Genomic DNA, 54,984 nt, shown 5'->3' with positions numbered 1-54,984 from the left:
CGGGAAATCCGCCGTCGTGAGCAGGAGGCCAAGCGCCAGGACAGCCAGCAGGGCTGATCCTCAAGCCGCCTCCAGACAAAACGCCCGTGGCCATTGGCCACGGGCGTTTTCTTTGGCGTCCAATGAAGGCACCCGAAGCGCCGATGTCCCTACTCTGTTGCCAGGCGCGGCTCGCGCTCCAGCGTCACGCCGAAGCGCCGCTCGACCGTCTCGGCGACCCGCGCGGCGAAGGCCAGCAGCCCCGCCGCGTCGCCGCCGCCGTGATGCACCAGCACCAGGGCCTGTCGGTCGTGGACGCCGAAGGGACCATCGCGCCAGCCCTTGAGGCCGCAGCGATCGATCAGCCAACCGGCAGCCAGCTTGGTCCGGCCGTCCTCCAGCGGGAAGCTCGGCATGTCGTGGTGCGCCTCGCGCAGCGACGCCGCGCGCTCCGCCGACACCACCGGGTTCTTGAAGAAGCTGCCGGCATTGCCGAGCCGCGCCGGATCCGGCAGCTTCTCGCGCCGCACCGCGCACACGGCTTCGGCCACCTCGAGCGGCGTGGACGCCGGGCCCACGCGGCTGGCCAGGTCACCGTAGCCCAGGCGCGGCTCGGCCTTGCGCGAGACGCGCAGCACCAGCCGGGTGATGACCACCCGCCCCGCCAGGGCGTGCTTGAACACGCTGTCGCGATAGCCGAAGGCACACTCGTCGGGCGTCAGCACCGACTCGCGGCCATCGTCGAGATGCACCAGGTGCACGGCCTCGAGGCGCTCGGCAAGCTCGACGCCGTAGGCGCCGATGTTCTGGATCGGCGCCGCGCCGCAGTGGCCGGGAATCAGCGCCAGGTTCTCGACCCCCCAGAGGCCACGGGCGGCCAGGGCCATGACCAGCTCGTGCCAGATCACGCCGGCCTCGGCATGCACCCGCACGCTGCCGCCGTCGCCCTCCTCCAGCCACCAGTCACGCATGGCCGGACGGATGACCAGCCCCGGCAGCCGGGCGGGCAGGATCAGGTTGCTGCCGCCGCCCAGCACCAGGGTCGGCCAGCCGGCTTCCCGGGCCAGCGACAGCGCCTCGGTGAGCTCGGCGGCCGTCGCCGGGGCGGCGACGCGTTCCCCGCGACAGGCCAGTCCCAGGGTATTGGCCGCGGTCAGATCGTGGTCGGCGAGGATGGCCAGGCTCAAGCGCCCTCCTCCAGGCGCCGCCTCACGTGCTCGACGAGGCCGCGCGACGCCGCCTCGACCAGGTCCAGCACCTCCTCGAAGCCGTCGTCACCGCCGTAGTAGGGGTCGGGCACGGCGCGGTCGGGCAGTCCGGCGAAGGCCAGGAACAGCCCGACGTGAGCGGCACTGTCGGCCGGCCGACGCGCCTCCAGCGCCGCCAGGTTGTCGTGGTCCATGGCCAGCAGGTAGTCGAAGCGCTCGAAATCGCCGTCGTCGAGCTGCCGGGCCCGCAGGCCGGAGAGATCGAGCCCGCGCGAGGCGGCCGCGGCCTGGGCGCGCGCGTCGGGCGACTTGCCCACGTGCCAGGGACCGATGCCACAGGAGTCGACCTCGACCCGACCGGCGAGACCGGCCTGGTCGAGATGTCGGCGGAACATGCCCTCCGCGGTGGGCGAACGGCAGATATTGCCCAGGCAGACGAACAGCACTCTCATCAGCGCTCTCCCTTGTCGTCGTGGCCTTGCTCCTGCCCAAGGATCTGGCGCACCCGGGCGAGATCCTCGGCGGTGTCCACGCCCGCCGGATGCGGCTCGCGGGACAGGGCAACCTGGATGGCATGGCCGTGGTGCAGCGCACGCAGCTGCTCGAGCTGTTCGAGCTGTTCCAGCGGCGACGGCGCCCAGTGGCGATACTCGTCGAGGAAGCTCGCCCGGTAGGCATAGAGGCCGATATGGCGCAGCCAGGCGTCGGTCTCGAGCAGTTCGGGCCGCGCGGCGAAGGCCTCGCGGTCCCAGGGGATTGGCGCGCGGGAGAAGTAGAGTGCCCGCCCGGAGAGCGCACGCACCACCTTGACCACGTTGGGGTTGAACAGCGTCTCGACGTCGCCGATCGGCTCGGCCAGCGTGGCGATCGAAGCGCCGGGATCATCCATCAGGCGCGCCGCCACCTGGTCGATCAGGGTCGCCGGCAGCAGCGGCTCGTCGCCCTGGACGTTGACCAGCACGGCATCATCGGTGAGGCCCAGCGTATCGGCCACCTCGGCCAGCCGATCGGTGCCGGAGGGATGATCGTCGCGGGTCATCACCACCTCGGCGCCCAGCGGCGTCATGGCGTCACGGATGCGCGCATCGTCGGTGGCGACCACCACCCGGCCGGCGGCGCTGGCCGCGGCGCGGCGCCAGACGTGGGCCACCATCGGCTCGCCGGCGATGTCGAGCAGCGGCTTGCCCGGCAGACGGGTCGACGCGAAACGCGCCGGGATCACGGCGATGAAGTCCTGCATCTTGCCTCCTCAGCCCTCGGCGCCGGTCGACGGCGGCAGCTTCTCGTCCACGTCGATGGCGCGCGCTTCATCGGGCAGCATCACCGGGATGCCGTCGCGCACGGGATAGGCCAGGCCGTCATAGCGGCACACCAGCTCGGCCGCGTCGCGGTCGTAGGCCAGCTTGCCCTTGCACAGCGGGCAGACCAGCATCGCCAGCAGTTGCTTGTCCATCTCTCACGCCTCCAGGGTCGTTATCGACGGCCGCACGAACGGCGGCCGCACGGAATTCACAGGGTCGCCAGGCGCGCATCCAGCCAGGCGACGAAATCGGGGTCGGGCACCGCTTCCACCTCCAGCACCCAGGCGTCGTCCGCCGGCAGGTCACGGCACTTCACCGCGTCCTTGGCGGTCATCACCAGCGGGCGCCCGTCCGCAAAGGTCAGATCCTCGGCGGTGAAGCGGTGGTGATCGGCGAAGGGGTGGGTCCAGTGGGCGATGCCCAGGCTTTCGAGAGTCTCGAAGAAACGCGCCGGGCGACCGATGCCGGCCAGGGCATGCACCGGTTCGGCGAAGGGTAGCGGCGTCAGCGGCCGCCGCTCGCCGCCTGCCAGCGGGCGCCAGCCCACCGGCGCCAGGGTCATGCGATAGCGGTCGTCGAGCACGCCCTCGCGCGCCGAGCCATTGACCACCACCGCATCCACGCTCTCGAGCCGCTCGGCGGGCTCCCGCAGCGGCCCGGCCGGCAGGCAGCGCCGGTTGCCGAGCCCGCGACGGCCGTCCACCACCACCAGCTCCAGGTCGCGCCCCAGCGGCAGATGCTGCAGGCCATCGTCGGCGAGCAGGATATCGCAGCCCTCGTCCTGCAGCCGGCGGGCGCCCCGCGGACGCTTCGGGTCCACCACTACCGGCACGCCGGTCTGGTCGGCCAGCATGCGTGGCTCGTCGCCGCAGGCCGAGGCCGGGGTATCGGCCTCGACCCGCAGCGGATAGCGATCGGCGCGGCCGCCGTAGCCGCGCGAGAGGATGCCGGGCCGCCAGCCAGCCTCCGAGAGGTGGCGCGCCAGCCAGGCCACCAGCGGCGACTTGCCGGTGCCGCCGAGGGTGATGTTGCCGACCACGATCACCGGCACCGAGGCGCGCCAGGGCCGGCGCCGTCCTTCCGCGTAGGCCCGCGCGCGGCGCGCGATCGCACGACGATAGAGCGCCTCGAGCGGCCGCAGCGGCCACAGCCAGGGCGCACCGGCGTAGGCGGCTTCGAGCCAGCGCTCGCCGAAGCCGCCGCTCATGCCGTCTCGGCGTCCTGGAACTGCAGGCGATGCAGGGCCGCGTAGGCCCCGTCCCGCGCCAGCAGCTCGGCGTGACTGCCCTGCTCGACGATCTCGCCGCCTTCCATCACCAGGATGCGGTCGGCGCGCTCGATGGTGGACAGGCGGTGGGCGATGACGAAGGTGGTGCGATCGCGGCACACCTCTTCGAGCGCCGCCTGGATATAGCGCTCGGACTCGGTGTCCAGCGCCGAGGTCGCCTCATCGAGGATCAGCAGCGGGGCATCCTTGAAGATCGCCCGGGCGATGGCCAGGCGCTGGCGCTGGCCGCCGGAGAGCATCACCCCGTTCTCGCCCACCACGGTGGCGTAACCCTGGGGCAGACGCTCGATGAACTCGTGGGCATGAGCGGCCCGCGCCGCGGCCTCGACCGCCTGCGGATCGGGGTCGTCGATGCCGTAGGCGATGTTGTCGGCGATGGTCGCGTTGAACAGCGTCACCTGCTGGGAGACCAGGGCGATGCTGCGCCGCAGGGGCAGCAGCTTGAATTCCTCGAGCGGCACACCGTCGAGGCAGATCCGCCCCGCGGTGGGCCGGTAGAAGCGCGGCATCAACCCCATCAGGGTCGACTTGCCGCTGCCCGAGCGGCCGACGATGGCGATCATCTCGCCGGGTGCCACGTCCAGATCGATGCCCTTGAGCACCTCGGGCTGGTCGGGACCGTAGGCAAAACGCACGCCTTCGAGGGTCACGTGACCGTCGAGCCGTCCCGGTTCGCGGGTGCCGCTGTCGTCCTCGGGCGGCACGTCCAGCAGCCCGAACAGCTCGCCGGCGGCGGCGATGCCCTTCTGCACGGTGGCGTTGATCTCGGTGATCTGGCGCACCGGCTTGGCCATCAGCGACGCCGCGGTGATGAAGGCGACGAATTCGCCGGGCGTCATGTTGTCCAGCATCGCCGGCGACATGGCGAGCCACACCAGGGCCGCCAGCGCCAGCGCCACCAGCAGCTGGATCACCGGGGTGCTGGTGGCCTTGGTCAGGGCCTCCTTCATGCTCTGGCGGCGGTTGACCTCGCTGGCCTCGGCGAAGCGGGCCTTCTCGTAGGCCTCGGCGCCGTGGGTGCGCACCACCCGATAGCCGGACAGCGCCTCGGAGGCCACGTGAGTGACGTCGCCCATGGAGCGCTGGATGCGCCGCGAGATCAGCCGGAAGCGCTTGCTGGCGTAGCTGACCACGCCGCCGATCAGCGGCGTCACGGCCAGGAACAGCAGCGTCAGCGTCCAGCTGGTCCACAGCAGGTAGAGCACCAGACCGATCACGAACAGCCCCTCGCGCAGCAGGATGGTGACCGCCTTGGTGCCGGCGCCGGTGACCTGCTCGACGTGATAGGTGACCCGCGAGATCAGATGCCCCGAGGAATGCTCGTCGAAGAAGCGCCCCGGCAGGTGCAGCATGTGGTTGAAGACGTCGCAGCGCAGCGCGTGAACCAGGTTGCGCGCCACGTTGCTCATGAAATAGGTGCCGAGGAAGGTACCCAGCCCGCGGGTCGCAAACATGCCCACCACGAACAGCGGCAGCATCAGGCGAAAGGCGGCATCCGGGTTCTGGATGCCGTCGATCAGCCGCTTCATCATCTCGGCCAGCGCCGTGCTGGACGCCGCGTAGATGGCATAGCCGATGATGGCCAGGGCGAAGGCCTTCCAGTGGGGCTTCACATAGCCCAGCAGACGCTTGTAGAGGGTCCAGCCCGAGTGTTCGCTCACGGTGTCTCCGCTTCAGAGTGTGTCGCTTCGGCGGTGGCGATGCGCACCCGCCGAATGTTCAGTACGCCGGCGCGGTCGAGCACCCTCACCACGTCGGCGTGGGCGGCGCGGCCATCGGCCTCGACCACCAGGCCGTGCTCGCGGGCCTGGGGCGCGGCCGCGGCCAGCGCCGACGCCAGCTCGCTGGCCGACAGGCGTTGCCCGTCCAGGCGATATTCGCCTTCGGGCGTGACCACCACGGTGACCGGCGATGTCTCCGCAGCGACGCCGGTCACGCTCTCGGGCAGCACCAGTTCCAGCGCCTGTCGGGTCTCGAAGGTGGTCGAGACCATGAAGAAGATCAGCAGCAGGAAGACCACGTCGATCAGCGGGGTCAGGTTGACCTCCACCGCCTCGCGTCGCCGGCGCGGCACCCTCATGGGCGCCCTCCTCCCGCCGGCAAGCGCTCGTCACCCTCGCGGTGCGCCGCGTCCGACGTCGGCTCGTGGCGTTCGGCCAGGGTCAGCTCGCCGTCATGATGGGCCAGGAACTCCACCACCTGGCCGGCCTGCTCCTCGATCCGCACCGTGATGTCCTCGACCCGCCGCTGGAAATAGCGGTGGAACATCAGCGCGGGAATCGCCACGGTCAGGCCCGCGGCGGTGGTCACCAGCGCCTGGGAGATGCCGCCGGCCAGATCCGCGGTACGCTCGCCGCCGTCGCTCGAGACGATCACCGCAAACACCTCGATCATGCCGACCACGGTGCCCAGCAGGCCGATCAGCGGCGTGATCGAGGCGATGGTGCCGAGCGGGCTTAGGAAGCGCTCCATGTCATGCACTACCGCGGTGGCGGCCTCCTGCAGGCGCGCCCGCACCTGCTCATGGCCGAGCCGGGCGTTGCGCAGCCCCGCCGCCAGCACCCCGCCCAGCGGGGAATGGCTCTCCAGCCAGTAAAGGTTGACCTGGCCACGCGCCACCAGCGAGCAGACCTCCTCGCCGAGCCCCGTCGGGGCGATGCGCGACGCGCGCAGCGCCCACAGGCGCTCGACGACGATCACCACCGCCACCAGCGAACAGCCGAGCAGCGGCAGCATCAGCCAGCCCCCGGCAATCAGGGCCTCCATCATGGTCATGGGGTCACCTCCCTTGCGACGTCACCGGCGCCGCCGGCATCGATGCAGGCGATTCTAACGCAAGGCACCCGCCTCCGACACCGCCGCGCCGCCAGGCCGTCGGGCGCGCGGACTCGACCCGGTCGCGACCGCCCAGCCACAGGGTCACGGCACCGTCTTCGGCCGTGTTCCATAGGCAACTGCCCAGGCGCCGGAAGCGCCGCACCACGACCGCCGCCGGATGGCCGAAGCGGCTGTCCCGCCCCGCACTGAAGATCGCCTGCCGGGGTCGGACGGCGGCCAAGAAACCGGGGCTGGAGCTGGTCGCGCTGCCGTGATGCCCCGCCACCAGCGCGTCGATGGGACCGCCGATGCGCGCCGCGAGTTCATGCTCCACCCGCACGCCGGCATCGCCGGTGATCAGCAGACGCTGCTCGCCCGCGGTGATCAGCAGCACGCAGGAGCGGTCATTGTCGGACAGACCCTCGACATCGACGGGCGGCCACGCAGGGCTCTGCCGCCACCGGCAGCACGCTGCCCGGCGGTGCCAGATAGCGCCCGACCGCATGGTCCTCGATCAGCGCCGCGAGGCCGCCGGCATGATCGCGGTCGCCGTGGCTGACGATGACGTCGTCGAAGCGCTGCCCATCCGGCCACAGCGTGGCCAACGGCATGAAACCGGAGGCAAACCGCGGGCCGGTATCGATCAGCGCCCGGTAGTGAGTGGTGCGCAGCGCCACCAGCTGGCCCTGCCCCACGTCGTGGACGCGCACGCGCAGCTCGCCGGGCACCGGCAGTACGGGAGACGCCCACCAGGCGCCCAGCGCCAGCAGCGCCGTGCCGGCCAGGCGCAGCCGACCGGCCAGGCCCGGCAGCGCCCACAGCAGGCCGATCAGGATCAGCGCCGTGCCCAGTGCCTCGGCCACGACCGTCGAGGGCTGCCACAGCGGCGCGAGCCGCACCGCCAGCGCCAGCCCGGCGGCCACGCCCTCGACGAGCATGCCGAACGGCCCCCAGACGGCGCCGGCCAGCGGCGGCGCCCAGGCCAATGCCCAGCCCGCCAGCCCCAGCGGCACCATCACGCTGCCCACCAGCGGCACGGCCACCAGATTGACCAGCGGCGCCGCCGGCGCGAGACGATCGAAGGCCAGCAGCACCGCGCCAGCCATCACCGGGGCCAGCAGCAGCTGGCTGCGCAGGAGCGCCCACAGCCAGCCGCGCCATCCTTGCGGCCGGGGCCTGCCCTGCCAGATCAGGATCAACAGCGCCACGGCGCCGAAGGAGAGCCAGCTGCCGGGACGCCAGACCGCCAGCGGGTCGAGCATCACCACCAGCGCCAGGGCCAGCCACCAGGCTTGCCAAGGCCCCGGCGAATGGCGTCCGCTGGCCACCCACAGCCCCACCAGCACCATGATCATCGCCCGCATCGCCGGCGGCTCGAGGCCGGCCAGCCCGGCATAGGCCACCGCCGCCGTGCCGGCGGCCCACCAGGGCCAGATGGCCATGCGCCAGCCTCCCGGCGAGGCGAGTCGGGCCAACCCGCGCGCCAGCCACAGCACGACGCCGGCCACCAGGCCGACGTGGAGCCCGGAGATGACCATCAGGTGGGTGGTGCCGCTGGCATTGAGCAATTCCCAGTCGTCGTCGCTCAGCCGTTCACCGGCGCCCAGGGTCAGCGCCGCCAGCCAGCGCGTCGTACGCGGGGGCAGATCACGCTCGTCGAGTCGGGCCAGCGCCCATCGACGGACCGAGCCACCGGCCGCCTCGAGGCGTACCGGCGGCGGCGACTGACGCACGTAGCCGGTGGCCTGGATGCCCTCGCGCCACAGCCAGGCGCGATAGTCGAAGGCCCCGGGATTGGCGAAGCCGGCCGGCGGACGCAGACGCACGCTCAAGCGCCAGCGCTCCCCGGCTCCCATGGGCGGGGCTTCATAGGCGCTCAGACGAATCCTGGCCAGGCCATCGCAGCGGGGCAGGTCGTCCGCTCGCGGATGGCAATCGTCCACCGACAGGGCCAGGCGCGCCAGGCCAGCTTCGCGTGAAACGGCCGTCAGCCGCCCTTCCACCACCAGGTCACGGCGGCTGAGGCCGTCGGGCAGCTCACCGTCGCGCATCGCCCAAAGCTGAGCGGCGACCAGCGCGATTACGGCCGTCAGCAGCACGAGCCGCCAGCGCGCGGCCGCCAGCGCCATCAGCAGCGCCAACCCCAGCAGCTGAGGCCAGGCAGTGGCGAGAGCGCCTTCCGACGCGCCGATCAAGGCCCCGACCAGGGCCGCCAGCGCGAGCGGCAGGGCCAGTCCTGTTGCCATGACGTCATCCCTGATCGAATCGCCCGCCGAGCGGCGAGCAACGACGACTCGGCGTCACCGCGTTGACCAACGCCATGGCGAGACACCGGGCTTGTATGGATAATAGCGCGCATATCGAAGCCGCGAGCCCGTCGTCATGCCGCGCCGTCTCCTGCAGCGCTACCTGCCCCATCCCGAGACCCTCAGGCGCCAGCGCTCCCTGCGCTTCATGAGCCACCTGATCGGCAATCCCTCGCTGTGGATGCTGTCGCGTCGCAGCGTCGCCAACGCCTTCTTCGTCGGGCTGTTCTGCGCGCTGCTGCCCATCCCGTTCCAGATGGCGCTGGCCGCGCTGGGCGCCTGGTCGCTGCGCGCCAACCTGCCGCTGTCGGTGGGGCTGGTGTGGATCACCAATCCGCTGACCATGCCGCTGATCTTCTATGGCAACTATCGCCTCGGCGCCTGGCTGCTGAACCTGCCGGCACAGGCCGCGCCGGCCCACCTCTCGACCGAGTGGATCGCCGAGCAGATGCTCGAGGCACTGCCGGCCCTGGCGGCAGGTTCCCTGGTCGCGGCGATTCTGGCGGGCGTGCTGGGCAGCCTGACGATTCGCCTGGCGTGGCGCTGGCAGGTGTCGCGCAGCTGGAAGCGAAGGGCGCGGCGCCGCCGGGATCGGCTGGACAACCGCGCCTGAGAAAGGAAGGCGGAAGGTCGGAAGACGAAAGCGTCAGGACGCCGGCGTCAAGCGCCCGGCGTCGAGGCGCAGCACCCGATCCTGATGGGCGGCCAGCCCCGTGTCGTGGGTCACGATGACGAAGGCGCAGGCGGCACTGGAAGAGAGTTCGTCCATCAGCGCCAGGATGCTTGCCGCGGTGGTCTGATCGAGGTTGCCGGTGGGCTCGTCCATCAGTACCAGGCTCGGGTCGGTGACCAGCGCCCGGGCGATGGCCACCCGCTGGCGTTCGCCGCCGGAGAGCTCGCTCGGCTTGTGCGCAGCGCGTTCGCCCACCCCCACCCGTTCCAGCAGCTTGAGCGCCTTGGCCTCGGCCGCCTTCTTGCGCTGGCCGCGCACGATCAGCGGCAGCGCGGCATTTTCCAGCGCCGTGAACTCGGCGAGCAGATGGTGGAACTGATAGACGAAACCGATGTGCCGGTTGCGAAAACGCCCCAAAGCGGCGTTGCCCAGCTCGTGCAGCGCCTGCCCGGCGATGCGCACCTCGCCGTGGCTGGGGTGATCCAACCCGCCCAGCAGGTTGAGCAGCGTGGTCTTGCCGGAGCCGGAGCTGCCGACCACCGCCACCCGCTCGCCGGCGCGCACCTCGAGGGCCAGGTCATCGAGCACGGTGAGATCGCGCGGGCCCTCGCGGTAGATCCGGGTCAGACCGTCACAGGCCAGCATCACGTCTCGCTGCTCGGCATTGCGGGCAACGTTCCGGGTCATGGCAGGATCATTCATAGCGGAGCACCTCGGCGGGCTGCACCCGGGCCGCACGCCAGGCCGGGTAGAGGGTCGACAGGAAGGTCAGCACGAAGGCCGCGGCGACGATCTGGCCGACGTCGGACCACAGCAGCTGCGAGGGCAGCTCGCTGATGAAGTAGACGTTGGCATCGAGAAAATGCACCCCGAAGGTCGACTCGATGAAGGCCAGGATATCGGAGACCGACAGCGCCAGCAGGATACCGAGCCCCACCCCGATCAGAATGCCGATCACCCCGATCGCCAGCCCCTGGACCATGAAGATGCCCATGATCGAGCGCGGCGTGGCGCCGATGGTGCGCAGGATGGCGATGTCGGCGTGCTTGTCGGTGACCACCATCACCAGGGTCGAGACGATGTTAAAGGCCGCCACGGCGATGATCACCGTCAGCAGCAGCGCGATCATGCGCTTCTCCATCTGGATCGCCTGGAACAGGTTGCCGCGGGTGTAGGTCCAGTCCAGCCCGCGATAGCCCGGCCCCAGGTCGTCGATGATCGCGCGCGTCACGCTGCCGGCCTGGAACAGGTCATCGAGCTCCAGGCGCAGCCCGCCCACGGCGTCGCCCATGCGCGCCAGGGTCTGCATGTCCGCGATGTTGGCATAGGCCAGGCTGGCATCCAGATCCGCGCCGACGCTGAAGATGCCGCTGACGGTGAAGCGCTTGAGCCGCGGAAAGACGCCCGCCGGTGTGATCGAGGCCTCGGGCACCAGCAGCGTCACCCGATCGCCGACCGTCACGCCGAGCTGGCGCGCCAGCATCGAGCCGAGCACGACGTTCCATTCGCCGGGCTTGAGGTCATCGAGACTGCCCTTGGTCATGTGCTCGTCGACGATCGAGACGCGCTTTTCCCAGTCGGGCTTGATACCGGTGACCAGGGCGCCATTGTTGCGCCCGCCCACCGAGAACATGCCCTGCTGCTGGATGTAGGGCGCCGCCCCGATGACGTGATCGCGCTGCATGAGCCGATCGGCCAGAGGCTGCCAGTCGGTGAGCCCCGAGGGCACCTCGATGCGGGTGTGGGGCACCATGCCCAGCACCCGTTGGCGCAGTTCGCGGTCGAAGCCGTTCATCACGGACAGCACGAGAATCAGCACCGCCACGCCCAGCGTCAGGCCCAGCATGGAGGTCAGGGAAATGAAGGAGATGAAGTGGTTGCGTCGCTTGGCCCGCACGTAGCGCAACCCGATCAGGAGAGGCAGACGATCCAGCATATGAGCGTTCCTTGTCAGCGGGCGCTCATGGTACGTGTTTTTGACCGCCCCTGCATCGGGGGCGGCCTGGCTTGCACGATCGCTGCACCTTACCCGGTGGACACTCGCGCCGGGCTTGCATCCCGCCGCGGCGCCCCCTACATTGCGCCGGATTCCTACATCGAGGAGGCCTGCCATGGCCGTCTGCCTGCTCCCCGAATGGCATCCCCAGGATGCCGTGCAACTGACCTGGCCGGGTCCCGACAGCGACTGGGCGCCGCTGCTCGAGCGCATCGAGGCGACGCTCGAGACCCTGGCGGTGGCCATCGCCCGCTACCAGCCGGTGCTGATCGCCGTGCCGGACGATGCCACCCGCATCCGGCTGTCCAAGGCCTTGCGCCACCGCGGCGTGCCCGCCGAGCGCCTGCACCTCGTCGTCGCCGAGGCCGACGACACCTGGGCCCGGGACCACGGGCCGCTCACCGTCGAGCGCGACGGCGAGCCCGTGCTGCTCGACTATGTCTTCACCGGCTGGGGCGGCAAGTTCCCGGCCAGCCGCGACAACAGCCTGACCCGCCGGCTCGCCACGGCCGGCGTCTTCGCCGCGCCGCTGGTCTCCCATGACCTGGTGCTCGAGGGCGGCGCGCTGGAGAGTGACGGCCGAGGCACGCTGCTGACCACCGAGGCCTGCCTGCTCAACGACAACCGCAACCCGCACCTCGACCGGGCCGCCATCGAGACGCGGCTGGCCCAGGAGCTCGGCGTCGAGCGGGTGCTGTGGCTGGCCCAGGGCCACCTGGAAGGCGACGACACCGACAGCCACGTCGACACCCTGGCGCGCTTCTGCGATCCGCAGACCATCGCCTACGTGCGCTGCGACGACGACACCGACCCGCACCATCCGGCGCTGGCCGCCATGGAGAACGAGCTCCGCACGCTGCGCCGCGCCGACGGAGAGCCCTACCGGCTGATCCCGCTGCCCTGGCCCGCGCCCTGCTTCGACCCCGAGGACGGTCACCGCCTGCCGGCCACCTACGCCAACTTCCTGATCATCAACGGTGCGGTGCTGGCGCCCGTCTACGGCGATGCCGCCGACGCCCGCGCTCTCGCGGCCCTGGCCGAGGCCTTCCCGGAGCGTGACATCGTGCCCATCGACTGCAGCACCGTGATCCGCCAGCATGGCAGCCTGCACTGCCTGACCATGCAGCTGCCCCGCGGCACCCTGGCCGGGGCTTGCCGCCATGAAGGAGAGACATCATGACCCGCACCCTCAAGGTCGGCCTGGTCCAGCAGCCGGCCTGGCCCGACAAGGCCAGAAGCCTGGCCGAGAGCGAGACCGGCATCCGCGAGCTGGCCGGCGCCGGTGCCCAGCTGGTGATGCTGCAGGAACTGCACGCCACCCACTACTTCTGCCAGTTCGAGGACACCGCGCTGTTCGACCTGGCCGAGCCGCTGGACGGCCCCACCGGCCAGCGACTGGCGGCCCTCGCCGCCGAGCTCGACATCGTGCTGGTGGGCTCGCTGTTCGAGCGCCGCGCCCCGGGGCTCTACCACAACACCGCCGTGGTCTATGACGGCGCCCGCGGCCGCGTCGGCCAGTATCGGAAGATGCACATCCCCGACGATCCGGGCTTCTACGAGAAGTTCTACTTCACACCGGGCGATCACGACCCGGCCCGCAACGAAGGCTTCACGCCCATCGACACCTCGGTCGGGCGGCTCGGCGTGCTGGTGTGCTGGGATCAGTGGTATCCCGAGGCCGCGCGCCTGATGGCCACGGCCGGCGCCGACCTGCTGCTCTACCCCACCGCCATCGGCTGGGATCCGCAGGACGATGACGACGAGCAGGCCCGTCAGCAGGACGCCTGGACCCTGATCCAGCGCAGCCATGCGGTGGCCAACGGCCTGCCGGTCATGGTCGCCAACCGCGTCGGCCATGAAAGCGACCACTCCGGCGTCGGCCCCGGCATCGACTTCTGGGGCGGCAGCTTCATCTGCGGCCCCCAGGGCGAACTGCTGGCCCACGCCGGCCAGCAGGCCGAACGGCTGCTGGTGACACTGGACATGGAGCGCGGCGAGTCGGTCCGCCGCCTCTGGCCCTACCTGCGCGACCGGCGCGTCGACGCCTATGGGGATCTTACGAGACGCTATCGGGACTAGCTGCAAGCTGCAAGCTGCAAGCTGCAAGTCAGCAGCATGAAACCACCCGAAGCAAAAGAAACCCCGAAGGCCAGGGCCTTCGGGGTTTCTTGTAGCTCGGCGCTTGTCGCTCGGCGCCGATTACTTCCAGAAATCGCGGATCGAGGCGATGCCCTGGGCGCCCACGGCACGGGCATGGTTGGCGTCGAAGCGGGTCATGCCGCCCAGCGCGAACACCGGCATGCCGGCATGCTCGACCAGCTGCTGGAAGTCGTGCCAGCCGATCGGCGCCACTTCCGGATGTGAAGGCGTGGTGCGCAGCGGTGACAGGGTCGCGAAGTCGCAGCCGACGCGATGGGCCTGGTCCAGCTGCTCGCGATCGTGGGTCGAGGCGGAGAGCCACTTGCCCTCGGGCAGCGGACGACGATCGAGGCTCATCAGCCGTGCGCTGGTCAGGTGGATGCCGTCGGCGTCCACCTCGTCGAGCAGCTCGGGCTCGCCGTTGAGCATCAGCCGCGCCCCGTGACGGCGGCATACCGCCAGGGCCTGCTCGGCCCGGGCCAGATAGGCCTCGCGGTCCAGGTCCTTGGCCCGCAGCTGCACCAGGCGCACATTGTCCTCGACCAATGCCCGCTCCAGACGCGTCAGGAACACCGCCTCGTCCTCTTCCTCACCGCTGATCAGATACTCGGTGGGCAGCATCACCGCGCGCAGGATCGGCACGTTGGCCGCCGGGAAGGGATAGTTGAACAGCTCGTTCATCGGCACCCAGCGCACCGCCTGACCCTCACGACCGAAGGGCTCTCCGGCGAAGTCGTGGACCTGCCAGACATCCAGCAGGATATGCTTGTCGGTGTACTCGTGGTGGATGCGGATCAGCGGCTGAGCGCGACGGATCTCCACCCCAAGCTCCTCGTGCAGCTCACGCTTGAGGGCCTCGAGGCCCGTTTCATAGGGCGCCAGCTTGCCGCCGGGAAATTCCCAGAGGCCGCCGTGATCGACGTTGGACGGGCGCCGGGCGAGCAGCACCTCACGACCGTCGGCACTGATGATGGCGGCGGCCGCCACATGCACCCTTCTCTTCACCATTGCGTTCATTCACCTTATCCCACTTGTCCCCGCGGCGATGCCGCGGAGGATTGCTCTCTTGATACGGTCCGGGCGCGGCGCTGCCCCGCGGCGCTCAGCTGCGGTAATCGGCGTTGATGGCGACGTATTCCCGGGTCAGATCCGTGGTCCAGACGGTAGCGCTGCGCTCGCCACGGCCCAGGTCGATGCGAATCGCGATCTCTTCCTGGGCCATGACCGCACTGCCGGCTTCCTCGGTATAGCCGTCGGCGCGGCCGCCGTGCTCGACCAGGCGCACGTCGCCCAGGTCGATGACCACGCGCTCGACGTCGAAGTCTGCCACCGGCGCCCGCCCCACGGCGGCGAGGATACGCCCCCAGTTGGCGTCGCTGGCGGCCAGTGCGGTCTTGACCAGCGGCGAATGTGCCACGGTGAAGGCCACGTCCAGCGCTTCCTGGCGCGTCACTGCGCCGTCGACCCGCAGGCCGACGAACTTGGTGGCGCCCTCGCCGTCGCGCACGATGGCCTGAGCCAGCTCGATCATCAGCCGCTCGAGCGCCTCGCGGAACGCCACCAGGCGCTCGTCGTCGTCGATAGCCGCGCCGCGGCCGGTGGCGATCAGCATGCAGGCATCGTTGGTCGAGGTGTCGCCGTCCACCGTGATGCAGTTGAACGAGCGGTCCACGCTCTCGCGCAGCAGTTCGTCCAGCAGCGCCGGTGCGACGGCCGCATCGGTGGCCACGAAGGCCAGCATGGTAGCCATGTTGGGCTTGATCATGCCCGAGCCCTTGCTGATGCCATTGAGGGTGACCGTCTCGTCACCCAGCTGAAAGCTCACACTGGCACCCTTGGGCCGGGTATCGGTGGTGAGGATGCCCTCGCCTGCCGCGGCCCAGCCCGCCGCGCTGCCATCGAGGCCGCGCAGCGCCTCGGGCAACCCGGCCAGCAGGCGATCCATGGGCAGCGTCTCGCCGATCACGCCGGTGGAGAACGGCAGCACCTGGGAAGACTGTACCCCGGCCAGGCCGGCCAGCTCATCGCAGGTGGCCCGCGCGTCGCGCAGGCCAATCTCGCCGGTGCCGGCATTGGCGTTGCCGGTATTGACCACCAGATAGCGCGGCGCCTCGCCGTGCAGGGTGCAAGCCGCCAGGTGCTCGCGGGCCACGGTCACCGGGGCGGCACAGAAGGCATTGCGGGTGAAGCTGCCCGCCACGGCGGCACCCTCGGGCACTTCGATCACCACCAGATCGCGGCGATCGGCGGTCTTGATCCCCGCGCGGGCCGTGCCCAGGCGCACCCCGTCGATCACCGGCATATCCGGAAAGCTTGCTGGGCCCACTGCCATCGTCTGTCTCCTGTATGAATTCGGTTCGAGGAAAACACGTGTGAGGTGTGAGGGGCGAGGGGCGAGGGGCGAGGTGTCCGCAGTATGGCCGGCACCCGAATCCTTACTCCTTACTCCTCACGCCTTACGCCTTACTCCCTACTCCTCACGCCTCGTCCCTCGTCAGCTCAGCTTGCCGCAGCACTGCTTGAACTTCTTGCCCGAGCCGCAGGGGCACGGATCGTTGCGTCCGACCTTGGGACCCTCGCGGCGCTGGGGGCGCGCCTCACCGGCCGGCGCGGCCGCGGCGGCCTGCTCGGCGTCGGCGGGCCCCTCGGGCGCATCGTGACGGCTGGCCGCAGCAGCCTTCTCGCGCTCCAACGACTCGCGACGCTGCTGCTCCAGAGCCTCGACCTCTTCGGGCTGACGTACCTTCACGTGGCTGAGGATACGGGTGACGTCGGACTTGATGTTGGTCAGCAGCGTCTGGAACAGCTCGAAGGACTCGCGCTTGTACTCCTGCTTGGGGTTCTTCTGGGCGTAGCCGCGCAGATGGATGCCCCGACGCAGGTGGTCCATGGACTGCAGATGTTCCTTCCAGCGGGTATCCAGCACCTGCAGCATCACCTGCTTCTCGAAGCGGCGCATCAAATCGGCACCGGCGATCTCGGCTTTGTCTTCATAGGCCTGGCGATGCATTTCCTGCAGGCGCTCGCGCAGCTGCTCCTCGTGGAAGCGCTGGTCGTCCTCGGCCCACTGCTGCACCGGGGCCTCGAGGTTGAACTCGGTCTTGAGATGATCCTCCAGGCCGGCCAGGTCCCACTGCTCCGGCAGGCTCTGGGGCGGCACGAAGGCACTGATCGCCTCGTCGAGCACCTCGGCGCGGATGCCGATGACGTTCTCGGAGACGTCGTCGGCGGCGAGGATCTCGTTGCGCTGCTCGTAGATGACGCGACGCTGGTCGTTGGCCACGTCGTCGTACTCGAGCAGCTGCTTGCGGATATCGAAGTTGCGGCCCTCGACCTTCTTCTGGGCGCGCTCCACGGCGTTGGAGACCATCTTGTGCTCGATCGCCTCGCCGCGCTCCAGGCCCAAGGCCTGCATCAGCTTCTGCACGCGCTCGGAGCCGAACAGCCGCATCAGGTTGTCTTCCAGCGACAGGAAGAAGCGGGTCGAGCCCGGGTCGCCCTGGCGACCGGAGCGGCCGCGCAGCTGGTTGTCGATGCGCCGCGACTCGTGGCGCTCGGAGCCGATCACGTGCAGGCCGCCGGCGGCGAGTACCGCCTCGTGGCGCTCCTGCCACTCGGCCTTGAGGCGCTCAACCTGCGCTTCGCTAGGCGATTCGAGCTGCGCGGCCTCGGCCTCCCAGTTGCCACCCAGCACGATGTCGGTACCGCGGCCGGCCATGTTGGTGGCGATGGTGATGGCGCCGGGGCGGCCGGCCTGGGCGATGATCTGGGCCTCGCTCTGGTGCTGCTTGGCGTTGAGCACGTTGAAGGAGATGCCCGCCCGCCTCATCAGCTCGGCCAGGTACTCGGAGGTCTCGATGGAGGCGGTACCCACCAGCACCGGGCGACCGGCCTCGGTCTGGACCTTGACGTCCTCGATGATCGCCTCGTACTTCTCCTCGGCGCTGAGGTAGACGAGGTCGTTCTGGTCCTTGCGCGCCAGCGGCTTGTTGGTGGGAATCACCACCACGTCCAGGCCATAGATCTGGCGGAATTCGAAGGCCTCGGTGTCGGCGGTGCCGGTCATGCCGGACAGCTTGTCGTAGAGGCGGAAGTAGTTCTGGAAGGTGGTGGAGGCCAGCGTCTGGCTCTCGCGCTGGACCGTCACGCCCTCCTTGGCCTCGACCGCCTGGTGCAGGCCCTCGGACCAGCGTCGGCCCGGCATGGAGCGGCCGGTATGCTCGTCGACGATCACCACCTGACCGTCGCTGACGATGTAGTCGACATCACGCTGGTAGAGGTGTCGGGCACGCAGCGCCGAGTGCATGTGCTGCAGCAGGTTGAGGTTCTGGGCGGCGTAGAGGGAATCTTCCTCGCCCAGCAGGCCTTCGCCGCGCATCAGCTGCTCGACCTTATGGTGGCCACCCTCGGTGAGCTCGACCTGCTTCTGCTTCTCGTCGAGGGTGAAGTCGCCGCTCTCCGGGTCTTCCTCGTCGGTGCAGACCTCGAGGTTACGCGACAGCCGATCGACCACCTTGTAGAGCTCGGTGTTCTCGTCGACCGCCCCGGAGATGATCAGCGGCGTCCTGGCCTCGTCGATCAGGATCGAGTCGACCTCATCGACGATGGCGTAGTGCAGCCCGCGCTGGACCTTATCCTCCAGCGAAAAGGCCATGTTGTCGCGCAGGTAGTCGAAGCCGAACTCGTTGTTGGTACCGTAGGTGATGTCGCAGGCGTAAGCCGCGCGCTTCTCCTCGGGCGTCTGGCCGGCGTAGATGGTGCCAACGGTGAGCCCCAGGAATTCGTACAGGGGGCGCATCCAGTCGGCGTCGCGGCGCGCCAGATAGTCGTTGACCGTGACCACGTGCACGCCCTCGCCCGGCAGGGCGTTGAGGTAGACGGACAGCGTGCCGACCAGGGTCTTGCCCTCGCCGGTCTTCATCTCGGCGATGCGACCGCCGTTCAGGGTAATACCGCCGATCATCTGCACGTCGAAATGGCGCATGCCCATGACGCGCTTGCTGGCCTCGCGCACGGTGGCGAAGGCCTCGGGAAGCAGCGCCTCGAGCGTCTCGCCGGCGGTCAGGCGCTCGCGGAACTCGGCGGTGCGCGCCTGGAGCGCGGCATCGTCAAGGGTCTCGAGGTCTTTCTCGAGGGCGTTGATGCGGGCTACGGCGCGGCCCATGCGCTTCACTTCGCGGTCGTTCTTGGAACCGACCACCTTGCGTAACAGGTTGTTGATCATGAAGGGTCCATTGCTGCGGGTGCTTGTGGCCGGCACACGTCCGGCCGCTCGTCATGGTTCAGGCGAGAAACACCCGCGGCGGCCCACGGCGGGTCAGGACATCGTGGGCCGCCACGGCCCGCTGCCGCGGAACGAAGAGAGGCAGCCGGATCGCGAGACGCCCGGCACGGTGGGAAAGCGGCCGGGAGGGCCAACGACGCCGGGCGCGGCGACGCGCCTGGAGCCGCGAGCTGGCACGGATCAGTGCCGGCGCCAGGATGCAGACCTGGATGACGCGCTCGACCGGCGTCGCCGCGCCAAACGGTGACAGCCCGGCCGGCAGCAGACAACCGACCAGCAGGCCGGCCAGCCACCAGCGAGGCGGACGACGGCCCGACGGCCGGCGATCCGGCGGCCGACGCTCCGGCATGCGGCGAGGCGCCGAGCCAGGCTCGACGGGCGCTGCCGGTGCTGTCTGCGCGGTAAGGCTGGCCATGCTGTCGAGGGACTCCCGTGCCTATGCTAGGCTCATGCGTTCGAAGGCCGTCGACGCGACGGTCGACAGATCGCGACCCCGGGTCGAACCCCGAGAATCAAGCTGATGAGTATAAAGGTTAAGCGAAGGCGAGCCCAGCCCATGACCCAGGTGCTGAACGGCCGGGGAGAGCTGGGCAACCTGATGCGTCGGGCGCGGCTGATCGAGCAGGCCCAGCAGCACCTGCGCGACCATCTTCCCGGTGAGCTCGGCGAGCATCTTTTCGTCGGCGGCTTCCATGAGGGACGACTGACGGTGATCACCGATCGCGCCGTCTGGCTGACGCGCCTGCGCTACGAGCAGTCACGGCTGCTGTCTCTGCTCCACGAGCTGCCCGGCTTCGCCGCGGTGACCGGCTTCGACTTCAAGGTCCGCCCGGTGCGCCCGGCCAAGGTACCGCCGCGACAGACCCGACACCTGCCCGCACGGGCCGCCGACGAGCTATCGAGCTGCGCCGCCGACGTTGACGACCCGACGCTCAAGCGCGCGCTGGAACGCCTCGCCTCTCATGCTGAACGGGAGAAGTGAGGTGCGAGGTAGCGAGGCCAGGATCGCCCCCGTCCGCACAGTAAACGCCCCCGCGGGTAGACCCAGCGGGGGCGTTGATTTTCAAGCTGCGTCTGGACGCGAACCGGTCAGGCCATGGCCGGCGCGGCATAGGAGATCGGCGCCTTGGCGGCCTCTTCCTCGAAGGTGACGATTTCCCAGGCGTCCTGGTTGGCCATCAGCGCGCGGCACAGCTGATTGTTCAACGCATGGCCGGACTTCACGCCGCGGAACTCGCCGATCAGGCTATGCCCGAGCTGGTAGAGATCGCCGATGGCGTCCAGCACCTTGTGCTTGACGAACTCGTCATCGTAGCGCAGACCGCCCTCGTTCACGATGCGATAGTCGTCGACCACGATGGCGTTGTCGAGACTGCCGCCCAGCGCCAGGTTGTTGGAGCGCAGATACTCGAGATCGCGCATGAAGCCGAAGGTGCGGGCTCGAGACACTTCCTTGACGAAGGAGGTCGTGGAGAAGTCGACCACGGCACTCTGCTTCTGGGCTTCGAACACCGGGTGGTCGAAGTCGATGGCGAAGGACACCTTGAAGCCCTGATGCGGCAGGAAGATCGCTTCTTTCTCACCATCGCGCACGACCACCTCGCGCTTGATGCGGATGAACTTCTTGGCCGCATTCTGCTCGGCAATGCCGGCAGACTGGATCAGAAACACGAAAGGACCGGCGCTGCCGTCCATGATCGGCACCTCGGGGGCGCTGACATCGACGTAGGCGTTATCGATGCCGAGGCCGGCGAGCGCCGACATCAGGTGCTCGACGGTCGCCACCTTGACGCCGTCCTTGGACAGCGCGGTGCATAGGGTGGTGTCGGTAACGCTGTCGGCGCTGGCCGGGATCTGCACCTCGGGATCCAGGTCGGTGCGCACGAAGACGATACCGGTATCGACCGGCGCCGGCCGCAGGGTCAGGTAGACCTTCTTGCCGGAGTGCAGGCCGACGCCGGTGGCGCGGATGACGTTCTTGAGTGTGCGTTGTCTGATCATGGGCAGTCGCCAGGCAGTCGGTAATTATCAAACACCGTTCACTATAACACCAAACGCACGTTTCAACAAAAACAAGTTGCGTTCAAAGCGACTATGCAAACGATAGCGACATTCAATCAGCCTGACGGCGCAGGAAAGCCGGAATATCGAGATAGTCGTCGAGCTCCTGAGACTTGCGCGTCTCGGGCTGAGGACGGGTCGTTTCCTGGGGCTCGGCCTTGGAGGCTGCCGCAGAACCACGACCCGCAGCGGCCTGCTGCGGACGGCTCGCTGCCGCCTGACGCTGACGGTAGTCGCCGCCGGAGGCCGCCTCGCGGCGCGCGCCCTGACTGGCCGACGCCGACTGGCGCTGGCCATCCAGGCCGGCTGCCACCACGGTCACGCGCAGCTCGTCGGTCATCTCCATGTCGATGGAGGTGCCCACCACGATGGTGGCGTCCTGGGAGGCGAACTCCTGAACGGTGGCACCGACGTCGTTGAACTCGCCGATCGACAAATCCGGGCCAGCGGTGATGTTGACCAGGATGCCGCGCGCGCCGTGCAGGTCGATGTCTTCCAGCAGCGGGCTGCGAATCGCCTTCTCGGCGGCCTCGCGGGCACGATTCTCGCCGGTGGCGCCGCCGGTGCCCATCATCGCCATGCCCATCTCGGACATCACGGTGCGCACGTCGGCGAAGTCGACGTTGATGATGCCGGGACTGGTGATCAGCTCGGCGATGCCCTGTACCGCGCCCAGCAGCACGTCGTTGGCGGCGCTGAAGGCGGTCAGCAGACTGGCGCTCTTGCCGAGCACGGAGAGCAGTTTCTCGTTGGGAATGGTGATCAGCGAGTCGACGTGCTCGGAGAGCTCCTTCATGCCCTCCTCGGCCGAGCGCATGCGCTTGGGCCCCTCGAAGGGGAACGGCCGCGTGACCACGGCCACGGTCAGGATACCCAGTTCCTTGGCGACCTGAGCCACCACCGGCGCGCCGCCGGTGCCGGTGCCGCCGCCCATGCCGGCGGTGATGAACACCATGTCGGCGCCATTGAGCAGTTCGGCGATGCGTTCGCGATCCTCCATGGCGGCCTGACGGCCGACTTCGGGGTTGGCACCGGCGCCGAGCCCCTTGGTGATTTCGCTGCCGAGCTGGAGAACGGTCTTGGCCGCCACCCGCTTCAGCGCCTGGGCATCGGTGTTGGCGCAGATGAACTCGACGCCCTCGATGCTGCTTTCGACCATGTGATTGACGGCGTTGCCGCCACCACCGCCGACACCGATGACCTTGATGACTGCACTGCTTGAGGGTGCACTGTCTACCAGTTCGAACATTAGCCCCGTCTCCTGGACCGCGATCGCGGCCCTGTCAGAAATTTCCTTTGAACCAGCCCTTGAGCTTTACCAGCGCCGGAATCCCTTCCCCTGCTCCGCGCCGGGAGGCGTCTGCGCGCCTCGGCTGCGCCGACATGCCACTGCCCGACGACTCTTGTTGGCCGTGCCCCTGACGGGCCTCGTTTAGAGCGTAATGTAGCAAACCGACCCCCGTCGAATAAATCGGATTGCGAACCACATCGGCGAGCCCTCTCACGTTCTGCGGACAGGCGATTCTCACCGGCATGTGAAAGATTTCCTCGGCCAGCTCGACGACCCCTTCCATGCGCGAGGTCCCGCCGGTCAGCACCACGCCGGCGGCCACCAGATCCTCGAAGCCGCTGCGGCGCAGCTCGTCGCGCACCAGGGTGAACAGCTCCTCGTAGCGGGGCTCGACCACCTCGGCCAGCGACTGGCGAGACAGGTCCCGCGCCGGCCGGTCGCCGACGCTCGGCACCTTGATCATCTCGTCGCTGGCGGCCATCTGGGTCAGCGCGCAGGCGTACTTGACCTTGATCTCCTCGGCGTGCTGCGTCGGCGTGCGCAGCGCCATGGCGATATCGTTGGTGACCTGGTCCCCGGCAATGGGAATCACCGCGGTGTGACGGATGGCGCCTTCGGTGAACACCGCGATGTCGGTGGTGCCGCCGCCGATATCGACCATGCACACGCCGAGCTCGCGTTCGTCTTCGGTCAGCACGGCATGGCTGGAGGCCAGCTGTTCGAGGATGATCGCATCCACGTCGAGCCCGCAGCGGCGCACGCACTTCTCGATGTTCTGCACCGCGTTGAGCGCGGCAGTGACGAGATGCACGCGGGCCTCCAGGCGCACCCCGGACATGCCCAGCGGCTCGCGAATGCCGCCCTGGGTGTCGATGGCAAACTCCTGTGGCAGCACGTGCAGCACGCGCTGACCTTCGGAGATAGCGCGAGCCCGCGCCGAATCGATGACGCGCTCGATATCGGCGGGGGCGACTTCGCGCTCCTTGATGGCGACCACGCCATCGGAGTTCATCGAGCTGATATGGCTGCCGGCGATCCCCACGTAAACGGAGTGGATGTCGCAGCCGGCCATCAGCTCCGCCTCTTCCACGGCACGCTGGATGGACTGCACCGTGGATTCGATGTTGATCACCACGCCCTTTTTCATCCCGCGGGAGGGATGAGAGCCGATACCGGCGATCTCGATGCCGCCATCATCAGTGGGTTGACCCACGATCGCCACGACCTTGGATGTTCCGATATCCAGCCCGACTACCATATTGGACGCATTGGATGGACCTGACATGAGTCGGGATATCTCCTCGAGCTGACCCGCTTGGGGAAATTAAGCATTAATAACGAGAAAAACCTGGGCCAATTATAGAAACAACTTCCCGTGTTTCACCAGCCCATAGCGAAAAACATCCGTCACGATACGGCGATTTTCCCCCAAAAGGAACACCCTGGCGCGGCTCCGTTCCTTCGCGAGTCTTTCGCCGATCGCCTTCAACTTTTCTTAGCGGTCTCGATCTCGGCCGGTTCGCTTTCGCCATGCCAGGCGACGGCCACGCCGTTGGGATAGCGCAGATCGATGTAGCGAATATGCGACGCCACATCATCGAGCTCGCGATCCCAGGCCGCCAGGAAACGCGCCAGTCGCGCCTGGCGATTACTGCGCCCCAGCATGACCCAGATACCGTCGTCGGTCTGCAGGCGCCAGGCGCCACGGTCCTCCAGTCGCAGCTGACCGATGGACAGCCCGTGCTCGCCCAGGCGCGCGATCAGGTCATCGTGATAGGCCAGCACCTCCGGGCCGCTGCCCACGGGGCCGGCCAGATGCTCCAGTCCCTCTGGTGCCGGCAGGGGCGCATAAGCGAAGGGCTCGCCGGCCGGATTGAGCAGCTCGTCATCGTTCCAGCGTGCCACCGGCACCTGCTCGACCAGTTCGAACACCAGCGCATAGGGCCACTCGCGACGAATGCGCACCTCGTTCAACCAGCCGATGTCGCGCGCCTCCTCGCGCAGCTGGCCCAGATCCGCCGACAGCCAGGTCTGGCCCCGCACCAGAGGCGCCAGCTTGCCACGCAGGTAATCGGCGCTGACGTACTCCAGATCTCCGCGGATCGAGACCCGCTCGATGGGCCGGTCGAGCCACAGCCACAGCGCACGACCGCCGGCCACCAGCACCAGCAGCAGCAGCAGGACGCCGACCAGGCTTCCGCGACGCGCCATGACCTCAGGACCGCCCGGCGGTGTCGAGAATGCGCCGCACCAGCGCATCGAAGTCGATGCCGGCGTGAGCCGCGGCCTGGGGCACCAGGCTGTGATCGGTCATGCCGGGCACGGTGTTGACCTCGAGCAGCCAGAAGCGCCCCCCGGCGTCGCGCATCACGTCGACCCGCCCCCAGCCGTCGCAACCGATGGCGGCAAAGGCCTCGCGGCTCAGCTCGGCCAGCCGCGCCTCGTCCTCGGCCGCCAGGCCGCAGGGCAGATGGTAGAGGGTCTCGTCGGAGAGATACTTGGCCTCGTAGTCGTAGAAGCCGTTCGGCACCTCGACGCGAATCGCCGGCAGCGCGCTGTCGCCGAGCAGCGTCACCGTGTACTCCTCGCCGCTGACGAAACGCTCGGCCATCACCCGCGCATCGAAGCGCGCGGCATCGCGATAGGCCGCCTCGAGAGCCTCGGGGCTCTCGACGATGGTGATGCCCAGCGTCGATCCCTCGTGAACCGGCTTGACGATCAGCGGCAGCCCCAGCCGCTCCGCCACCGCGGCCCAGTCGGCGTCGGGGCCCAGCATCTCGCTCTCCGGCGTCGGCAGGCCCAGCGCCTGCCACACCAGCTTGGTGCGTTGCTTGTCCATGCCCAGCGCCGAGGCCAGCACACCGCTACCGGTGTAGGGAATGCCGAGCAGCTCGAGCGCACCCTGCAGGGTGCCGTCCTCGCCACCGCGTCCGTGCAGGGCGATGAAGACGACGTCCGGCTTCAGCGCCTCGAGACCGGCCAGCCCGCCCTGCTCCGCGGGGTCGAAGCCGATCGCCGCGACGCCGCTGCGCTGGAGCGAGGCCAGCACTGCCGCGCCGCTCTTCAGCGACACCTCGCGCTCGGCGGAGTCGCCGCCGTAGAGCACCACCACCCGGCCCTGGCCGGTCACGTCGGTCGTCATAGCGTCACCTCGTCGAGCGCCAGACGGGCGTCGGCCAGACGCTGGGCAATACCGCCCACGTCGCCGGCGCCCTGGGTGATCAGGATGTCGCCGGGGCGCAGCACCTTGGCCAGCAGTCCCGGCAGCTCGGCCTTGTCCTGCACGAAGATCGGATCGACCTCGCCGCGCTGGCGGATCGAACCGGCCAGGCTGCGACCGTCGGCCCCGGGCAGCGGCGTCTCACCGGCCGCATAGACGTCGAGCAGCAGCAGGGTGTCGACCCCGGCCAGCACGCGCACGAAGTCCTCGTAGAGATCGCGGGTGCGCGAATAGCGATGCGGCTGATAGGCCATCACCAGCCGCCGCTCGGGCCAGCCGTCGCGCACCGCCTGGATGACCATCTCCACCTCGCGGGGATGGTGGCCATAGTCGTCGACCAGCATCACCTCGCCGTCGCCGGCCGGCGTCGGGAAGTGGCCGTGCACCTGGAAACGCCGCCCGACGCCGGCGAAGCTCGCCAGGCCGCGCAGGATGGCGTCGTCGTCGACCCCGGCGTCGCTGGCCACGGCGATGGCGGCCAGGGCGTTCAGGGCATTGTGGCGCCCCGGCATGGCCAGACGCACCGGCAGCGGCGTCAGGCCCTCGGGCCGCCGCGCAGTGAAGCGCACCTCGCCGGCCGACTGGGTGAAGTCCTCGATGCCGTAGTCGGCGTCGTCGCTGAAGCCGTAGGTCACGAACTGGCGATTGACCCGCTCGAGCAGCCCGCGCACGTTGGCGTCGTCGATGCACAGCACCGCCAGGCCGTAGAACGGCAGGTTGTGCAGGAACTCGACGAAGGTGTCCTTGAGACGCTCGAAGTCACCGCCGTAGGTCGACATGTGGTCGGCGTCGATGTTGGTGACGATGGCCACCATCGGCTGCAGATGCAGGAAGGAGGCATCGGACTCATCGGCCTCGGCCACCAGGTAGTCACCCTCCCCCAGCCGCGCGTTGGTGCCGGCGCTGGTCAGCTTGCCGCCGATCACGAAGGTCGGGTCCAGCCCGCCCTCGCCGAGCAGGGTCGCGGTCAGGCTGGTGGTGGTGGTCTTGCCGTGGGTGCCAGCCACGGCGATGCCGTGACGGAAGCGCATCAACTCGGCCAGCATCTCGGCCCGGCGTACCACCGGCACGCGATGCTCGTGGGCCCAGCGCACCTCGGGATTGGTCGGGTCCACCGCGGTGGAGACCACCACCACATCGGCATCGCGGGCGTTGTCCTCGGCGTGGCCGATCGCCACGCGCACGCCGCAGGCCTGCAGGCGACTGACCACCGGCGAGGCCTTGAGGTCGCTGCCGCTGACCGCATAGCCCTCGTTGGCCAGCACCTCGGCGATGCCGCACATGCCGGCGCCGCCGATGCCGACGAAGTGGATGCGCCGGATACGGCGCATGCCCAGCCCGCGGCCGAGGCGCGGGGGGGTGGTCTGGCCGGGAACCGGCCCCAGGGTCTGGTCACTCAAAAGCTGTCTCCATGCAACCGGCCACCAGGCGCTCGATGGCGTCGAGATGGGCACAGCCTCGCGCCTCGGCGGCCATGGTGGCAAGCGTATCGGGGTCGAGCAGCGCCGCCAGCCGGTCGGCCAGCGTCGCCGCGGTCATCTCGGATTGCGGCATCAGGGCCGCGGCGCCCTGGGCCACCAGCGCCGCCGCGTTAGCGGTCTGGTGGTCGTCCACCGCATGGGGGAAGGGCACGAACAGCGCCGGCTTGGCCGCCGCCGCCAGCTCCGCCACGGTCAGGGCGCCGGCCCGGCACACGACCAGGTCGGCCCAGTCGTAGGCCTCGGCCATGTCATCGATAAAGGCGCTGACGTCCGCTTTCACGCCATGTTGTTCATAGCCCTCGCGGGTCGCCGCGTCCTTGTCGCGGCCGGCCTGGTGGCGCACCTCGGGCCGATCGGCCTCCGGCAGCCGGGCCAGCGCCTCGGGCATGCCACGGTTGAGCGCCAGTGCGCCCAGCGAGCCGCCCACCACGAGCAGCCGCAGCGGCCGCGCGCGCATGGTCGCGGCGCCGCGCGGCGTCTCGCCGATGGCGGCGATATCGTCGCGCACCGGATTGCCGACCACCTCGGCGCGGCCCGGAAAGGCCTGGGGGAAGGCGGCATAGACGCCGCGCGCCATCCTCGCCAGGACGCGGTTGGTCAGCCCGGCCACGGCGTTCTGCTCGTGGATCACCAGCGGCCGGCGCGCCAGCCAGGCGGCCAGCCCCCCCGGGCCGCTGGCGAAGCCGCCGAGGCCCACCACCAGCTGAGGATCGAAGTCGTGTATCACCCGGCCGGCCTGGCGCACCGCGCCGATCAGCCGCCACGGCGCCATCGCCCAGCCGGCCAGCCCGTTGCCGCGCAGGCCGCTCACCGCGATGCGATGCAGCGGCAGGCCGGCCTCGGGCACCAGCCGGTTCTCGATGCCACGCGGACTGCCCAGCCACTCGACCTCGACGCCCCGGGCCTGCAGGGCCCGGGCCAGCGACAGGGCCGGAATGACGTGACCGCCGGTGCCGCCGGCCATGATCAGGGCGCGCCGCCCTTCGCCTCGACTCATGCTTGCGTTCCTTTGTTCTTGCCAGGGGCGGACGGGGTCTTGCCTGATGGAGCGCGGCGCGTGCCGGCGTCCCGGGCCGCTGTCGGGCTGGCACGGCGCACCGCCTGGCGGGTCTCGATGTCGACCCGCAGCAGCATCGCCACCATGATGCAGCTCACCATCAGGCTCGACCCACCGTAGCTGAGCAGCGGCAGCGTCAGTCCCTTGGTGGGCAGCATGCCGCTGCTGACCGCGATATTGATGAAGGCCTGGGCACCGATCACCAGGGCGATGCCGTAGCAGACGTAGGCCGCAAAGGCCTGCCCCGCCAGCTCGGCGCGCCGCCCCACCGCCATGGCGCGCCACACCAGCAGCGCGAACAGGCCGATCACGCTGATCGCGCCGACCAGGCCCAGTTCCTCGGCGAGCACGGCGAAAACGAAGTCGGTGTGCGCCTCGGGCAGGTAGAACAGCTTCTGCACGCTGTTGCCGAGTCCGGTGCCCAGCCAGTGACCGCGGCCGAAGGCGATCAGCGCCTGGGTCAGCTGGTAGCCGCTGGCGAACTGATCGGCCCAGGGATCGACGAAGCTGGTCAGGCGCGCCATGCGATAGGGTTCGGCGATCGCCACCACGGCGCCCAGGGCGGCGACCAGCACCATCAGCAGCAGGAAGCGGCCCCAGGGCGCACCGGCCATCATCAGCATGCCCATCACGCAGCCGGTCATCACCACCACGGCGCCATAGTCGGGCTCGAAGATCAGCAGGCCACCGTAGAGTCCCAGCACCACCAGCGGGCGCAGGAAGGCGCCCCACTGGCGGCGCACCTGGGGCAGGAAGCGCTCCAGATAGCCGGCCAGATAGGCGATCAGGCACAGCTTGGCGATCTCGGAGGCCTGAAGATTGAAGGGTACGCCGGGCAGCGACAGCCAGCGCCGACTGCCATTGACCTCGCGACCGGCGACCAGCACCGCGGCCAGCAGCACGAGGCCGACCAGCAGCAGCAGCGGCCCGTTGGCCTTCCACCATCCTATCGGCACGCGCAGCGCCAGGGCGCCGATCACCAGCGAGCCCAGCAGGAAAGTGCCGTGGCGAATGCTGAAGTACCAGGCGTTGCCGGTCAGGCTGGAGGCGACCTCGGTCGAGGCCGAGGTGACCATCACCCAGCCGATCAGCAGCAGCGACAGGGCGGCGACCACCAGCCAGCCGTCGAAGGGCTGATGGGCGGTGGAGAGCCGTTCGCGAAGGCGGGCCAGGCGACTCATCGGCGCGTCTCCTGCACCAGACGCGCCACGCCGGCCCGGAAGGCCTCGCCGCGGATCTGGTAGTTGGGGAACTGGTCGAGGCTGGCACAGGCCGGCGACAGCAGCACGCAGTCGCCGGGAGCGGCGATCTCGGCGGCCCGGGCCATGGCGGCCTCGAGATCGTCGACACGGCTCAGCGCCACTGCGCCGTCGAGAGCGGCGGCCAGGCGCTCGGCGTCACGGCCGAACAGGATCGCCTCGCGGCCGTGGCGGGCCAGCGGCGCGGCCAGCGGCGTGAAGTCGGCGCCCTTCCCCACCCCGCCGGCGAGCAGGATCAGCCGGCCGGAGAGCGTCGGGCCGAGCCCGGCGATGGCGGCCAGGGTCGCGCCCACGTTGGTGCCCTTGGAGTCGTTGATCCAGCGCACCCCGCCCGCGTCGGCGATCAGCTCGCCGCGGTGCGGCAGCCCGCGGAAGCGCTCGAGCACGCGGCGCATGGCGGCAAGCTCGAACCCCAGGCGATGCCCCATGGCCAGCGCCGCCAGGGCGTTGGCCTGGTTGTGACGCCCCGGCAGGCGCACCGCATCGGCCGGCATCAGCGGCGCGGCGCCGTGCATCAGCCAGTCGCGGGGCCCGCTGCCGTCGTCGTAAGCGGCGATGCCCCACTCATCGGCCTCGGCGGCCGAATCGGCCGCGGGCGGCGCCGTGGTGAAGCGCTCGAGCGCCGGCGGTGGCGCGTCCGGCCAGGTGGCCGGATCCTCGGCGTTGACGACCGCATGGCGCGCCCCGCGGAAGATCGCCTGCTTGGCGGCGCGATAGCCGGCCAGGTCGCCGTGGCGGTCCAGATGATCCTCGGACAGATTGAGGAAGGCGGCGGTCTCGGCGCCGAGACGCGGCGTGGTCTCGAGCTGGAAGCTCGACAGCTCGAGCACGTACAGGTCCGCATCGGGCCGCTCGACCAGCAGGTCCAGCGCCGGAGTACCGAGATTGCCGCCCACCGCCACGCGCCGGCCGGCCTCATCGGCCATCTCGCCGAGCAGCGTGGTCACGGTGGACTTGGCGTTGGCACCGGTGATGGCGGCGATGGGCGCCCGAGCCGCGCGCACGAACAGCGCGATCTCGCCGACGATCAGCGGCTCGCCGGAGGCGCCGAGGCGCCCGGCCAGGGCATCGAGGCCGGGGCTTCGCGGATCGACGCCGGGGCTGACCACGACCTCGCGGGCCTCCACCATGTCCAGCTCGGTCAGCGGCCCGCAGTGGACCGCGACGCCCGGATGGGCGGCGCGAAACTCGTCCAGCCCTGGCGGCGCGGCGCGGGTGTCGGCGACCATGAAGGGTCGCTCGAGGCGTTGCAGGTGGCGGCAGATGGCGCGCCCGGAGAGCCCGAGCCCGACCACCAGCGTAACGCCCTTGGGCACCTTGACCATCGTCGACTCCTCAGCGCGGCGGCGTCAGCGGATCTTCAGGGTGGCCAGGCCCAGCAGCACCAGCACCACGGTGATGATCCAGAAGCGCACGATGACCCGCGGCTCCGGCCAGCCCTTGAGTTCGAAGTGGTGATGCAGCGGCGCCATGCGGAAGATGCGGCGACCGGTGAGCTTGTAGGAGCCCACCTGCAGGATCACCGAGACGGTCTCCATGACGAAGACCCCGCCCATGATGAACAGCACGATCTCCTGGCGTACGATCACCGCCACCACCCCCAGGGCCGCGCCCAGCGCCAGCGCGCCCACGTCGCCCATGAAGACCTGGGCCGGATAGGTGTTGAACCACAGGAAACCGAGGCCCGCCCCGGCGATGGTGGCACAGAACACCGCCAGCTCGCCGGCGCCGGGAATCATCGGGATCTGCAGGTACTCGGCGAATACGGTATTGCCGCTGGCGTAGGCGAACACCGCCAGACCCATGGCCACCAGCACGGTGGGCATGATCGCCAGGCCGTCCAGGCCGTCGGTGAGGTTCACCGCGTTGGAGCTGCCGACGATCACCAGGTAGGTGAGCACCACGTAGAACAGCCCGAGCTGCAGCACGAAGTCCTTGAACAGCGGCAGGATCAGGCTGGTCTCCACCGGCGAGGCGGCGGTGACGTAGAGGATCGCCGCCGCGCCCAGGCCGATCACCGACTGCCAGAAGTACTTCCAGCGCGCCGGCAGGCCACGGGGATTCTTCTCCACCACCTTGCGATAGTCGTCGACCCAGCCGATGGCGCCGAAGCCCAGGGTCACGGCCAGCACCACCCACACGTAGTGGTTGCGCAGGTCGCCCCAAAGCAGGGTGCTTACGGCGATGGCCATCAGGATCATGGCGCCGCCCATGGTCGGCGTACCGGCCTTGGACAGGTGCGACTGGGGGCCGTCGTCGCGCACCGCCTGGCCGATCTGGCGCTCCACCAGCCGGCGGATCACCTTCGGCCCGAGCCACAGACACAGCACCAGAGCGGTCAGGGTGCCCAGGATCATGCGCAGGGTCAGATAGTTGAAGACGTGAAAGGCGCTCTGGAATTGCGCCAGCAGTTCAGCCAGAAAGAGCAGCATGTAATGCCTTACCTTGATGCATCCGGACACAGCGCCGACACCACGGCCTCCATGCCGGCACTGCGCGAGCCCTTGACCAGCACGCTGGCCCCCGGCGGCAGATGTTGGAGGACGTGGCGCGTCAGCGCCTCCCGATCGTCGAAATGACACCCCGCCTCGCCGAAGGCGCGGCTGGCCGGCCGCGCCGCCTCGCCGAGGGTGCCGAGAAAGTCGATGCCACGTTCGCGGGCGTAGCGGCCCACCTCTTCGTGCAGCCGCTGCGATGCCTCGCCCAGCTCGCCCATGGCGCCCAGCAGGCACCAGTGCGGCCCCGGCAGGCTGGACAGAAGGTCGAGCGCGACCTTCACCGCGCCGGGGTTGGCGTTGTAGGTATCGTCGAGCAGCCGCGAGCCCTTGACGCCCTCCACCACGCTGAGACGCCCCGCCATCGGCGCCACGGCCTCGAGCCCGGCCAGGACATCGTCCGGGCCCAGACCCATGGCCAGCGCCGCGCCGGCCGCCGCCAGGGCATTGGCCACGTTGTGGCGGCCGAGCAGCGAGAGCTGCACGCGCCCCAGTTCGCGATCGTCGTGAAACAGCGTGAAAGCATAGCGTCCGAGCGGATCGCAAACCAGTGTCTCGGCACGCAGACGCGCCGGCCCTTCCACGGCAAAATCCAGCACTTCCCGCGGAGCCGCGAGGCTCGCCCAGCTGGCGAAATAGCGGTCGTCGCGGTTGAGCACCGCCACCCCGTCGCCGGGAAGCGACACCAGGATCTCGGCCTTGGCCTGGGCAATACGCCCCGGACCGCCGAACTCGCCCACGTGGGCGCCGGTGACGTTGGTGATCACCGCGACCTGCGGCTCGGCCAGACTCGCCGTCCAGGCGATCTCGCCCAGATGGTTGGCGCCGAGCTCGACCACCGCCTGGCGATGCTCGCGGGACAGCTCGAGCAGCGTCAGCGGTGCGCCGATATCGTTGTTGAGATTGCCCCGGGTGGCCAGGGTCTCGCCGCGGCGGGCCAGCAGCGCGGCCAGCATCTGCTTGACCGTGGTCTTGCCGCTGTTACCGGTCACCGCCACCAGCGGGCCACCCCAGGCACGGCGCCGGGCGCGCCCCAGCAGGCCCAGTGCCAGCCGGGCATCGGCGACCTCGAGCTGCGGCAGCGGGTCGTCGACGCGACGCTCGACCACCGCGGCCACCGCGCCCGCCTCGCGAGCGGCGGCGATGAAATCATGCCCGTCGAAACGCTCGCCGGTCAGCGCCACGAACAGCGCCCCCGGTCCCAGGCGGCGGGTGTCGGTGACGATTTCATCTACCGACCACTCGGCTTCCCTACCGACTTCGGACGCGGCGAGGCCGAGCGCGCTGGCGACCTCGGCAAGCGTGGCGAGACCGACGCCGCTCATGCCCCGCCCTCCCGGCGGGCGGCCAGCGCCGCCTCGGCCTCATCGAGGTCCGAGAAGGCGTGGCGCACGCCATCGATCTCCTGATAGGCCTCGTGGCCCTTGCCGGCGATCAGGATCACGTCCTCGGCAGCGGCCTCGCGGATGACGTCGCGGATCGCCCGGGCGCGGCCGTCGACCACGCGAGCGATCTCACGGCCAGCCTCGGACAGCCCCTCGAGCATCGCCTGGCGGATCGCCGCCGGCGCCTCGGAGCGGGGATTGTCATCGGTGATCACCAGCCGGTCGGCGTGGCGCTCGGCGGCGGCGGCCATCAGCGGGCGCTTGCCCGCGTCGCGATCGCCGCCGCAGCCGAACAGGCACCACAGCCGGCCGCTGTCGGGAAGGTGCGCGCGCAGCGCCTGCAGCGCGTTCTCCAGGGCATCCGGGGTATGGGCGTAGTCGATCACCACCGTGGGTTCGCCCTCGCCGACCAGCGCCTGCATGCGCCCCGGCACCGGTGCGAGTTCGGCGGCGGCCTCGAACAGGGCATCGATCTCCTCGCCCAGCCCGTGCAGCGTGGCGATGGCCAACAGCACGTTGGTCAGGTTGAAACGCCCCATCAGCGGCAGCGTGAGCACGCGCTCGCCGTCGGGCGTGGCGATCAGCGCGCGCTGGCCCTCGCCGTGGGGCACCCAGTCCACCACGCGCAGTGTCACGGCCTCGTCCTCGCCCACCGCCAGTACCCGCACGCCCTCGCCCAGGCCGGCCAGCATCAGCCGCGCCAGCGGATCGTCGGCGTTGACCACCGCCAGCTCGAGCTCGCCGCGGCGGAACAGCCGCGCCTTGGCCGCGGCGTAGGCAGCCATGCTGCCGTGATAGTCGAGATGGTCGCGGCTCAGATTGGTGAACACCGCGGCGGTGATCCGGCAGGCGTCGAGCCGGCCCTGCTCCAGGGCATGGGACGACGTCTCCATGGCCACGCGTTCGAGACCCTCGCCGGCCAGTTCGCCGAGCGCGGCCTGCAGCGCCAGCGGCCCCGGCGTGGTCAACCGCCCCTCGACCAGCGCCCCCGGGCGACCGTGGCCCAGGGTGCCGATCATGCCGGCCGGCCGGCCGAGGCGTTCGCTCAAGGCGGCGATGTAGTGGGTCACCGAGCTCTTGCCGTTGGTGCCGGTGACGCCGATCAGCTCGAGGGCCTCGGGCACGGCAAACAGATCGCGCCCCAGCTCGCCGAGCCGGGTGCGCAGGTGCGGCAGTGCCACCACCCGCGGATCGTCCGGCAGGGTTGTGTCGTCGTCATGGGCCAGCACCAGGGCAGCGCCGGCCTCGAGGGCCGCGGCGATGTAGTCGCGCCCGTCCACCGCGACGCCGGGCACGGCGAGGAAGACGTCGCCGGCGGCAAGCTCGCGGCTGTCCAGGATCAGCCGCGGCCGCTCGGGCAGCGCGACCCCGGCCAGCGCCTCGCGCCGGCGGGGCCAGTGCGCGCTCAGCGCCTCGATGAGGCGGTCGGCGATCACGTCCATGACGATGTCTCCTTTCGGTGGACAAACAAGCGATAGACGAACAAGCGGCACACGGATGCGCAATGCACGAACGGGGCGTCGATCATGAGTCGTCTCCCAGATTGTCCGGCGGCACGTCGAGGATCCTCAGCGCCTTGCCGGTCACCCGGGAGAACACCGGCGCCGCGACGGAGCCGCCGTAGTAGGAGTCGCCGCGCGGATGGTCGATCATCACCACCGTGATCAGGCGCGGATCGGAGACCGGGGCGATGCCCACGAACAACGCGCGATAGGCATTCTTCTCGTAGCCGCCGTCGCCGCTCTTGCGTACCGTACCGGTCTTGCCGGCCACGGTGTAGCCGGGCACCTCGGCGCGCCGCGAGGCGGTATCCGGCTCCACCACCTGATCCATCATGTCCAGCACGCGATCGGCGACGTCGGGATCGATCACCGGCTCGCCGGCCGGCGGCCGGTTGAGTCGCAGCAGCGAGGGCGGCAGGCGCTCGCCGTGATTGGCGATGGCGGTATAGGCGCTGGCCAGCTGCAGGGCGGAGACCGACAGGCCGTAGCCGTAGGAGAGCGCCGCCCACTGGCTGCTCGACCACACCCGTGGCGACGGCACCTCGCCGCTGGCCTCGCCCGGGAAGCCGGTACCCGGCGCGCTGTCGAAGCCCAGCGCCCGGTAGCGCTGGGGCACGACCGGCTCGTCGAGCTGCAGGGTCAGCTTGGACATGCCGATATTGGAAGAGTGCTCGAGGATGCCGGCCAGCGTCAGCTTGCCGTGATTGATCACGTCCTTGATGGTATAGCCGTCGATGACCATCCAGCCCGGCGAGGTGTCGACCACGGTGTCGGGCGGAAACTTGCCGGTCTCGAGCAGCGCCGACATGGCCAGCGGCTTCATCACCGAGCCGGGCTCGAAGACATCGACGATGGCCCGGTTGCGCAGACCACTCGGATCGAGGCCGGCGCGATTGTTGGGGTTGTAGGAGGGCTGGTTGGCCATCGCCAGCACCTCGCCGGTACGGGCGTCGAGCGTCACCAGCACGCCGCCGTCGGCGTCGTTCTCCTCCACCGCCGATTTGAGCTCGCGATAGGCCATGTACTGCAGCCGCTGGTCGAGGGCCAGCGTCAGGTCGCCGCCGGGCTCGGCCTCCTTGAGCACCTCCAGGTCGCGCACCAGCCGGCCGCGGCGATCCTTGAGCACGCGACGCTGGCCCGGCTCGCCGGAGAGGTAGGACTGGTAGGCCAGCTCGAGGCCTTCCTGGCCGTGATCGTCGATGTTGGTCACGCCGATCAGCTGGGCATCCACCTCGCCGGCCGGGTAGTAGCGCTTGTATTCGGCCCGCTTGTGCACGCCGGGAATGTGCAGGTCGAGCACTTCCTGGGCCGCCACCGGCGTCATGCGACGCTGCAGGTACATGAACTCGTGATCGGCATAGCGCTCGATCCGTGCGTTCAGCGCGTCCGGATCCTGCCCCAGCGCCTGGGCCAGGCGCAGGCGCTGGATACCGTCATCGGGCAGGTCCTGGGGATTGGCCCACAGTGTGACCACCGGCGTGGAGATCGCCAGCGGCTCGCCGTGGCGATCGGTGATCATGCCGCGGTGGGCGGGAATCGGATCGACGCGCAGGGTGCGGGCGTCGCCCTGCCCCTGCAGGAAGGTGCGGTCGAAGACGTTGAGGTCGACGATGCGGCCGGCGAGCAGCGCCAGGCCGATCAGCACCAGCCCCAGCATCACCCGATAGCGCGCCTGCCCCATGGGCGCCGCCGGCGACGAGCGGCGCCGCGAAGCGGCGCGACGTGGCGTATCGCTCATGGGCGGATGACCTCGATCTCATCGATATCGGGCAGCCGCATCTCGAGCCGATCGCTGGCCAGCCGCTCGATGCGCGACGGCGAGGACCAGGCGCTCTCCTCGAGCAGCAGCTGGCTCCATTCGGTCTGCAGCTGCTGATGCTCGCGCTCGAGCCGCTGCAGCTCGGCGTACTGGCCGCGCGTCTGGTGGCTGGTGGCGATCACCGCCAGGGCCACGCCCAGGCAGGCCAGCAGCAGCACGGCGTTGAGCGCCAGCTTCCATGACGGGCGCAGGCGCAGCGGCCAGGCGAAGGAGGAAGTGATGGCGTCGCGTCCCTGAGCCATGGTGAACCTCTCAGTAGCGTTTGCGCGCCACGCGCATCACCGCGCTGCGCGCGCGCGGATTGGCCTCGACCTCGTCGGACCCCGGGCGGCGCGCCTTGCCGACGGACTCCAGGCGGCGCTGAATCTGATCGTCGCGCAGCGGAATCCCCTTGGGCAGGTGCGTGTCGCCGCGCACGTGATCGCGGATGAAACGCTTGACCCGGCGATCCTCCAGCGAGTGGAAGCTGATCACCACCAGATGGCCGCCGGGGGCCAGCGCCTCGAGGGCGGCCTCGAGGGCGGCGTCGAGCTGATCGAGCTCGCCGTTGACCTGGATGCGCAGTGCCTGGAAGGCGCGGGTGGCAGGATGCTTGCCCTTCTCCCAGGCGGGATGGGCGGTCTTGATCACCTCGGCCAGGTCGGCGGTGCGGGTGAAGGGCGTCTCGACGCGGCGGGCGACGATGGCCTTGGCCAGCCGTCGGGCGAAGCGCTCCTCGCCGTAGGTCTTGAACACCCGGGCGATCTCGCCCTCGGCGGCGCGGGCCAGCCACTCCGCGGCGCTCTCGCCGCGGGTCGGATCCATGCGCATGTCGAGCGGGCCGTCGCGCAGGAAGCTGAAGCCGCGCTCCGGGTCGTCGAGCTGGGGCGAGGACACGCCGACGTCGAGCAGCACCCCGGCCAGCCGTCCGTGCAGGCCGCGGGCCTCGGCGAACTCGCCCAGGCGGGCGAATTCGCCCTGATCGATGGCGAAGCGCTCATCGTCGATGGTCGCCGCCTCGGCGATGGCCTGGGGGTCACGATCGATGGCCAGCAGCCGGCCTTCGGGCGCGAGCCGCTCGAGGATCGCCCGGGAGTGACCGCCGCGACCGAAGGTGCCGTCGAGAAAGTGGCCTGCCGGGTCGTGAATCAGGGCGTCGACCGCCCCATCGAGCAGCACGCTGGCATGGCGAAAGCCGCGGGGGGCGTGTTCGGGGGCGGTTGACGTCATGCACTTCTCTTGGCGGCTGGTCTTACGAGTGGCGGGGCGCCGCCGAGCGGCGGCGCGCAGGGAAATTCGTGGGGAGTCGGCCGATAAGCCGGGTTCTGTCGGGGACAGCCATTCCTCTAGGGGCGACGTCACCGTCGCCCTCAAGCAACCTACCCGAACCCAGCGCGGGCCACGCCAACGGGTTCCTATTTGGTCTTGCTCCGAGTGGGGTTTACCGTGCCACGCACTGTTGCCAGGCGCGCGGTGCGCTCTTACCGCACCCTTTCACCCTTACCGGCCTCCCGAAGGAGACGTAGGCGGTCTGCTCTCTGCTGCACTTTCCGTCGGCTCACGCCGCCCAGGCGTTACCTGGCACTCTGCCCTGTGGAGCCCGGACTTTCCTCCCCCGGATCGCTCCGGCGGCGGCTGTCTGGCCAACTCCCGCGGCAAGCATACCAGCGCCCTGGCACCCCCTCAATCCCCGTCCTTGAGCGTTTGCGCCCGGGCATACCAGGCCTTCTTGGCGCCGCCCAGGGTGCGCGCCGCCACTGCCGCGGCCTGCTTGACCCCCACGCCCTCGGCCAGCATCGCGGCAAGCAGCGCATCGGCGTCGACGCTGGCGGCCTCGTCGGCCGACTTCGGCGGCGCGCCGGCCACCATGACCACGAACTCGCCGCGGGTCTGGTCAGGGTCGTCCGCCATCCTCGCCAGCAGCGCCTCGGGCGAGCCCTCGAGGAACGTTTCGAAGGTCTTGGTCAGCTCCCGGGCCAGCACCACCCGGCGCTCGCCGAGCACCGCGCCGAGGTCGGCCAGGGTATCGCGGATGCGATGCGGCGACTCGTAGAACACCAGCGTCTCCTCGCGCTCGGCCAGCGCCTCGAGCCGACCGCGCCGGGTCCCGCCCTTGGCCGGCAGGAAGCCCTGGAACAGGAAGCGATCGGTGGGCAGCCCCGCCGCCGAGAGCGCCGCCACCAGGGCGCAGGCCCCGGGCACCGGCACCACGCGCCGACCACGGGCGCGCAGCTCGCGCACCAGCACGAAACCGGGATCGCTGATCAGCGGCGTGCCGGCATCGCTGACCAGGGCCACGGATTCTCCGGCGGCCAGCCGGGCGTCGATCCGCTCGACCCGCGCCGCCTCGTTGTGCTCATGCAGCGAGAGCATCGGCGGCACCACGCCCAGGTGGCGCAACAGGCGGGCCGTATGCCGAGTGTCCTCGGCGGCCACCAGATCGACCTCGCCCAGCAGCCGCGCGGCACGGGGGCTCAGGTCGTCCAGATTCCCAATCGGCGTGGCGACCACGTACAATACCCCTGATATGGCGTCTGTCATTTAGGCTCCCGGGAAGCTTTTCGCACGTGAGGACAAGGAAGGATTCATGAAGATTTCGTCTCGCGGCCCGCTGGCCGCCGCCTTCGTGGCACTGTGGCTGGCCGGCTGCGCCTTCCAGCCTGGCATCACCGAACGACAGCCCGTCGGCGATCCGGACCAGCTGCTGGCCCAGGCCGAGCAGCAGGCCCCCGAGCAGGCCGCGCTGTCGCGGCTTCAGGCGGCCGATATCCTAGCACGCCAGGGCAACCGCCCCCAGGCACTGGAGATCGCCAAGGGCATCGACGACAGCCGCCTCTCCGTCGAGGATCGCGGCCGCTGGGCGATGCTGCTCTCCGATCTGGGCGAGACCGAGGACGATCCCTGGGCGGTGATCCAGGCCGCCCAGCCGCTCGGCGAACTGCAGCTGCCCCGCGACCAGGCCGAGCTGCTGCGCGAGCGCCAGGCCCGCGCCCTGGGCCAGGTCGACGAACCTCGCGCCGCCGCCAAGGCGCTGCTGCAGCTGCAGGCCAGCAGCGGGCGCCTCGACCTCAACGACCCGATCTGGGAGCAGCTCTCGCGACTGGCGCCCGGCGCCATCGACGAGCTGCGCGACGGCGCCAGCGAGCCGACCCAGGCCTGGCTCGACCTGGCCGAGCTGGTCCGCGCCAGCGGCGGCGACATCGAGCGCCTGTTCGCCCGCCTCGACGACTGGCGCAACAGCCATCCCGACCATCCCGCGGCGCGCCAGCTGCCGGCCAAGATCCTGGCGCTGCGCGACCTGCGCGGCCAGGACGTGCGCCACATCGCCGTCTTCCTGCCCGAGTCCGGCCCCCTGGCCGGGGTGGCCGACGCCATCGAGGAAGGCCTGCGCGCCCACCACATGAGCACCGTCAACGGCGGCGCCAGCGGCGCCCAGCTGACCTTCATCGACTCCTCCGGCGGCAACTTCGACGCCCTCTACCGGGAAGCCAAGCAGGACGGCGCCCAGGTGGTCATCGGCCCGCTGGACAAGGACGCCGTCACCGCCCTGGAGCGCCGCGACAGCGTGCCGATGCCGACCCTGGCGCTCAACTACGGCGAGGATGAACACAGCAGCGCCCAGGGGCTCTTCCAGTACGGCCTCTCCGCCGAGGACGAGGCCCGCGAGGTCGCCGCCCGCGGCCGCCAGGACGGCCGACGGACCGCCTCGCTGCTGGTGCCGGACAACGCCTGGGGCCGCCGCGTCGGCGAGGCCTTCGCCAGCGCCTGGCGCGAGCGCGACGGCACGATCGCCAATGCCGTGCGCTACAATCCGGGCCGGCCGGCCACCGAGAGCACCCGCCGCGCGCTGGGCTCGAACCGCGCCGACATGCTGTTCCTGCTGGCGCTGCCCGAGTACGCCCGCCAGGTGCCGCCGACCATCGACTACTACGCCTACGAGCAGGGGCTGCCGGTCTACGCCACCTCGCATCTCTACGAGGGCCGCCCACAGCCGCGCCTCGACAAGGATCTGGACGGCGTGATGTTCGTCGACATCCCCTGGCAGATCCCGGATGCCGCAGTGGGCGGCGAAGAGGCCCTGCCCTTCCTCGACAGCTACCGCCAGCTGCGCGACGAGTCCGATCCCAACCTGTTCCGCCTGATGGCCATGGGCGTGGACGCCTACGAGCTGGCCCGCCGGCTGCCGCAGTTCCAGGCCATCCCCGGCAGCGAGATGTTCGGCGCCACCGGCACCCTGAGCGCCGACCAGGACGGCCGCATCCATCGCCAGCTGCCCTGGGCCCGCTTCGAGGACGGCGTGCCGCAGCCGGCGATCGACATGAACGCCTTCGGCGATGACGCATCCCGCTGACGCCCGCGCCCGAGGCGCGATCATCGAGCGCCTCGCCGCCGACTGGCTGATGGCCCGCGGCCTGGTGCTCGAGGCCGCCAACCAGCACGCCAAGGGCGGCGAGCTCGACCTGGTGATGCGCGATGGCGAGACCCTGGTGTTCGTCGAGGTCCGCCACCGCAAGAACGCCCGCCACGGCCATCCGCTCGAGACCGTCACCGCCACCAAGCAGCGCCGCCTGATCCAGGCGGCGCGTTTTTATCTGTATCGCAACGGGCTATCATGTGCCTGCCGCTTCGACGTGCTAGCCGCGACCGGCCATCCGCCCGAGCTCGAGTTCGAGTGGATCCCCGGCGCCTTCGAAGCGTTCTGACCCGCCCAAGGACCAGGAAGCCACGATGGATTTCCAGAACCACATTCTCGGACACTTCAACGCCAGCATCGACACCAAGACCTACGCCAGCGAGGTGCTGCCGCCCTTCATCGAGGTCGCCAGCCAGATGATGGTCCAGGCCCTGGTCAACGAGGGCAAGATCCTGGCCTGCGGCAACGGCGGCAGCGCCGGTGACAGCCAGCATTTCTCTTCCGAGCTGCTCAACCGCTTCGAACGTGAACGCCCCAGCCTGCCGGCCCTGGCGCTGACCACCGACACCTCGACGCTGACTTCGATCGCCAACGACTACAGCTATAACGAGGTGTACTCCAAGCAGGTGCGCGCCCTCGGCCAGCCCGGCGACGTGCTGCTGGCGATCTCCACCAGCGGCAACTCCGGCAACGTCATCCAGGCCATCCAGGCCGCTCACGACCGCGAGATGACGGTGGTCGCCCTGACCGGCCGCGACGGCGGCAACATGGCCTCCCTGCTCGGCCAGGACGATTGCGAGATCCGCGTCCCCGCGACCTCGACCGCCCGCATCCAGGAAGTCCACCTGCTGGTGATCCACTGTCTGTGCGACCTCATCGACGAGCAACTCTTCGGCGCAAGCGAGTGATGCCCATGATCGACAACAAGCCCCGCCTCCTGATCGGCCTGCCGCTGGCCCTGCTGCTGACCCTGTCCGGCTGTACCACCATGACGGCGGCCACCACCTCCGGCCCCATCAACGAGAACTACAGCGAGCGCACCGCCGGCACCAAGGTCGAGGACGACAGCATCGAGACCAAGATCTCGCACAACCTCGGCACCACCGACGCGCGCCTCGGCGACGCACGCATCAACGTCGACAGCTACAACGGCGTGGTGCTGCTGACCGGCCAGGTACCGAGCCAGGAGCTCAAGGACATGGCCGAACGCGTGGCCGACGAGGTCCGCAACGTGCGTCGCGTCCACAATCAGCTGAGCGTGGCCGCCAACCTGCCGGCCAGCCAGCGACTCGCCGACACCTGGCTCGAGACGCGGATCCGCACGGCCCTGGTCGCCGACGAGAGCATCGACTCCAGCCACCTGCGCATCGTCACCGAGAACGACAGCGTCTACCTGATGGGCATCGTGCGCCGCGCGGAAGCCGAGCGCATCGTCACTGCCGTCCGCAACGTCGGTGGCATGCAGCGCATCGTCAAGGTGTTCGACTATCTCGACTGAGGCCCGATCGACCGAGAACCGCCGCCAGGCGAAAAAAACGGCAGGCCCAAGGGCCTGCCGTTTTTCGTTTCCGCTCGCGGTGCCGTGAGCGCTACTTGACCACGCGCAGCGAGGGACGCCCCTTCTTCGGCGCCTCTTCCGACTCGCCGCCGGCGCTGGTGTCGTCATCACGCTCGACGCTGGACAGCCCCGGCGCTTCGTCTTCCGAGGCCTCGTCCGCCACGTCGTTGGCATCGTCGGCCGGCATCACCGGCTCGTGACCGAACACCATGCCGACGCCGTTCTCACGAGCGTACAGGGCGATCAGCGCCTCGGTCGGCACCATGATCTGCGTCGGCTGACCGCCGAAGCGCGCCGAGAAGGCGATGGCCTCATTGGTCATCGACAGGTCGCGAATGGCGCTGACGCCGAGGTTGAGCACGATCTGGCCGTTCTGCACGAACTGTCGCGGCACCTCGACGCCCGCCTGCTCGGCATCGACCACGATATAGGGCGTCAGCTCGTTGTCCAGCAGCCACTCGTACAGGGCCCGGGCAATATAGGGACGGCTCGATTGCATCGGTTGGCCCTCCAGTAAAGCGGCCCCGGCGTCACGCCGGGGCGGGAAAGAACATTCAGGGACGCATCTCGCGCTCGGCTTCGCTCAGCGAGGCCTTGAAGCCCTCGCGATCGAAGACGCGCTCCATGTAGCCCATCAGCGGCTTGATCTGCTTCTCCGGCAGCTCGATGCCGAGCGCCGGCAGGCGCCACAGGATCGGGGCCAGGCAGCAGTCCACCAGGGTGAACTCCTCGCTCATGAAGAACGGCATGTCCTCGAAGATCGGCGAGATGCCGACCAGGCTCTCGCGCAGCTCCTTGCGGGCCTTCTCGGCCTCCTTCTTCGAGCCGTTCTGGATCTGCTCGACCATCGGGCACCACTCGCGCTCGATGCGGTGCATCCACAGCCGACTCTGCGCCCGGGCGACCGGATAGACCGGCAGCAGCGGCGGATGCGGGAACCGCTCGTCGAGGTACTCCATCATCACCTTGGATTCGTAGAGCACCAGATCCCGGTCGAGCAGCGTGGGCACGCTGTTATAGGGATTGAGGTCGGCGAGCTCCTCGGGGTGGCTCTCCTCGGTGACCTCGACGATATCCACTGCCACGCCCTTCTCGGCGAGCACGATACGCACCCGATGACTGTAATGATCATCGCCCCCGGAATAGAAGATCATCGATGACCGCTTGGCCACTACACCCATGAAACCATCCTCGCATCAGTTCGTGGCGGCATGATAACACGACGCATCGCCTCTCGGGGCGTCGTGTGGCACCGCGCGATCGTCCCGGCACACGCCCGGGGCGCATGACCGATGCCATGCGCCCCGGGCGGCCGGATGCCTCAGTGAATGTCGCGCCAGTATTCGCGCTTGAGCAAATAGGCGATGACACCGAAGATGAGGATGAAGATCAGCACCTTCGGCGCCAGCGCCTCGGCCTTCAGCCGGGACGGCTCGCCGACGTAGGCCAGGAAGTTGGTCAGGTCGTAGACCGCACCCTCGAACCCTTCGGGCGCCATGGCGCCCGGCCGCGTCACCTTGAGAACCTCGCAGGACTGGTACTTGCCGGTGAGCGGGTCGATCTCGGCGCCCTCGGCGGGATGCTCGGAGGCGGCGCAGACCTTCTCCTGCACGCCCTGCAGCGGCTCCAGCACGTTGGGCATGGCCACCAGCGGGAAGACCCGATTGTTGACGCCGGTGGGCCGCGACGGATCGCGATAGAAGCCGAGCAGATAGGAGTAGATCCAGTCGCTGCCGCGCAGCCGCGCCTCCAGGGTCAGGTCCGGCGGCGCCGCGCCGAACCAGCCCTCTCCGTCGTCGGCCGACATGGCGCTGCGCATCTGGTCGTTGAAGCCGAGCCCGGAGGAAAAGATCAGATTGTCTTCCACCAGATCCCGGGGCATGTCCAGATCCTCCGCCGCCCGCGAGAAGCGCTGATACTGCAGCGAATGACAGCCCATGCAGTAGTTGACGAAGAGTTTCATGCCCCGCTGCAGCGACGCCCGATCCCTCAGGTCCGGCGTCATCTCGCGCAGATGCACCCCGTCACCGGCGGCGAAGCCGAGCGTCGGCAGCAGCATCAGGAGCAGGGCCAGCAGTCGCGTTTTCATCGGCCAGTCACCCTCTCCGGAACGGGTTTGGTCTTCTCCCAGCGGCTGTAGAACGGCATCAGCAGAAAGAAGGCGAAGTAGATCACGGTACAGAGCTGGGCCAGCGCCGTGCGCGCCGTGGTCGGTGGCAGCACGCCGAGCACGCCGAGCGTGACGAAGCTGGCCGCGAACAGCGCCAGCATCAGCTTCGAGACCCAACCCTTGTAGCGAATGGAGCGCACTCGGCTGCGATCCAGCCAGGGCAGCACGAACAGCACCGCGATGGCCGCCCCCATGCACAGCACGCCGAGGAACTTGGCCTCGAGGCCGAACAGCGAGAAGGTGATGGCGCGCAGGATCGCGTAGAAGGGCGTGAAGTACCACACCGGCGCGATATGATCCGGCGTCTTCAGCGGGTCGGCCGGCTCGAAGTTGGGCTTCTCGAGGAAGTAGCCGCCGCCTTCCGGGAAGTAGAAGATCACGCCGCAGAACACGAACAGGAACACCGCCACCCCGACCAGGTCCTTGACCGTGTAGTAGGGATGGAAGGGGATGCCGTCCAAGGGCCTGCCGCTCTCGTCTTTCCTGGCCTTGATGTCGATGCCGTCGGGGTTGTTGGACCCCACCTCGTGCAGGGCGATGATGTGCAGCACCACCAGCGCCAGGATCACGATCGGCAGCGCCACCACGTGCAGGGCGAAGAAACGGTTCAGGGTGATGCCGGAGATCAGGTAGTCGCCGCGGATCCACTGGGCCAGGTCGGGCCCGATGCCGGGAATGGCCGAGAACAGCGAGATGATCACCTGCGCCCCCCAGTAGGACATCTGCCCCCAGGGCAGCAGATAACCCATGAACGCCTCGGCCATCAGCGCCAGATAGATCGCCATGCCGAAGATCCACACCAGCTCCCGCGGCGCCCGATAGGAGCCGTAGAGCAGGCCGCGGAACATGTGCAGATAGACCACGATGAAGAACGCCGAGGCGCCGGTGGAGTGCATGTAGCGGATCAGCCAGCCCCACTCCACGTCGCGCATGATGTACTCCACCGAGGCGAAGGCGCCTTCCGCGGAGGGATTGAAGCTCATGGTCAGCCAGATACCGGTGAGGATCTGGTTGACCAGCACCAGCAGCGCCAGCGAACCGAAGAAATACCAGACGTTGAAGTTCTTCGGCGCGTAATACCTCGACAGATGCTCCTGCCACATCTGGGTCGCCGGGAAGCGATCGTCGACCCAGCGCATGACGCCACGTTCCGCCTTGGGCTTGTTCGGGTCTGCCATCAGGCCGTCTCCTCATCCTCGCCGACGACGATCACGTCGTCGCTCTCGAAGCGATACGGGGGAACCTCGAGGTTGAGCGGCGCCGGCACGTTGACGAACACGCGGCCCGCCAGGTCGAAGCGCGACCCGTGACAGGGGCAGAAGAAGCCGCCCGGCCAGTTCGCGACGCCGACGCCCTCGGCATCGGGGTCCGGCTTGAACAGCGGCGAACAGCCCAGATGCGTGCAGATGCCGATCAGCACCCCGATCTCGGGGCGAATGGCGCGCATCGGCCCGTCGGCATAGTCGGGCTGCTGCGGCTCACGGGAATCGGGATCGGCCAGGCGATCGGCGCCCAGCGCCTCGGTCCGCGCGATCATCTCGGGCGTGCGATTGAGAATCCAGATCGGCCGACCGCGCCACTCGACGATCATGCGCTGACCGGGCTCGAGCTTGGAGATATCGGCCTTGATCGGCGCCCCCGCGGCCCGCGCTCGCGCGCTGGGCTGCCAGGAGGCCACGAAGGGCACCGCCACGCCGACCGCTCCGATGGCGCCGACGACGGTGGTGGCTCCCACGAGGAAACGGCGCCGCCCCTTGTTCACGCCGCTGTCTGTCATTGTTGTCATTCTCCCTTTCAGCTGGCCGGCTGGACCGGCGGAGCCGCGACGACGCAGCAAGGAATGCATTCCATGGTAGGTAAAGGCCGCATCCCGCACAACACACCCTCCGCGACACCCGGGCCACAGGCGGCAGATTCTTGACCTCGCACAAAAAAACGCCCGGGTCCTGGGACCCGGGCGTTCTTGACGAGGCTCGTCGCAGATCAGCGCTTGGAGAACTGCGGACGACGACGGGCCTTGCGCAGACCGATCTTCTTACGCTCGACTTCACGGGCGTCACGAGTGACGTAACCGGCATCGCGCAGCGGCTTGCGGAAGTCTTCGTTGTACTGGATCAGGGCGCGGGTCAGGCCGTGACGGATGGCGCCGGCCTGGGCGCTGCCGCCGCCACCCTTGACGGTCACGTAGACGTCGAACTGGCCGAGGGTCTCGGTCAGCTCGAGCGGCTGACGGACCACCATGCGGCCGGTGACGCGGCCGAAGAACTCGTCCAGCTCACGGTTGTTGACGGTGATCTTGCCGGTGCCCGGCTTCAGGAAGACGCGGGCGGTAGAGGTCTTGCGGCGACCGGTACCGTAATACTGCTGTGTCATGGCGAAAACTCCCTCAGATGTTCAGTTCTTGCGGCTGCTGCGCGGCGTGCGGATGCTCGGTGCCGGCGTAGACCTTGAGCTTGGAGTACATGGCACGACCCAGCGGACCCTTCGGGAGCATGCCCTTGACCGCGGACTCGATGACGCGCTCCGGTGCGTGAGCGATCATCTTCTCGAAGTTCATGGAGCGCAGGCCACCCGGATAACCGGTGTGACGGTAGTAGTTCTTGGCGCTCGCCTTGTTGCCGGTAACCTTCACCTTCTCGGCGTTGATCACGACGATGTAGTCGCCGGTGTCAACGTGCGGGGTGTATTCCGGCTTGTGCTTGCCACGCAGGCGGCGAGCGATCTCGGTGGCCAGACGGCCCAGAGTCTTGTCCGCAGCGTCGACGACGTACCAGTCGCGCTGGACGGACTGCGGCTTGGCAGTGAACGTCTTCATGGGTGAATCACCAAATCGATGTATTGGGTCTTGCCCGCCTCGGCGGTTCGGACCATCCCTATTTTTCTTGGTTGCCGCCCGGGGACGACAACGGTCAAGCGCGCGAATTCTACACGCCCTACTCCGCCAGGACAATGCTTTCCGCCCCAAGGCAGGAATCCCTTGCACAAAAACGCTCAAGCCAACATCTGAAAAGTCGAAAAGTCGAAAAGTCAGCGAGCGAAGGCTAGACAAGGCAAAAATCAGCGAGAAGGCGGACCGGGCTCGCGTGCGAGTTTACTGGCCGTAAATGAGGACTTTGACCGGGCTCGCGCACGAGCTGATTTTTAACGCCGTATAGCCGAGCGCAGCGACTTTCGTGCACCGGCTAGGGCTTGTGCGGCAGGGCCAGATACTCCCTCGACTGCATCTCCTGCAGCCGTGAGAGGGTGCGCTCGAACTCGAATTCCAGCTTGCCGTCGCGGTAGAGCCGCTCGGCCGGCGCCTCGGCGGACATCAGCAGCTTGACGCCGCGATCATAGAACTCGTCGACCATGTTGATGAAGCGCCTCGCCTGATCGTCGCTGGCGCCGTCCATGCGCGGCACGTTGGACACCAGCACGCTGTGATACTCGCGCGCCAGCTCGATGTAGTCGTTCTGGCTGCGCGGCCCGTCGCAGAGCTCCTCGAATTCGAACCACACCACGTCGTCATGGAGCCGGCGGCTGTGCAGTACCCGATGGTTGATCTCGATCGGTGCCCCGCTCTCGCCCTCGTGGCCGGCGATCTCACGAAAGCTGCGCGCCAGCTCGTCCTCGGCGGCCTCGTCCAGCGGCGTATGGAAGATCTCGGCGCGCTCCAGGGCGCGCAGCCGGTAGTCGATGCCGGAGTCGACGTTGACCACCTCGCAGTGGCGCTCCAGCAGGTCGATCGCCGGCAGGAAGCGCGCCCGCTGCAGGCCATCCTTGTAGAGCTCGGCCGGCACGATGTTCGAGGTCGCCACCAGCACCACGCCGCGGGCGAACAGCGCCTCGAGCAGGTTGGCCAGGATCATCGCGTCGGTGATGTCCTTGACGAAGAATTCGTCGAAGCAGATCACCCGCGCCTCGGTGGCGAACTTGTCGGCCACCAGGGTCAGCGGATTCTTCTCGCCCTTGTAATGCTCGAGCTCGTTGTGCACCCGCTGCATGAAGCGATGGAAATGGGTACGCATCTTCTCCGGGAACGGCAGCGCCTCGAAGAAGGTATCCACCAGGTAGGTCTTGCCGCGCCCCACGCCGCCCCAGAAGTAGAGCCCCGTCACCTCGGGCAGTGCCGGCGCCTCGGGCTCGCTGCGCTTGCCGAACAGCCCGGCCATGCGCGACTTCAGCCCCTTGCCCGCCGGCGCCGGTCGGGCGCTGTCGCGCGGCCTGGCCAGCAGCTCATCGAAGAGGCGCTGCAGATGCGCCACGGCCTGCTCCTGGGCAGGATCGTACGCGAAGTCGTCGCGTTCGAGATCGGCACGGTAGCGACCCATCGGGGTGGTCGGCGCGGCGGCAGTCGGCATCCTGTGACTCTCGCTCATGGACATGGGGGGCGATGGTCCTCGGCATCCGGTGAAAGAGAGGGATTATACGCGCCGGGCCGTCGCTTGGCATCGCCGGGCGGTCGTTGACCCCGGCGTCCGCCTCGGCCCTATAATGGGCGCGCCGTCGCGCCCGGCATGGAGCCGGTCGCCGACGCCGAGCCGATCGACCGCTCTGGAGAACAACGTGGAAATAAGCAATATCAACTGGATGCTGGGCGCCGCCTGCCTGCTGGCCGGAATCGGCTTCGGCGTGCTGGGCTATCACCTGATCAATGCCGGGGCGCGCAATGCCCAGGCGCTGCGCCAGCGCCTGGCCGAACGCGATCGCCAGCTGACCGAGCTGCGCGACGGCGTCAGCGAGCATTTCGAGCGCCTGGGCGGCCTGGCCGACGCGCTGAACAGGGAAGTCGGCGAGGCCACCACCCGCCTCAACGTCGAAGCGCCCCGCCGCCCCGAGCTCGGCCCCGCACCGGCACCGGCCGCCGAAGCGGTCAGCGCCGAGGCCGATGCCAGCGCGGATCTCGCCGCCCCTCGCGACTACGCCGACGGCAATCGCGGCACCCTCTCCGAAGACTTCGGCCTCAAGCAGAACGACGGCGACGCGCCCCAGCCGCCCCGCTACTGAGGAGCGAACGCTCGCGCAGCCCATTCGCGAGGCCTGTTCGAGACGTCCCGACGCCGCCCGAGGCCAACGGCCGCGGGCGGCGTCTTGATTTTCGGCTCTCGCCCGAGGGAACGAGCCGGACGGCTAGGCCGGATTGTCGATATCGACGAAGCGATGCTCGACGCCGAACTCCTCGGCCAGCCGATCGCCCAGCGCCTGGACGCCGTAACGCTCGGTCGCGTGATGCCCCGCCGCCAGATAATGGATGCCCAGCTCCCGTGCCAGATGGGTGGTGCGCTCCGAGATCTCACCGGAAATGAAGGCATCGGCGCCGGCCGCCGCGGCCTCGGCGATCATGTCCTGAGCACCACCGGTGCACCAGGCCACGCGGCGAATCTCGCCGACGCCCGGCGCCTCGATCAGCAGCGGCGCGCGGCCCAGCCGCTCGCCGACGTGCTCGGCCAGCACCGCCGCACTCATCGGCGCGGACGGCCGCCCCAGCCAGATCAGCCCCTCGCCGCGCTCGCCGTCGGCACAGCCCTCCGCCGCGAAGCCCAGCCGCTCGCCGAGTCGGGCGTTGTTGCCGAGCTCGGCGTGGGCGTCCAGCGGCAGGTGATAGGCCAGCAGACCGATGTCGTGCCCCAGCAGGGTCGCCAGCCGGCGGCGCTTCATGCCGGTCACCGCCACCGGCTCGTTCTTCCAGAAATAGCCGTGATGCACCAGCAGCAGGTCGGCCTCCCAGGCCACGGCCTCGTCGAGCAGCGCCTGGCAGGCGGTGACGCCGGTCATCACCCGAGCGACCCGCTCTCGGCCCTCGACCTGCAGGCCGTTGAGGGTGTAGTCCTTGAAACGCTCGGGTGACAGCAGCCGCTCGCAGGCCGCTACCAGTTCCGCGGATGTCGTCATGAAGCCTCCGGACGGTTCTCGCATGCAATGTTACAATCTAGCCCGCCTGTTGCACCGCGTGACGCTTGTCGTCACGACACCCGATGCAACACCCGGGCGGCCATTCTAATCCGCCGCCACGCCACCCCGCGACCACGCACCAGAAGGAAGCCCGCCGCATGCGACGCGCCCTCCCCTATCTCTGGCCCATCCTGATCGGCCTGCTGCTGGCCATCGTGTTGCTCAACGCCTTCCCGCGGCTGCTGGGTCGTCAGGCCACGCCCCCCGTCGCCACCGCGCCCGCACCACAGGCGACGCCGACCGCCGAGGAGATCGACCGCCCCGCTCCCGAGCTGCGCGAGGCGGCCCCGCTGGATCGCGGCCAGGGTCAGGTGAGCTATGCCACGGCCGTGGATCAGGCCGCCCCGGCGGTGGTCAACGTCTACTCCTCGCGAGTCGTCGAGCGCGACAGCCACCCGCTGATGTCCGACCCCTTCTTCCGCCAGTTCTTCGGCAACGACGCTCCCCGCCGCCAGCGCATGCTGTCGAGCCTGGGCTCGGGAGTGATCGTCAGCGAGGACGGCTACGTGCTGACCAACAACCACGTGATCCGCGGCGCCGACCAGATCCAGGTGGCCCTGCGCGACGGACGCGAGACCATCGCCGAGGTGGTCGGCACCGATCCGGAAAGCGACCTGGCGGTGCTGCGCATCGACCTGGACGACCTGCCGGTGATCGAGCTGGCCGACTCCAGCCAGGTCGCCATCGGCGACGTCTCGCTGGCCATCGGCAATCCCTTCGGCGTCGGCCAGACCGTGACCATGGGCATCATCAGCGCCACCGGCCGCAGCCATCTGGGACTCAACGCCTACGAGGACTTCATCCAGACCGACGCCGCCATCAACCCGGGCAACTCCGGCGGCGCACTGATCAACCCCGAGGGCGCCCTGGTCGGCATCAACACCGCCATCTTCTCGCGCTCCGGCGGCTCCCAGGGCATCGGCTTCGCCATTCCCGCCAACCTGGCGCGCAGCATCCTCGAGCAGATCGTCACCCAGGGCCGCGTGGTACGTGGCTGGCTTGGGGTCGAGGCCCAGGAGCTCAACCCCGAACTCGCCGCCTCGTTCGGCCTCGAGGCGCCTACCGGCGTGATCATCGCCGGCGTGGTGCCCGACGGCCCCGCGGAGGATGCCGGCCTGCAGCCCGGCGACGTGCTGCTCGAGGTGGACGGCAATCCGATCCTCGACCCGCGCCAGACCATGAGCGACATCGCCGACATCGCCCCCGGCACCGAGCTGCCGGTCACGCTGATACGCGGCGGCGAGAAGCAGCAGGTCACGCTGACGGTCGCCGAGCGCCCCACGCCGTCCCGCCCGCTCGCCACGGAGGACACCGACAATAGCGAGACCTCTTCCTCGCAGTGACCCGCTCGTCCCGCCCAACGCAAAACGGCCCCGTCATCGACGGGGCCGTTTTGCATTCGCCGCACGCACCTCGTCCACTCAATCGCGGATGCGATACTCGGCGCTGCGGGCGTGGGCGGTCAGCGATTCGCCGCGCGCCAGCACCGAGGCGGTGCGGCCCAGCGTGGAGGCACCCTCGGCCGAGCAGCCGATCAGCGAGGAACGCTTCTGGAAGTCGTAGACGCCCAGCGGCGAGGAGAAACGCGCCGTGCCCGAGGTCGGCAGCACGTGGTTCGGCCCCGCGCAGTAGTCACCCAGCGCCTCGGCGGTGTGGCGGCCCATGAAGATAGCGCCGGCGTGGCGCACCTCGGGCAGCCAGGCCTCGGGATCGGCCACCGACAGCTCCAGGTGCTCCGGGGCAATGCGGTTGATCAGCGCCACCGCCTCGTCGCGGTCGCGACACTGGATCAGCGCACCGCGCTCGGCCAGCGAGGTGCGGATGATCGCCTCGCGCTCCATGGTCGGCAGCAGGCGCACCATGGACTCGCCGACCGCGTCCAGATGGTCGGCGTCCCAGCTCACCAGGATCGACTGGGCGTCCTCGTCGTGCTCGGCCTGGGAGAACAGGTCCATGGCCAGCCAGTTGGCGTCGGTGCCGCCGTCGGAGACCGCCAGGATCTCCGACGGGCCGGCGATCATGTCGATACCGACCTGGCCGAATACCGCCCGCTTGGCGGTAGCCACGTAGATGTTGCCGGGGCCGACGATCTTGTCCACCCGCGGCACCGTCTCGGTGCCGTAGGCCAGCGCGGCCACGGCCTGGGCGCCGCCGATGGTGAAGACATGATCGACGCCCGCCAGGTGGGCGGCGGCCAGCACCAGCTCGTTGAGCACGCCGTCCGGGGTCGGCACCACCATGACGATCTCGCCGACGCCGGCCACGTGGGCCGGCAGCGCGTTCATCAGCACCGAGGACGGGTAGGCGGCCTTGCCGCCGGGCACGTAGATGCCGGCGCGATCCAGCGGCATGACCTGCTGGCCGAGCACCGTGCCGTCGTCCTCGGTATAGGACCAGGATTCCGGCTTCTGGTGCTCGTGGTAGCGACGCACGCGATCGGCGGCGGTGGCCAGCGCCCGGCGCTGGTCCTCGGGCAGCCCCTCGAAGGCCTGGCGCAGGCGATCCGGCCCCAGGGTCAGGTCGGCCATGCTCGACGCCGAGAGGCGATCGAAGCGGTTGCTGGTCTCGACCACGGCGGCGTCGCCGCGGGTCTTCACGGCCTCGAGGATGTCGGCGACGCGGCGCTGAACCTCGTCGTCGGACACGCCTTCCCAGGCCAGCAGGGCATCGAGGCGCGCCTCGAAGTCCGCGTCGGCAGTGGACAGACGCGCGATCTCGAGACGGCCGGTGGACGCTTCACTCATGACGATTGCTTTCCTCTCGCGGATGACCGGCCGCTCAGGCCGGCGTCTCGGCGCTGCGCCGCTCGACCGCCTCGCGCAGGCGGGTGATCAGCGGCTTGAGACGATCATGCTTCATGGTCATGGCCGCCTTGTTGACCACCAGGCGGGTGGAGATCGGTGCGATCAGCTCGCGCGGCTCCATGCCGTTGGCGCGCAGGGTGTTGCCGGTGTCGACGATGTCGACGATCTCGTCGGCCAGATTCATCAATGGCGCCAGCTCCATGGCGCCGTAGAGCTTGATCACCTCGGCCTGGATGCCCTGCTCGGCGTAGTAGCGCTTGGCCACGTTGACGAATTTGGTGGCCACCCGGCGCCGGGCGTGCGACGGCTCGGCGCCGGTCACGCCCGCGGTCATCAGCTTGCAGTCGGCGATTTCCAGGTCCAGCGGCTCGTAGAGCCCCTCGGCGCCGTGCTCGAGCAGCACGTCCTTGCCCGCCACGCCGACGTCGGCGGCGCCGAGCTGGACGTAGGTCGGTACGTCGGTGGCGCGGATCACCACCAGCTTGACGTCCGGCAGGTTGGTGTCGAACAGGAGCTTGCGGCTGGCCCCCAGGTCCTCGGCGGGCGTGATGCCGGCCTCGGCCAGCAGCGGCAGCGTCTCGTCGAGAATGCGGCCCTTGGAGAGGGCCAGAATCAGTTGCTTGCTCATGGTCTCGCCTGTTGTCGGCTCAGCCCGGGATGCGCCGGATCCTGGCGCCCAGCAGCTGCAGTTTTTCCTCGATGCACTCGTAGCCACGATCGATGTGGTAGATGCGATCGACCAGCGTCTCGCCCTCGGCCATCATCGCCGCGATCACCAGCGACGCCGAGGCCCGCAGGTCGGTGGCCATGACCGGCGCGCCGGACAGGCTCTCGACCCCGGTGATCACCGCGGTGTTGCCCTCGAGCGCGATGCTCGCGCCCATGCGGTTGAGCTCCTGGACGTGCATGAAGCGGTTCTCGAAGATCGTCTCGACCACCCGCCCGGTGCCCTCGGCCACGGCGTTCATGGCGACGAACTGGGCCTGCATGTCGGTCGGGAAGGCCGGATAGGGCGCGGTGCGCACGTTGACCGCCTTCGGCCGCTTGCCATGCATGTCCAGCGCGATCCAGCCCTCGCCGGTGGTCACGCTGGCGCCGGCCTCCTCGAGCTTGGCCAGCACCGCCTCGAGGATGTCGGCGCGGGTGTTGCGCACCTTGACCTTGCCCCGCGACAGCGCCGCGGCGACCAGGAAGGTGCCGGTCTCGATGCGGTCCGGCATCACGTCGTGCTCGGCGCCGTGCAGGCGCGCGACGCCCTCGACGACAATGGTGTCGCTGCCATGGCCGCGGATGTTGGCGCCCATCTTGATCAGGCACTCGGCCAGGTCGACCACCTCGGGCTCGCGGGCGGCGTTCTCGAGCACCGTGGTGCCCTCGGCCAGCACCGCGGCCATCAGCAGGTTCTCGGTGCCGGTCACGGTCACGGTATCGAAGAAGATGGTCGCGCCCTTGAGGCGGCCGTCGACCCGCGCGCGGATGTAGCCGCCCTCGACGCGGATGTCGGCGCCCATGGCCTCGAGGCCGCGGATGTGCAGATCGACCGGTCGGGAGCCGATGGCGCAGCCGC

55 protein-coding genes and 1 other RNA gene (2 of these 56 cut by a window edge) are annotated in these 54,984 nt (G+C 69.2%); 11 read left to right on the top strand and 45 right to left on the bottom strand.

What is annotated here, in order from left to right:
- Positions 1-57, top strand: partial view of a ribonuclease E gene (gene rne / locus MYL53_RS01380; protein WP_247851567.1) — the 3' portion only. 3,159 nt of this gene lie to the left of the window's left edge; only the last 57 of its 3,216 coding nucleotides appear in the window; its start codon lies beyond the left edge, outside the window; its stop codon occupies positions 55-57.
- A gap of 92 nt (positions 58-149) precedes the next feature.
- Here the strand turns inward: rne and murB are convergent, their stop codons facing one another.
- From murB to MYL53_RS01330, 10 genes are read right to left on the bottom strand one after another with little or no spacing between them, the layout of a single operon-like run.
- Positions 150-1,166, bottom strand: coding sequence for a UDP-N-acetylmuramate dehydrogenase (murB, locus tag MYL53_RS01375; protein WP_247851566.1), 1,017 nt, complete (start codon positions 1,164-1,166; stop codon positions 150-152).
- Entirely contained in the window at positions 1,163-1,639 is a 477-nt protein-coding gene (locus MYL53_RS01370; RefSeq protein ID WP_247851565.1) for a low molecular weight protein-tyrosine-phosphatase, read from the bottom strand. Before MYL53_RS01370 ends, murB begins: the two co-directional genes overlap by 4 nt.
- Entirely contained in the window at positions 1,639-2,427 is a 789-nt protein-coding gene (gene kdsB / locus MYL53_RS01365; RefSeq protein WP_247851564.1) for a 3-deoxy-manno-octulosonate cytidylyltransferase, read from the bottom strand. The genes MYL53_RS01370 and kdsB overlap by 1 nt, the downstream gene beginning before the upstream one ends.
- Before the next feature lie 9 nt (positions 2,428-2,436).
- Positions 2,437-2,640 (bottom strand): Trm112 family protein, encoded by a 204-nt coding sequence (locus MYL53_RS01360; protein ID WP_247851563.1) that lies wholly within the window; start codon positions 2,638-2,640, stop codon positions 2,437-2,439.
- A 56-nt stretch (positions 2,641-2,696) separates the two neighbouring features.
- The gene (lpxK, locus tag MYL53_RS01355) at positions 2,697-3,695 is read right to left on the bottom strand and encodes a tetraacyldisaccharide 4'-kinase (RefSeq protein ID WP_247851562.1); all 999 of its coding nucleotides are present in this window, start codon (positions 3,693-3,695) and stop codon (positions 2,697-2,699) included.
- Positions 3,692-5,437 carry a lipid A export permease/ATP-binding protein MsbA gene (gene msbA / locus MYL53_RS01350; RefSeq protein ID WP_247851561.1) on the bottom strand — a complete coding sequence of 582 codons (1,746 nt, stop codon included), beginning with the start codon at positions 5,435-5,437 and terminating at the stop codon, positions 3,692-3,694. Before msbA ends, lpxK begins: the two co-directional genes overlap by 4 nt.
- Positions 5,434-5,856, bottom strand: a complete 423-nt coding sequence (locus MYL53_RS01345; protein ID WP_247851560.1) for an ExbD/TolR family protein — start codon at positions 5,854-5,856, stop codon at positions 5,434-5,436. The genes msbA and MYL53_RS01345 overlap by 4 nt, the downstream gene beginning before the upstream one ends.
- Positions 5,853-6,551 (bottom strand): MotA/TolQ/ExbB proton channel family protein, encoded by a 699-nt coding sequence (locus tag MYL53_RS01340; RefSeq protein ID WP_247851559.1) that lies wholly within the window; start codon positions 6,549-6,551, stop codon positions 5,853-5,855. The genes MYL53_RS01345 and MYL53_RS01340 overlap by 4 nt, the downstream gene beginning before the upstream one ends.
- Positions 6,552-6,555: 4 nt before the next feature.
- Positions 6,556-6,987 (bottom strand): ComEC/Rec2 family competence protein, encoded by a 432-nt coding sequence (locus MYL53_RS01335; protein ID WP_247851558.1) that lies wholly within the window; start codon positions 6,985-6,987, stop codon positions 6,556-6,558.
- A gap of 10 nt (positions 6,988-6,997) precedes the next feature.
- Positions 6,998-8,839, bottom strand: a complete 1,842-nt coding sequence (locus tag MYL53_RS01330; protein WP_247851557.1) for a ComEC/Rec2 family competence protein — start codon at positions 8,837-8,839, stop codon at positions 6,998-7,000.
- Positions 8,840-8,975: 136 nt separating this feature from the next.
- Here MYL53_RS01330 and MYL53_RS01325 point away from each other — a divergent pair, with 136 nt between their 5' ends.
- Entirely contained in the window at positions 8,976-9,512 is a 537-nt protein-coding gene (locus MYL53_RS01325) for a DUF2062 domain-containing protein (protein WP_247851556.1), read from the top strand.
- Positions 9,513-9,545: 33 nt separating this feature from the next.
- Here the strand turns inward: MYL53_RS01325 and MYL53_RS01320 are convergent, their stop codons facing one another.
- Together MYL53_RS01320 and MYL53_RS01315 are read right to left on the bottom strand one after the other, a co-directional pair.
- Positions 9,546-10,259, bottom strand: coding sequence for an ABC transporter ATP-binding protein (locus tag MYL53_RS01320; RefSeq protein ID WP_247851555.1), 714 nt, complete (start codon positions 10,257-10,259; stop codon positions 9,546-9,548).
- Positions 10,260-10,266: 7 nt separating this feature from the next.
- Positions 10,267-11,508, bottom strand: a complete 1,242-nt coding sequence (locus tag MYL53_RS01315) for a lipoprotein-releasing ABC transporter permease subunit (RefSeq protein ID WP_247851554.1) — start codon at positions 11,506-11,508, stop codon at positions 10,267-10,269.
- Positions 11,509-11,683: 175 nt separating this feature from the next.
- On the opposite strand from MYL53_RS01315, the gene MYL53_RS01310 reads away from it, so the two are divergent.
- Together MYL53_RS01310 and MYL53_RS01305 are read left to right on the top strand one after the other, a co-directional pair.
- Positions 11,684-12,748, top strand: a complete 1,065-nt coding sequence (locus MYL53_RS01310; RefSeq protein WP_247851553.1) for an agmatine deiminase family protein — start codon at positions 11,684-11,686, stop codon at positions 12,746-12,748.
- Positions 12,745-13,647 carry a carbon-nitrogen hydrolase gene (locus tag MYL53_RS01305; protein WP_247851552.1) on the top strand — a complete coding sequence of 301 codons (903 nt, stop codon included), beginning with the start codon at positions 12,745-12,747 and terminating at the stop codon, positions 13,645-13,647. Before MYL53_RS01310 ends, MYL53_RS01305 begins: the two co-directional genes overlap by 4 nt.
- 120 nt (positions 13,648-13,767) lie before the next feature.
- Here the strand turns inward: MYL53_RS01305 and MYL53_RS01300 are convergent, their stop codons facing one another.
- From MYL53_RS01300 to MYL53_RS01285, 4 genes are all read right to left on the bottom strand, one after another.
- Positions 13,768-14,715, bottom strand: a complete 948-nt coding sequence (locus MYL53_RS01300) for a Nudix family hydrolase (RefSeq protein ID WP_247852354.1) — start codon at positions 14,713-14,715, stop codon at positions 13,768-13,770.
- A gap of 94 nt (positions 14,716-14,809) precedes the next feature.
- Positions 14,810-16,039, bottom strand: a complete 1,230-nt coding sequence (gene argJ / locus MYL53_RS01295) for a bifunctional glutamate N-acetyltransferase/amino-acid acetyltransferase ArgJ (protein ID WP_247851551.1) — start codon at positions 16,037-16,039, stop codon at positions 14,810-14,812.
- A 162-nt stretch (positions 16,040-16,201) separates the two neighbouring features.
- Positions 16,202-18,931, bottom strand: coding sequence for a preprotein translocase subunit SecA (gene secA, locus MYL53_RS01290; protein WP_247851550.1), 2,730 nt, complete (start codon positions 18,929-18,931; stop codon positions 16,202-16,204).
- 58 nt (positions 18,932-18,989) lie between these two features.
- Positions 18,990-19,340 (bottom strand): hypothetical protein, encoded by a 351-nt coding sequence (locus MYL53_RS01285; RefSeq protein WP_247851549.1) that lies wholly within the window; start codon positions 19,338-19,340, stop codon positions 18,990-18,992.
- A 207-nt stretch (positions 19,341-19,547) separates the two neighbouring features.
- On the opposite strand from MYL53_RS01285, the gene MYL53_RS01280 reads away from it, so the two are divergent.
- Positions 19,548-19,973 carry a DUF721 domain-containing protein gene (locus tag MYL53_RS01280; RefSeq protein WP_247851548.1) on the top strand — a complete coding sequence of 142 codons (426 nt, stop codon included), beginning with the start codon at positions 19,548-19,550 and terminating at the stop codon, positions 19,971-19,973.
- 107 nt (positions 19,974-20,080) lie between these two features.
- On the opposite strand, the gene lpxC is transcribed toward MYL53_RS01280, so the two are convergent.
- The 17 genes from lpxC to rsmI form a co-directional block, all read right to left on the bottom strand.
- Positions 20,081-20,992 carry a UDP-3-O-acyl-N-acetylglucosamine deacetylase gene (gene lpxC, locus MYL53_RS01275; RefSeq protein WP_247851547.1) on the bottom strand — a complete coding sequence of 304 codons (912 nt, stop codon included), beginning with the start codon at positions 20,990-20,992 and terminating at the stop codon, positions 20,081-20,083.
- Positions 20,993-21,104: 112 nt separating this feature from the next.
- Entirely contained in the window at positions 21,105-22,301 is a 1,197-nt protein-coding gene (gene ftsZ, locus MYL53_RS01270; RefSeq protein ID WP_247851546.1) for a cell division protein FtsZ, read from the bottom strand.
- Positions 22,302-22,335: 34 nt separating this feature from the next.
- A complete protein-coding gene (gene ftsA, locus MYL53_RS01265) occupies positions 22,336-23,628 on the bottom strand; it encodes a cell division protein FtsA (RefSeq protein ID WP_247851545.1) in 1,293 nt (430 codons plus the stop codon).
- Between the two features lie 200 nt (positions 23,629-23,828).
- The gene (locus tag MYL53_RS01260; RefSeq protein ID WP_247851544.1) at positions 23,829-24,554 is read right to left on the bottom strand and encodes a cell division protein FtsQ/DivIB; all 726 of its coding nucleotides are present in this window, start codon (positions 24,552-24,554) and stop codon (positions 23,829-23,831) included.
- Between the two features lie 4 nt (positions 24,555-24,558).
- Positions 24,559-25,485, bottom strand: a complete 927-nt coding sequence (locus MYL53_RS01255; protein WP_247851543.1) for a D-alanine--D-alanine ligase — start codon at positions 25,483-25,485, stop codon at positions 24,559-24,561.
- Complete coding sequence (murC, locus tag MYL53_RS01250) at positions 25,482-26,894, bottom strand: UDP-N-acetylmuramate--L-alanine ligase (protein WP_247852353.1); 1,413 nt, start codon at positions 26,892-26,894, stop codon at positions 25,482-25,484. The genes MYL53_RS01255 and murC overlap by 4 nt, the downstream gene beginning before the upstream one ends.
- 61 nt (positions 26,895-26,955) lie before the next feature.
- Complete coding sequence (gene murG, locus MYL53_RS01245; protein ID WP_247851542.1) at positions 26,956-28,041, bottom strand: undecaprenyldiphospho-muramoylpentapeptide beta-N-acetylglucosaminyltransferase; 1,086 nt, start codon at positions 28,039-28,041, stop codon at positions 26,956-26,958.
- Positions 28,038-29,282 carry a putative lipid II flippase FtsW gene (gene ftsW / locus MYL53_RS01240; RefSeq protein ID WP_247851541.1) on the bottom strand — a complete coding sequence of 415 codons (1,245 nt, stop codon included), beginning with the start codon at positions 29,280-29,282 and terminating at the stop codon, positions 28,038-28,040. The genes murG and ftsW overlap by 4 nt, the downstream gene beginning before the upstream one ends.
- Positions 29,279-30,685, bottom strand: a complete 1,407-nt coding sequence (murD, locus tag MYL53_RS01235) for a UDP-N-acetylmuramoyl-L-alanine--D-glutamate ligase (RefSeq protein WP_247851540.1) — start codon at positions 30,683-30,685, stop codon at positions 29,279-29,281. The genes ftsW and murD overlap by 4 nt, the downstream gene beginning before the upstream one ends.
- A 24-nt stretch (positions 30,686-30,709) precedes the next feature.
- Positions 30,710-31,792: a phospho-N-acetylmuramoyl-pentapeptide-transferase gene (gene mraY / locus MYL53_RS01230; protein WP_247851539.1), complete on the bottom strand. Its 1,083-nt coding sequence runs from the start codon at positions 31,790-31,792 to the stop codon at positions 30,710-30,712.
- An 8-nt stretch (positions 31,793-31,800) separates the two neighbouring features.
- Complete coding sequence (locus MYL53_RS01225; RefSeq protein WP_247851538.1) at positions 31,801-33,180, bottom strand: UDP-N-acetylmuramoyl-tripeptide--D-alanyl-D-alanine ligase; 1,380 nt, start codon at positions 33,178-33,180, stop codon at positions 31,801-31,803.
- Complete coding sequence (locus MYL53_RS01220) at positions 33,177-34,682, bottom strand: UDP-N-acetylmuramoyl-L-alanyl-D-glutamate--2,6-diaminopimelate ligase (protein ID WP_247851537.1); 1,506 nt, start codon at positions 34,680-34,682, stop codon at positions 33,177-33,179. Before MYL53_RS01220 ends, MYL53_RS01225 begins: the two co-directional genes overlap by 4 nt.
- An 82-nt stretch (positions 34,683-34,764) precedes the next feature.
- The gene (locus MYL53_RS01215) at positions 34,765-36,480 is read right to left on the bottom strand and encodes a peptidoglycan D,D-transpeptidase FtsI family protein (RefSeq protein WP_282103352.1); all 1,716 of its coding nucleotides are present in this window, start codon (positions 36,478-36,480) and stop codon (positions 34,765-34,767) included.
- Positions 36,477-36,803, bottom strand: coding sequence for a cell division protein FtsL (gene ftsL / locus MYL53_RS01210; protein ID WP_247851536.1), 327 nt, complete (start codon positions 36,801-36,803; stop codon positions 36,477-36,479). Before ftsL ends, MYL53_RS01215 begins: the two co-directional genes overlap by 4 nt.
- A gap of 10 nt (positions 36,804-36,813) precedes the next feature.
- Positions 36,814-37,770, bottom strand: coding sequence for a 16S rRNA (cytosine(1402)-N(4))-methyltransferase RsmH (gene rsmH, locus MYL53_RS01205; RefSeq protein ID WP_247851535.1), 957 nt, complete (start codon positions 37,768-37,770; stop codon positions 36,814-36,816).
- A gap of 68 nt (positions 37,771-37,838) precedes the next feature.
- An RNA gene (gene rnpB / locus MYL53_RS01200) (RNase P RNA component class A) lies at positions 37,839-38,191 on the bottom strand.
- 32 nt (positions 38,192-38,223) lie between these two features.
- The gene (gene rsmI, locus MYL53_RS01195) at positions 38,224-39,081 is read right to left on the bottom strand and encodes a 16S rRNA (cytidine(1402)-2'-O)-methyltransferase (protein ID WP_247851534.1); all 858 of its coding nucleotides are present in this window, start codon (positions 39,079-39,081) and stop codon (positions 38,224-38,226) included.
- Positions 39,082-39,127: 46 nt separating this feature from the next.
- On the opposite strand from rsmI, the gene MYL53_RS01190 reads away from it, so the two are divergent.
- The 4 genes from MYL53_RS01190 to MYL53_RS01175 are packed head-to-tail and all read left to right on the top strand — an operon-like array spanning position 39,128 to position 42,452.
- Positions 39,128-40,891 (top strand): penicillin-binding protein activator, encoded by a 1,764-nt coding sequence (locus MYL53_RS01190; RefSeq protein ID WP_247851533.1) that lies wholly within the window; start codon positions 39,128-39,130, stop codon positions 40,889-40,891.
- Complete coding sequence (locus MYL53_RS01185; RefSeq protein ID WP_247851532.1) at positions 40,875-41,243, top strand: YraN family protein; 369 nt, start codon at positions 40,875-40,877, stop codon at positions 41,241-41,243. Before MYL53_RS01190 ends, MYL53_RS01185 begins: the two co-directional genes overlap by 17 nt.
- 25 nt (positions 41,244-41,268) lie before the next feature.
- A complete protein-coding gene (locus tag MYL53_RS01180) occupies positions 41,269-41,862 on the top strand; it encodes a phosphoheptose isomerase (protein WP_247851531.1) in 594 nt (197 codons plus the stop codon).
- Positions 41,863-41,867: 5 nt separating this feature from the next.
- Positions 41,868-42,452 (top strand): BON domain-containing protein, encoded by a 585-nt coding sequence (locus MYL53_RS01175; RefSeq protein ID WP_247851530.1) that lies wholly within the window; start codon positions 41,868-41,870, stop codon positions 42,450-42,452.
- Positions 42,453-42,543: 91 nt separating this feature from the next.
- On the opposite strand, the gene MYL53_RS01170 is transcribed toward MYL53_RS01175, so the two are convergent.
- The 8 genes from MYL53_RS01170 to zapE form a co-directional block, all read right to left on the bottom strand.
- Positions 42,544-43,011, bottom strand: a complete 468-nt coding sequence (locus MYL53_RS01170) for a ClpXP protease specificity-enhancing factor (protein WP_247851529.1) — start codon at positions 43,009-43,011, stop codon at positions 42,544-42,546.
- A 55-nt stretch (positions 43,012-43,066) separates the two neighbouring features.
- Positions 43,067-43,693, bottom strand: coding sequence for a stringent starvation protein SspA (sspA, locus tag MYL53_RS01165; RefSeq protein ID WP_247851528.1), 627 nt, complete (start codon positions 43,691-43,693; stop codon positions 43,067-43,069).
- Positions 43,694-43,833: 140 nt separating this feature from the next.
- Positions 43,834-44,601, bottom strand: coding sequence for a cytochrome c1 (locus MYL53_RS01160; protein ID WP_247851527.1), 768 nt, complete (start codon positions 44,599-44,601; stop codon positions 43,834-43,836).
- Positions 44,598-45,860 (bottom strand): cytochrome b, encoded by a 1,263-nt coding sequence (locus MYL53_RS01155; RefSeq protein ID WP_247851526.1) that lies wholly within the window; start codon positions 45,858-45,860, stop codon positions 44,598-44,600. Before MYL53_RS01155 ends, MYL53_RS01160 begins: the two co-directional genes overlap by 4 nt.
- Entirely contained in the window at positions 45,860-46,459 is a 600-nt protein-coding gene (petA, locus tag MYL53_RS01150) for a ubiquinol-cytochrome c reductase iron-sulfur subunit (RefSeq protein WP_247851525.1), read from the bottom strand. Before petA ends, MYL53_RS01155 begins: the two co-directional genes overlap by 1 nt.
- Before the next feature lie 206 nt (positions 46,460-46,665).
- Positions 46,666-47,055 carry a 30S ribosomal protein S9 gene (gene rpsI / locus MYL53_RS01145; protein WP_247851524.1) on the bottom strand — a complete coding sequence of 130 codons (390 nt, stop codon included), beginning with the start codon at positions 47,053-47,055 and terminating at the stop codon, positions 46,666-46,668.
- 13 nt (positions 47,056-47,068) lie between these two features.
- Positions 47,069-47,497: a 50S ribosomal protein L13 gene (rplM, locus tag MYL53_RS01140; protein ID WP_097788653.1), complete on the bottom strand. Its 429-nt coding sequence runs from the start codon at positions 47,495-47,497 to the stop codon at positions 47,069-47,071.
- Positions 47,498-47,864: 367 nt separating this feature from the next.
- A complete protein-coding gene (zapE, locus tag MYL53_RS01135; RefSeq protein WP_247851523.1) occupies positions 47,865-49,022 on the bottom strand; it encodes a cell division protein ZapE in 1,158 nt (385 codons plus the stop codon).
- Positions 49,023-49,227: 205 nt separating this feature from the next.
- Between zapE and MYL53_RS01130 the strand changes: the two genes are divergently transcribed.
- Complete coding sequence (locus MYL53_RS01130; RefSeq protein ID WP_247851522.1) at positions 49,228-49,668, top strand: Z-ring associated ZapG family protein; 441 nt, start codon at positions 49,228-49,230, stop codon at positions 49,666-49,668.
- A 123-nt stretch (positions 49,669-49,791) separates the two neighbouring features.
- Here MYL53_RS01130 and MYL53_RS01125 read toward each other — a convergent pair whose 3' ends face one another.
- Entirely contained in the window at positions 49,792-50,553 is a 762-nt protein-coding gene (locus MYL53_RS01125; protein ID WP_247851521.1) for a Nif3-like dinuclear metal center hexameric protein, read from the bottom strand.
- Positions 50,554-50,711: 158 nt separating this feature from the next.
- Here MYL53_RS01125 and MYL53_RS01120 point away from each other — a divergent pair, with 158 nt between their 5' ends.
- A complete protein-coding gene (locus tag MYL53_RS01120; RefSeq protein ID WP_247851520.1) occupies positions 50,712-51,956 on the top strand; it encodes a Do family serine endopeptidase in 1,245 nt (414 codons plus the stop codon).
- A gap of 78 nt (positions 51,957-52,034) precedes the next feature.
- Here the strand turns inward: MYL53_RS01120 and hisD are convergent, their stop codons facing one another.
- The 3 genes in view from hisD to murA are tightly spaced (at most 34 nt apart) and all read right to left on the bottom strand, a layout consistent with a single transcriptional unit that may run on beyond the window.
- Positions 52,035-53,357, bottom strand: a complete 1,323-nt coding sequence (hisD, locus tag MYL53_RS01115) for a histidinol dehydrogenase (protein ID WP_247851519.1) — start codon at positions 53,355-53,357, stop codon at positions 52,035-52,037.
- Between the two features lie 34 nt (positions 53,358-53,391).
- Positions 53,392-54,045: an ATP phosphoribosyltransferase gene (hisG, locus tag MYL53_RS01110; RefSeq protein WP_247851518.1), complete on the bottom strand. Its 654-nt coding sequence runs from the start codon at positions 54,043-54,045 to the stop codon at positions 53,392-53,394.
- Positions 54,046-54,064: 19 nt separating this feature from the next.
- Positions 54,065-54,984: the 3' portion of a UDP-N-acetylglucosamine 1-carboxyvinyltransferase gene (gene murA, locus MYL53_RS01105; RefSeq protein ID WP_247851517.1), read on the bottom strand. The gene runs 343 nt beyond the window's last position; 920 of the gene's 1,263 nt are visible here — the last part of the coding sequence; its start codon lies off the right edge, out of view; it ends in the stop codon at positions 54,065-54,067.

Source organism: Halomonas getboli (assembly GCF_023094245.1).
In the GTDB taxonomy this organism is placed as follows: Bacteria; Pseudomonadota; Gammaproteobacteria; order Pseudomonadales; family Halomonadaceae; genus Halomonas; species Halomonas getboli.
The sequence above is the reverse complement of the archived record's forward strand: the minus strand, read 5'-3'. Positions and strand labels throughout refer to the sequence as shown.

Excerpts from the sequence above, each read along its gene's own strand:
- MYL53_RS01185 (WP_247851532.1), top strand. The coding sequence starts at position 40,875 with ATGACGCATCCCGCTGACGCCCGCGCCCGAGGCGCGATCATCGAGCGC.
- MYL53_RS01330 (WP_247851557.1), bottom strand. The coding sequence starts at position 8,839 with ATGGCAACAGGACTGGCCCTGCCGCTCGCGCTGGCGGCCCTGGTCGGG.
- MYL53_RS01325 (WP_247851556.1), top strand. The coding sequence starts at position 8,976 with ATGCCGCGCCGTCTCCTGCAGCGCTACCTGCCCCATCCCGAGACCCTC.
- hisD (WP_247851519.1), bottom strand. The coding sequence starts at position 53,357 with ATGAGTGAAGCGTCCACCGGCCGTCTCGAGATCGCGCGTCTGTCCACT.
- murD (WP_247851540.1), bottom strand. The coding sequence starts at position 30,685 with ATGGTCAAGGTGCCCAAGGGCGTTACGCTGGTGGTCGGGCTCGGGCTC.
- MYL53_RS01315 (WP_247851554.1), bottom strand. The coding sequence starts at position 11,508 with ATGCTGGATCGTCTGCCTCTCCTGATCGGGTTGCGCTACGTGCGGGCC.
- ftsL (WP_247851536.1), bottom strand. The coding sequence starts at position 36,803 with ATGGCTCAGGGACGCGACGCCATCACTTCCTCCTTCGCCTGGCCGCTG.
- petA (WP_247851525.1), bottom strand. The coding sequence starts at position 46,459 with ATGACAGACAGCGGCGTGAACAAGGGGCGGCGCCGTTTCCTCGTGGGA.
- MYL53_RS01310 (WP_247851553.1), top strand. The coding sequence starts at position 11,684 with ATGGCCGTCTGCCTGCTCCCCGAATGGCATCCCCAGGATGCCGTGCAA.
- rsmH (WP_247851535.1), bottom strand. The coding sequence starts at position 37,770 with ATGACGTCAACCGCCCCCGAACACGCCCCCCGCGGCTTTCGCCATGCC.
- MYL53_RS01280 (WP_247851548.1), top strand. The coding sequence starts at position 19,548 with ATGACCCAGGTGCTGAACGGCCGGGGAGAGCTGGGCAACCTGATGCGT.
- MYL53_RS01285 (WP_247851549.1), bottom strand. The coding sequence starts at position 19,340 with ATGCCGGAGCGTCGGCCGCCGGATCGCCGGCCGTCGGGCCGTCGTCCG.
- MYL53_RS01300 (WP_247852354.1), bottom strand. The coding sequence starts at position 14,715 with ATGGTGAAGAGAAGGGTGCATGTGGCGGCCGCCGCCATCATCAGTGCC.
- MYL53_RS01125 (WP_247851521.1), bottom strand. The coding sequence starts at position 50,553 with ATGACGACATCCGCGGAACTGGTAGCGGCCTGCGAGCGGCTGCTGTCA.
- murG (WP_247851542.1), bottom strand. The coding sequence starts at position 28,041 with ATGAGTCGAGGCGAAGGGCGGCGCGCCCTGATCATGGCCGGCGGCACC.
- lpxC (WP_247851547.1), bottom strand. The coding sequence starts at position 20,992 with ATGATCAGACAACGCACACTCAAGAACGTCATCCGCGCCACCGGCGTC.
- MYL53_RS01340 (WP_247851559.1), bottom strand. The coding sequence starts at position 6,551 with ATGACCATGATGGAGGCCCTGATTGCCGGGGGCTGGCTGATGCTGCCG.
- kdsB (WP_247851564.1), bottom strand. The coding sequence starts at position 2,427 with ATGCAGGACTTCATCGCCGTGATCCCGGCGCGTTTCGCGTCGACCCGT.
- MYL53_RS01155 (WP_247851526.1), bottom strand. The coding sequence starts at position 45,860 with ATGGCAGACCCGAACAAGCCCAAGGCGGAACGTGGCGTCATGCGCTGG.
- murC (WP_247852353.1), bottom strand. The coding sequence starts at position 26,894 with ATGCGCCGTATCCGGCGCATCCACTTCGTCGGCATCGGCGGCGCCGGC.
- MYL53_RS01305 (WP_247851552.1), top strand. The coding sequence starts at position 12,745 with ATGACCCGCACCCTCAAGGTCGGCCTGGTCCAGCAGCCGGCCTGGCCC.
- MYL53_RS01120 (WP_247851520.1), top strand. The coding sequence starts at position 50,712 with ATGCGACGCGCCCTCCCCTATCTCTGGCCCATCCTGATCGGCCTGCTG.
- MYL53_RS01345 (WP_247851560.1), bottom strand. The coding sequence starts at position 5,856 with ATGAGGGTGCCGCGCCGGCGACGCGAGGCGGTGGAGGTCAACCTGACC.
- MYL53_RS01190 (WP_247851533.1), top strand. The coding sequence starts at position 39,128 with ATGAAGATTTCGTCTCGCGGCCCGCTGGCCGCCGCCTTCGTGGCACTG.
- mraY (WP_247851539.1), bottom strand. The coding sequence starts at position 31,792 with ATGCTGCTCTTTCTGGCTGAACTGCTGGCGCAATTCCAGAGCGCCTTT.
- MYL53_RS01215 (WP_282103352.1), bottom strand. The coding sequence starts at position 36,480 with ATGAGCGATACGCCACGTCGCGCCGCTTCGCGGCGCCGCTCGTCGCCG.
- rplM (WP_097788653.1), bottom strand. The coding sequence starts at position 47,497 with ATGAAGACGTTCACTGCCAAGCCGCAGTCCGTCCAGCGCGACTGGTAC.
- MYL53_RS01220 (WP_247851537.1), bottom strand. The coding sequence starts at position 34,682 with ATGGACGTGATCGCCGACCGCCTCATCGAGGCGCTGAGCGCGCACTGG.
- ftsZ (WP_247851546.1), bottom strand. The coding sequence starts at position 22,301 with ATGTTCGAACTGGTAGACAGTGCACCCTCAAGCAGTGCAGTCATCAAG.
- MYL53_RS01175 (WP_247851530.1), top strand. The coding sequence starts at position 41,868 with ATGATCGACAACAAGCCCCGCCTCCTGATCGGCCTGCCGCTGGCCCTG.
- zapE (WP_247851523.1), bottom strand. The coding sequence starts at position 49,022 with ATGCCGACTGCCGCCGCGCCGACCACCCCGATGGGTCGCTACCGTGCC.
- secA (WP_247851550.1), bottom strand. The coding sequence starts at position 18,931 with ATGATCAACAACCTGTTACGCAAGGTGGTCGGTTCCAAGAACGACCGC.
- MYL53_RS01320 (WP_247851555.1), bottom strand. The coding sequence starts at position 10,259 with ATGACCCGGAACGTTGCCCGCAATGCCGAGCAGCGAGACGTGATGCTG.
- sspA (WP_247851528.1), bottom strand. The coding sequence starts at position 43,693 with ATGGGTGTAGTGGCCAAGCGGTCATCGATGATCTTCTATTCCGGGGGC.
- MYL53_RS01225 (WP_247851538.1), bottom strand. The coding sequence starts at position 33,180 with ATGAGCGGCGTCGGTCTCGCCACGCTTGCCGAGGTCGCCAGCGCGCTC.
- MYL53_RS01180 (WP_247851531.1), top strand. The coding sequence starts at position 41,269 with ATGGATTTCCAGAACCACATTCTCGGACACTTCAACGCCAGCATCGAC.
- rpsI (WP_247851524.1), bottom strand. The coding sequence starts at position 47,055 with ATGACACAGCAGTATTACGGTACCGGTCGCCGCAAGACCTCTACCGCC.
- MYL53_RS01260 (WP_247851544.1), bottom strand. The coding sequence starts at position 24,554 with ATGGCGCGTCGCGGAAGCCTGGTCGGCGTCCTGCTGCTGCTGCTGGTG.
- ftsA (WP_247851545.1), bottom strand. The coding sequence starts at position 23,628 with ATGTCAGGTCCATCCAATGCGTCCAATATGGTAGTCGGGCTGGATATC.
- MYL53_RS01160 (WP_247851527.1), bottom strand. The coding sequence starts at position 44,601 with ATGAAAACGCGACTGCTGGCCCTGCTCCTGATGCTGCTGCCGACGCTC.
- argJ (WP_247851551.1), bottom strand. The coding sequence starts at position 16,039 with ATGGCAGTGGGCCCAGCAAGCTTTCCGGATATGCCGGTGATCGACGGG.
- MYL53_RS01255 (WP_247851543.1), bottom strand. The coding sequence starts at position 25,485 with ATGACGACCGACGTGACCGGCCAGGGCCGGGTGGTGGTGCTCTACGGC.
- lpxK (WP_247851562.1), bottom strand. The coding sequence starts at position 3,695 with ATGAGCGGCGGCTTCGGCGAGCGCTGGCTCGAAGCCGCCTACGCCGGT.
- MYL53_RS01170 (WP_247851529.1), bottom strand. The coding sequence starts at position 43,011 with ATGCAATCGAGCCGTCCCTATATTGCCCGGGCCCTGTACGAGTGGCTG.
- rsmI (WP_247851534.1), bottom strand. The coding sequence starts at position 39,081 with ATGACAGACGCCATATCAGGGGTATTGTACGTGGTCGCCACGCCGATT.
- MYL53_RS01360 (WP_247851563.1), bottom strand. The coding sequence starts at position 2,640 with ATGGACAAGCAACTGCTGGCGATGCTGGTCTGCCCGCTGTGCAAGGGC.
- MYL53_RS01370 (WP_247851565.1), bottom strand. The coding sequence starts at position 1,639 with ATGAGAGTGCTGTTCGTCTGCCTGGGCAATATCTGCCGTTCGCCCACC.
- ftsW (WP_247851541.1), bottom strand. The coding sequence starts at position 29,282 with ATGAGTCGCCTGGCCCGCCTTCGCGAACGGCTCTCCACCGCCCATCAG.
- hisG (WP_247851518.1), bottom strand. The coding sequence starts at position 54,045 with ATGAGCAAGCAACTGATTCTGGCCCTCTCCAAGGGCCGCATTCTCGAC.